Source organism: Nitritalea halalkaliphila LW7 (genome assembly GCF_000265075.1).
GTDB lineage: Bacteria > Bacteroidota > Bacteroidia > Cytophagales > Cyclobacteriaceae > Nitritalea > Nitritalea halalkaliphila.
This window is the reverse complement of record NZ_AJYA01000011.1, coordinates 1-55700: the sequence shown is the minus strand read 5'-3', so window position 1 is coordinate 55700 and position 55700 is coordinate 1. Positions and strand designations below refer to the sequence as shown.

Here is a 55700-nt window from a genome sequence, read left to right as displayed (position 1 = left end):
GTGTTTCGAGTACGTCACATAGATGCAACCGAGATACCGACGATGTGGAACCACCACGCCCTAGTCCCCTGATGATGCCTTGGACGCACGTCTCAGACATCCCCACGAAGAGCGGCTGAATCAAGCCACTAAAAAACAGCCCATCCAGCAGCACGTATTTTTCTACTCCGCGCTCTGCTAAAATCTGATCCGTGGCATTCATGGTAAGAATGGCGAACATTAAGATCACCTCGATGATCAGAATCAAATTGGCATCCAGCGCCGGCCAGCCTTTCAGCTCCCCCATACGGAAACGCTTGATGTGCATCACATTTCTTCGAATCAGAAAGGCCACACATGAAACGAGCACGGCGATCGCGAGGAATTCGAAGATATTCATGGCTACCGTGTACAGCCCCCCTAGCGCTGGCGCAAAGATCCGGTGCGCTCCCGAAAGGCCGTCGATGATAAATTCCAGCACCTCCAAGTTGATGATAATGAAGGCGACATAGATTAACAAGTGAAGAAACGCGGGAATAAAGCGCTTAAACATCTTCTTTTGGCCTAAAGCCACCAGCAACATGGTCTTCCAGCGTTCTTCCGGTTGGTCATTCCGCTGCTCGCGTTTGCCTAAAAAGATGTTTCTACGTAAGAAAGAGATCCTCTTATATAGAATCACCCCTGCGATGGCAAAAATGACCAAAAAAGCGATTTGAGGTAACACACTCATACTGTTTGATTTATTGTTTATTGACGTTTTTTTTGATAATTTTTTTGTTCAGAGTATTTGCAAGTATCGATCTTATGCCTACCTTTGCATCACAATAACGGTCAAACGGTGATGTAGCTCAGTTGGTAGAGCATCGGACTGAAAATCCGTGAGTCGGTGGTTCGAGTCCACTCATCACCACGAAAAGCCCTCTCTGAGGGCTTTTTCTTTTTCTGCCCAGCGCTACCAAGGAAAGCCCACACGGGACTGCAGCCAAAAACCCCTTGCCCGCTGGAATCCAAGACCCCCATCTCCGCAGCACTTAAAGCCACCCGAACCGCTTTGCTTTCTGTTTTTTCTCGTTTCATATCACACGAACCGCTTACCCGTATTGAAATGCAAAATACAAAATAGTAGGCATGCATACTATTTATCTTATTAATTTAAAATCGGTCTAAGTTGTTTGGACTTCACCGCATCTTCTTCCTTTTTTCTCTCTAAATATCCCTCTTTTTTCGCTAGCACACACAAAAAAAAGGCTGCACTTTCTCTAAAAGAAAAGCACAGCCCCTAAGGATTGTTCAGCATCAGCTACTAAACTGTCAAAAAGCAGCTGAAGCGGCTTACTTGAAATACTTTAAGTTGACCACCTCTTTCTCAGTTAAGAACCGATAATCCCCTCTTTTGATGTCTTTTTTCGTGAGCCCAGCATACATCACACGATCGAGCGCAGTTACCTCATACCCGAAATGGGCAAAAATACGGCGTACGATACGATTTCTACCGATATGAATCTCCAGACCTAAAATGCGGCGATCCTTTGAAAGCACCTGCATGTCATCCACCTGTACAGCGCCATCTTCCAGCTCAAAGCCCGCTAAAATCGTCTCCTCATCCCCACGTGTAAGCGGCTTATCCAGCGTAACCTGATAGATCTTTTTGATTTTATTACTTGGATGCGACAGCTTGGCCGCCAACTCGCCATCATTTGTAAATAGCAGTAAGCCCGTCGTGTTACGGTCTAAACGCCCCACAGGAAACAGACGTTCCTTACCAGCGCTTTTCACCAGATTCATCACCGTTTTGCGCTCTAATGGGTCATCGGTGGTGGTGATAAAGTCTTTCGGCTTGTTTAACAGCACATAGACAGGCTTCTCCGGATAGATACGCTTTCCTTTATAGGTCACGACATCCGTAGGCGACACCTGCGCGCCTAAGGCCGTCACCACTTCTCCATTCACCTTCACTTCCCCTTCAGCGATCAGCGTATCCGCCTCCCTTCTGGAACAAATCCCCGCGTTAGCGATAAATTTATTGAGACGCAGTGAGGTCTTCGGTGTCTTATTACGCTTCTCTTCGATACGCGAGAAGTCATAGGAAGGCGCTCCTGCTCTTCTGTCACGCTACCTCTCCCTTTCGTCTCCTTAAAAGGCTTTCTTTTGCCTTTTCCTTCTTTGGCTTCGCCAAAAACCGGGCGCTCCTGCTTGTCTCTACCGACATAGGTCCGCGGTGCTGCTTCCTTCTCGGTAGCCTTTTCCGCTTTAAAGCCAGGCTTTCCTGAGCGCTCCCCCTTCGCTGTAACTCCCTTAGGGCCCTTTCCATAACGCTCCTGATCGCGCGCCTCAGATTTTTTATACTGCTGCACTGCTTTGGCGACATCCGTTTCTTCGATTTGGCCCGTGGCCAACATCCGCTTCACCCTCGCTGCAAAATCTCCTTCTTGAGTGGACTTGGCTGTGTACGGAGCCTCTTTTCCTTTTGCGGAACCGCTTGGAACTTGTCGCACGCGGCTTAAAAGGCTTAGACGCAGCACCAGACTTGTTGGAAACGCCCTTAGGCGCATTACTTTTGTTGTTCTTGTTATTTTTCATGCGTATTGCAACATCCCTGCTGTAAATGAATAAACCCCGAGCATCGCGCTACGGGGCTGCAAATATACGATAAATAATTTGTTATTTCGATGAAATAAATAAAAGTGTATCAGCGGGTTATGGCTTAGGCTTATAGAAGTCTTCCACGGCTGCCCGAACAGAGCCTTTGGTTAGGAGAAGTTCCTTGGCCTCTGCTTCAGCTAGGCCTGTAGATTCCATAATCATTCGGGTCCCACGGAGCACGAGCTTTTCATTTGAGAGCTGCATATCGACCATTTTATTTCCTTTTACCCTTCCCAGCTTGATCATGACACTTGTGGAAATCATGTTAAGCAAAAGCTTTTGGGCGGTACCCGCCTTCATGCGCGTACTTCCAGTAACAAACTCGGGACCCACGATAGCAGCGATGGGATGCTCGGAGACTGCGGCTAAAGGTGTATCGGCGTTACAGGTAATACAGGCCGTTAAAAGCCCTTTTTCGCGCGCCATACGGATAGCCCCGATCACATAGGGCGTAGTGCCTGAAGCGGCGATGCCGATAACGCTGTCCTGAGGATGAAAACCATGCTGCTGTATATCGATCCAGCCCTGCTCTTCATCATCCTCAGCATTTTCTACTGCCTTTCGAATGGCCTGATCGCCTCCCGCGATGAGACCGATAACCACATCATCCGGTACCCCATAAGTAGGCGGGCATTCGGAGGCATCTAAGATGCCCAGCCTGCCACTAGTGCCCGCTCCTATGTAAAAGAGGCGCCCTCCTGCCTGCATACGGGGGACGAGTGCGTGAATAAACTGTTCTACATTCGGAAGCACCTTAGCCACCGCTTCGGGTACCTTATGGTCTTCCTCGTTCATGTGGCGGAGTAAATCTCCGACCTCCATAAGTTCGAGGTTATCGTATAATGAGGGGCTTTCAGTCGTTTTCATCGGCAGAATGATAGAGGGTGAGACCAGCAATAGGCTTTCCAGAATCGTAGCGACCGGCATTTGAAAACGCGTGGCCACACGACGCAGGATATCACTATTATAAAAAGCAATCGACCCTACAAAGCTAACAGTTTTCTCGGTATAATTCTCGTATTTCAGCACATGCTTCTCAAAGAATTTTACGAAAGCCTGTTCAATTAATAAAAAACAGTAGGGATCTGATTTATTTTCCGTTATAAATTCACAGAAGCTAGCCAAATATTTTCCTGGAAAAGGAGCCTGGTATACCTGTTGGATGATGGTCGGGTAGTCCAATGCTTGCTTCTTCAGAAGCTTTTCCCGGATATGTAGTGGCATTTCATCATGAATAAAATCTAGGATAAACTGCTTACCGATAGCAGAACCACTGCCTTCATCGCCTAAGATAAAGCCTGGGGCGGGACGTTTGGCGATGATCTCAGCACCATTATAATCACAGCTATTACTTCCGGTGCCTAGGATACAGGAGATTCCTGCCTTTCGCCCGAGCGTGGCTCGTGCCGCGGCCATCATGTCATGCTGCACGTCCAGTATAGCGCTGGGGAAAACTTCCCGCAGTCGCTCTGCTACACGCTTTTTATTTTCTGGCAGCGTACAGCCTGCACCGTAAAAGAACACCTTTTCCGCTTGCGTTCCTAAGTCCTTAAGAAACTCTTGATTGAGGGCCTCACGAATTTCCGCATCATGCTGATAGTTAGGGTTAAAACCCGGGCTACGAAACTGCGTAATTTTCCCCTTATCGATGACTCTCCAGTCTGTTTTACTGGCACCGCTGTCTGCTAATACGATCATATTTTTAGCGTTCCTATGACTTCAAATTTTAAAAAAACCTGCTCCGTATGAGGAGCTTGCGCCAGCTCCTCCGTCAGGTCCTGACCAGCCCAGTGCTCATAATGCTTGCCATTTTTCCAAAGCCGCGAACTGGACACGTCGTAAATTTTACCTGCGTAGGCGACCCAAATCTCGGGCCTATCCTGACCATTTCGGAGGGCTAACTGGCTCTTGGTATACGTTTTAACCATTTTTCAATTGTGCTTGAATCCAGCGATCGGGAATCTCTCCAGAAAGTGCGAGTGCATAATCCTCGCGCGTACAGGGGATCATACTCGCTCGCTTGTGCCGTAAGGGAAAAAACCCGTCTAACTGCGCCGGCGGAATTTCCATCCACCATTTGTTGGTACGCTTGCTTTTATAAAGGTCAGCACCCCCCCTTTCGTATCGAGGGATACCGTGTATTTCATGTAATCCACAGAATCAAAGGACAGGTTATGCTCCCGCTCGTAGAAACCATCGATAAAATACCAGAGCATGACCGCAGCCACCTGCGCGGTACGGTTATGAGCATCATCATAATAGGGCTGGTATCCATAAAGCCCGAAAGAGCTTAACTTTTCGCTACTCCCCGCGAATCGGGCTAGTTGACAGGCCTCTGTGGCCGTAAGGCCAAAAGCTTGTGCATCGTAAACTCCAGGGGCATCTGCGGCCTGAATAGCACAGAGATCGAAGGAAACCAGATCCGTTTGCCGCAGTAGCGGCTCCACCTCACTTATGTCTGCGCGTAACTCCCCCAGACGCATGAGATCAAAATTTAATTTCTCTATTGCCATCAGCAGGTCAGGATCATTTAAATAGCGCTGATAGGCAATATGCGCTGAGGAAAACAGAAAGTTGGGCTCATGCAAAACAATCTGTTGCGTATGCCCAGCACAAGGCTCGCCCGTAATCTCTTCCATATCCACTTTGGCATCCACAGTCAGTAGCGATACCATTTTATTCATGCCCTCATATGCTCTGTATTGTCCGATATCTAGATCATGGCTACCGCCAAAAAAAACGGGCAGAAGCTGTTTTTCCAGACACCGCTGTCCCACTTCGGCTATCCGCGCATAGGTTTCTTCTAGGGTATCTCCAGGAATAAGGTCCCCGAGGTCCGCTACCTTAATGCGGGTATCGTGCTTCATTAAGCGGTAGAGCTTCTCGCGAATTTCGAAAGTGCCACGCTCCATACTTTGGTTATGCTGGGCACCACGTGCTTCGGTTAGCCCGATAAGCACCACATCGATATGTGATAAATCCGGAAAAAACCCAGTATGCGCATAAATATGCGCATAGAATGACCGAGGGTGATAATTGAGTTGTGTAAGTTCTTCGGAGATAGGGTAGAAAAAATTTTCCAAGAGTAAAAGGATTTAAATTACATCAAAAATACGGATTTTTTTTGGCTTAAAAAGCAGAAAACCCCGCTCCGCGGGGTTTCCTTTGTATAGAGGTGGTCGATATTAACCTCCGAAGTCATCAAAACGGATATTCTCGTCTGGAATCCCTAGATCTTCTAGCATTTTTAATACTGCTGAGTTCATCAACGGAGGACCACAGAGATAAAATTCTATTTCGTCCGGATCAGGATGATCTTTTAGATAATTATCGTACAGCACTTGGTGGATGAATCCTACATAACCATCACCTTCTTTATCATCCAGCGATTTTTTTAGTTTCCAGTTATCCTCAGGGAATGGCTCAGATAAACCAATGTGGAAAGAGAAATTAGGGAAATCTTTTTCGATATCTCTGAAATGAGGCACGTAGAAAAGTTCTTTTTTCGAACGTCCACCATACCAGTAAGATACCTTTCTATCTGACTTCTCCGTATGGAAGAGATGGAAGATATGCGAACGTAAAGGAGCCATACCTGCACCCCCACCGATGTAGATCATCTCTCGCTGGGTAGGGTTAATGTGGAACTCCCCATAAGGCCCTGAAATGGTAACCTTATCACCAGCTTTCTGAGCGAAAACATAGGAAGAACAGATACCAGGATTCACATCCATCCATTTGTTATTCGCTCTGTCCCATGGTGGGGTAGCGATACGAATGGTCAGCATAACGATATTACCTTCTGCTGGGTGGTTCGCCATAGAGTAAGCGCGGAAGATTTCTTCGTCATTTTTCATGACCAGATCCCACATACCGAACTTATCCCACTCCGACTTGTACACATCAGGCTTGTGCCCTAATTCAGGGTGTGGTGTGATATCGATGTCTTTAAAATTAACCGTCACTGGCGGTACATCCACCTGAATATATCCACCCGGCTCGAAGTCTAACGTCTCGCCTTCAGGTAGTTTCACTTTAAATTCTTTGATGAAAGTAGAAACGTTGTAGTTCGAAACAACCTCACATTCCCACTTCTTGATACCGAAAATCTCTTCGGGAATGCGAATACGCATGTCTTGCTTCACTTTCACTTGGCAAGATAGACGTACTTTTTCTTGTTTTTCAGCACGCGATAGGTGACCTTCTTCCGTCGGCAGTACCTCACCACCTCCGTCTTCGATCACGCACTTACACATGGCACAAGTTCCACCGCCTCCACAGGCGGAAGGAAGGAATATCTTCTTATTCGACAAGGTGTTCAGCAAGGTCGTTCCGGCAGAAGCTACAATAGGATTTTTCTCATCCCCATTGATGATAATCTTCACATCACCAGAATTCACAAGCTTAGACTGGGCGAACAATAAGATAAACACGAGTAGCAAGATAATAAAGGTAAATGCTACAATCGATGTAATAATTACAGAACCCATTTAACTATGATTTACATTAATTTACGGTACGCGATATGCTATTCCCTACAAATATATTATATAAAAGAAGAAAATACAGGCTTTTTGCTGAAGAATTCTTCTCTATTCCTAATTCAAAACAGGTCTAAAAGACACTTAGTTCTTCAGAAGCTGAAGAAGTGTGCTTATTCTGCTTTTCAACTGCCGTCTATCGATTATGAAATCCAAAAACCCATGCTCGAGCACAAATTCAGAACTTTGGAAGCCTTTCGGCAGATCTTTTCCGATCGTTTCACGGATAACACGTGGGCCTGCGAAACCAATTAATGCGCCAGGTTCTGCGATATTAAAATCGCCCAGCATGGCATAAGAGGCCGTCACCCCACCTGTGGTAGGATCTGTCAGCAAAGAAATATAAGGAATACCTGCCTCATCTAATCGCGCAAGCTTCGCGGATGTTTTCGCCATCTGCATTAAGCTAAATCCAGCTTCCATCATACGCGCTCCACCAGACTTAGAAATCATCATAAAAGGCACCTTATGCGCTAGGGAGTAATCGATGGCGCGTGCGATTTTTTCCCCCACCACAGAGCCCATAGACCCTCCGATGAAATTAAAATCCATACATGCGACTACCAAGTCATGTCCGTCGCATTTTCCCACCGCAGCTCGTACAGCGTCGTTAAGTTCCGCCTTCTTGATCGAACTTTCGATTCGAGCTGTATAAGGCTTCGTGTCCACGAAGTGAAGTGGTCCGCAGAACGCATGTCCGCATCTAATTCTTCAAATTTATTATGGTCAAATAGAATCGCAAAGTATTCCTTAGAGCCAATTTTGACGTGGTAATCATCATCAGGACACACATACGCATTATTTTTTAATTCACGCGTATGGATAATATTTCCCTTTGGGGTCTTAAACCAAAGCCCGTCTGGGGTGTCCTTTTTCTCCTCTGTAGAGGTCTTGATACCTTTGTCTGTACGTTTAAACCAAGCCATATTAACTTTTTTGGTGAAGAAAACATATTCAGGAAATGCAAATTTAGCCGCTTTCTCCATTAAATAAAATGAAAAGACTATCTTACTGTGCTTTACACGCATCTAGCTCAAATAAGTTATGCACATACATCGACAGCTATTTAGCGCATTTACACCTTAAGCTACAAACACTTCAGGTTCATTTTGTCGTTTAGATGTTAACATTAAACCCTGTATACCATGCAACTTATCTATCTGTTACTCGCAGCAGCAGTGCTTTTATTTTTCGCTTACCGTATCTACGGAAAATATGTTTTCGCTAAATTCAACCTGCACGATCGCGAACCTGCGCCCTCTCACACCTACCAAGACGGCGTAGATTACGTTCCCAGTAAGCCGGGCGTCGTCCTCGGACACCATTTTGCATCCATCGCCGGCGCAGGACCTATAGTAGGCCCCATCATCGCAGTCACTTTCGGCTGGATCCCTGCTGTGCTTTGGATTCTCATCGGTGGAATTTTCTTCGGTGCCGTTCATGACCTGGGAAGTATCGCCGCATCCTTAAAACATCAAGGCAAGTCTATCGGCGTGATCATCGAAAAAAACATTGGCCTAAAAGGCAAAAGACTTTTCATCCTCTTTTCCTTCTCTACGCTCATTTTGGTCATCGCCGTCTTCGCTGACATCATCGCTAAAACCTTCGTCAATAACCCCGGCGTGGCTTCCGCATCCGCCTTATTCATCGTTTTGGCTATAGTGTTTGGGCAGTTAAACCGCTTTTTTGGCGGCACGAAAGTTGGATTTTCCCTACTCACTATTGCTGGAGTGGCGATCATGTACTATTTCGTGTACCTCGGCATGCAGCTTCCCTTAGCCCTCTCTTATGATTTCTGGATCTACCTGCTGATGGCCTACGCCTTCTTTGCCTCAGTAGCACCGGTATCCGTGCTGCTACAGCCTCGGGACTACCTGAACAGCTTCCTTCTCTACGGGCTTATGCTGGCTGCTGTAGCGGGCATTCTGGTAGCTAACCCCAGCATCGCGATGGACAGTGAAATCTATATCAGTAGCGATACCCTCGGTTACATATTCCCTGTTCTATTCGTCACCGTGGCATGTGGCGCCATAAGCGGATTTCATAGCCTGGTAGCCTCTGGAACCACCTCCAAGCAGCTCGACAAACCTAGCGATGCGAAAATCGTGGGCTTCGGCGGAATGCTTATTGAGTCTTTTTTAGCCATTATTGCCGTAGGTTCTGTGTTAATTTTAAGTCGCGGTGAATACATAGAACGACTAGGAGCGGAAGGACCTGTACCGCTTTTTGCCTCTGGCCTAGGCCAAATGATTAGTAGCCTCGGACTGGAGGAAAGTTTCGCCGTCGCCTTCGTGGCCCTTACCGTATCCGCCTTCGCGATGACCACCTTAGACACCTGCACCCGACTGGCACGCTTCACCGTCCAGGAATACTTCGATAATGTCCCTGAAAAGCGCCTGCAGGCTACAGGCCAAAACCGCTTTGTGGCCACTGGTTTCGTCGTTATCGTGTCTATGCTCCTCCTTACATCGGGAGAATTTAGCACCCTATGGCCTATTTTTGGTTCTGCGAACCAATTACTCGCCGCGCTGGCACTTCTGGCGGTAGCTGTCTGGCTAATACGTCAGAAAGTGGAAGCACGCTTCGTAACCATTCCCATGTTTTTTATGTTCGGTGTCACGCTCAGCTCTCTCGCACTGTTTGCCTTTAATAATTTTAAAAAGGAGGTATATGTCCTGTCCGCGATAGCCGCTGTCTTATTTATAATGGCACTCGCGCTGATTCTCCTTGCGCGGCAGCGCTTAAAAAAAGAAATCAACCAAGAGGAAGATGAAAAACTTTCTGTCTGATCGTTATCCGTGCAGGCGCTTCTCTTTTAGCTGGCAGCGGTTAACACATGCAGAATCCCGTACAGAACAGCTCCTGTAAGGGCCATGCCCCCGTAAACACGCAGTACCTTTAGTCGATTAAAGCGATCTAAAAACCAAAGCACAAAAACGGGACGAATAAAACCGATTAGCATATTTAAAAGTCCCCAAAAGGCGATAAAAAGCGCAAATCCCTTGAGTAAATGAATCATATAAAAATCCTTTAAACTAAAGAAAAGGCTGTCAAGAATACTGACAGCCTTTTCGCTTATAATATGGAGGCGACTACCTCCATTCGCTTATTTTTTACGCTTGATCTCTTGCATGGTATAGCCTTCGATCGTATCGTCGATTTGAATATTATTATAGTTTTTAATCGAGATACCACACTCGTAACCTGCCTTCACCTCAGCCACATCGTCTTTAAAACGCTTCAGCTGATCGATGTCACCATCGTGAATCACGATACCGTCACGGATCACGCGAATCTTGTTCTTACGCGTGATGAAACCATCGGTCACGTAACAGCCAGCCACGGTACCCACTTTAGATATCTTAAATACCTCACGCACTTGGATATTTCCAGTGATGACTTCTTCGAATTCTGGCTCCAACATTCCCTCGATAGCATCCTTGATTTGATTGATCGCATCGTAGATAATCGAGTAGTGACGGATTTCGATTTCCTCCTGCTCGGCGAGACGCTTCGCGTTCGAGGAAGGTCGTACTTGGAAACCGAGAATAATCGCATCAGAAGCAGAAGCGAGGAGAACATCCGATTCCGAAATTTGTCCTACACCTTTATGAATGATGTTTACACTTACCTCGTCTTTACTTAACTTCAATAAGGAATCAGAAAGCGCCTCTACAGAACCATCCACGTCACCTTTAATGATGATGTTAAGCTCTTTAAAGCTACCGATGGCGAGACGACGACCGATTTCATCCAGTGTAATGTGCTTCTTCGTTCGCATGCTTTGCTCGCGAAGGATCTGCTCGCGAGAGTTCGCTATTTCACGTGCTTCGCGCTCATTATCATAGACTTTAAAGGTGTCACCAGCCTGTGGTGCACCACTTAGACCGAGGACCTGCACAGGAGTGGAAGGACCCGCTTCTTTAAGCTTTTTACCTGTATGATCGAACATCGCTTTCACACGTCCATAATGCTGACCTGCTAAAATGACATCCTGTACACGTAGGTACCCGCTTGAACCATAACGGTGGCTACGTATCCACGTCCTTTATCTAAGGAGGCTTCTACTACTGTACCCACAGCGTTTTTATCTGGGTTCGCTGTTAACTCCAGAATTTCCGCTTCGAGGAGTACTTTCTCAAGTAATTCTTCAACACCCGCACCTGTTTTCGCAGAGATATCCTGGGACTGGTATTTACCTCCCCATTCTTCCACGAGCAAGTTCATATTTGCTAGTGCTTCTTTGATTTTATGCGGATTTGCATTTGGCTTATCCACCTTGTTAATCGCGAAGATCATCGGTACACCAGCCACCTGCGCGTGATTAATCGCCTCTTTCGTTTGAGGCATGATGTCATCATCCGCAGCAATCACGATAATCGCGACATCTGTAATCTTAGCTCCCCGCGCACGCATGGCCGTAAAGGCTTCGTGACCAGGAGTATCTAGGAATGCAATTTTATTTCCTTGGGCCGTTTTCACGTCATACGCCCCGATGTGCTGGGTGATACCCCCCGCCTCATCAGCAGTAACTTTAGAACGACGGATGTAATCGAGTAGGGATGTTTTACCATGATCGACGTGACCCATGATCGTAACGATAGGCGCACGTGGAATTAAATCTTCCTCAGCGTCTACGTCTTCGACGATTTCTTCCTCTTCATCCGCCTTCGTAAAGGAAACTTCGTAACCGAATTCATCTGCGATAACAGTAATCGCTTCAGCATCTAAACGCTGGTTAATGGACACGAACATGCCCAAACTCATACACGTCGAGATAATTTCGTTTACAGAGACATCTAATAGTGAGGCTAAATCATTCGCAGAGATAAACTCCGTTACGCGAAGTAACTTCGTTTCCTCCATTCCAGAGTCGGTGTCGCGACCTCTTTCTTGACGTTTATCCCTACGGTTTTTCCCTTTCCCTCCACCAGATTTGCCGCCTCCTTGAAGACGCGCCAGTGTCTGCTTGATCTGATCTTGGATTTCTTTCTGCGTAGGTTCCGCTTTAACGGTACGCTTATCGCCACCACGCTGTTGATTTCCACCTCGTGGATTGTTTCTGTTTCCAGGTCGATTATTTCCTGCAACGCCTTGGTTTGGACGATTACCGCCTTGACCTTGTGGGCGTGTTCCTGCATTCCCTCCAGCACCTGTGGCTCCACCCGCTGCTCCGGGCGTACCAGGTTTATCGATACGCTTGCGTGGACGCTTTTTCTTATTTCCGCGCTCGTCAGAACTGGCGACAGGCTTGTTGCCTCCACCTTTCTTCTTCGGCCGCTCCACGGGGAGCTCGATTTTACCGAGTACTGTAAGCCCTTTCAGTGACTCCGCTTTGGCAGAAATCACCTGGTCTTCTTTTGTCTCGGCAGGCTTGGCATCTTCTTTCGGGGCCGGCGCCTGAGAGGCTGCTACCTCTTTCTTCTGTGCTGGAGCAGCAGGCTCCTGCGCTTTCTCCTGCGCCTTAGGAGGAGTGTTTTCTTTTGCTTTTATCACCTTTTTACTATCGGCTGCCGGAGCAGACTCTTTATTGATTGCTGTTGGTTTGGAGTCTGGCTTAGCTGCCGACACCGAAGTTTCTTTGGGTGGTTTAGATTCAGCGCGTGTAGAAGGAGTCGTCTCCGGCTGAGTGGGCGCAGCAGGAGGTGTAACTTGAGGTTTTTCTGCCTGCGGCTTCTCAGCCTGAGGAGCATTTTTCTCCGCCTCTTTTAAAGGCGGAGTGGCTGCTTGAGGTTCTGGTGCTTTTTCAGTAGCTGGTTTAGGAGCAGGGCTTCCCTTACCGCCTAAATCGATTTTACCCAGCACTTTTATTCCCTGAAGCTTTGGCGCTTCCGCCTTCACTTTATCGTCAGCTTTCACTTCAGGCTTAGCTGTCGGCTTAGCAGCAGGCTGTGGTTTCGGCTCAGGTTTTTTATGCTCTGTTTTTTTCACTTCTTTCGCATCAGAAGCCGCTTCAATCGTGAAGTTTTCATGATGCCTTTTGCCTATAGAAAGATGGGAAGCTTCTTCCTTCTCCTTCGCAGAGGACTTGAATTCTTTTGCAAGCAGACTATACTGCTCACCACTAATTTTTGAGTTAGGGTTCAGCTCCACCTCATAGCCCTTTTTCCCTAGTGTCTCCACTATGGTGGCTAAGCCCACATTCAATTTTCGGGCGGCCTGACCTAATCTCATCATTTTTTCTTCTGACATACGCTAAAACCTCTTTCTAATTCTTTAGCAAATATAAGCGGTATAATCGTTAAAATTGTTATTATCGTTATAAGCCTTTTGCTACTGTTCAAACTCTTGTTTTAAAATTCTGAAGATCTCGACGATAGTTTCTTCTTCTAGTTCAGTCCTTCTAACCAGATCTTCTACACTTAGGCTTAGCACTGACTTCGCAGTATCTAGCCCTGTTTTCTTTAATTCTTCTATAATCCAAGCATCGATTTCATCGGAAAACTCCATCAAATCGACATCCTCGTCATCCTCGTATTCTGGTGTATCCCGGAACACATCGATCTCCATTCCTACCAAGCGGCTGGCTAAGCGGATGTTATACCCTCCTTTTCCGATAGCCAAAGATACTTGATCTGGCTTAAGAAATACCGAAATCCGCATGTTTTCCTTATCTAAAGTAATGGAGGTTACCTTAGCAGGGCTTAAAGCGCGCGCCACATAGAGCTCTAAATTCTCCGTGAAGTTAATCACATCGATGTTTTCATTCTGCAATTCACGTACCACAGCATGAATACGGCTTCCTTTCATCCCCACACAGGCTCCTACCGGATCGATGCGGTCATCATAGGACTCCACAGCTACCTTAGCGCGCTCTCCTGGCTCGCGAACGACCTTCTTAATGGTGATGAGACCATCGTAAATCTCAGGCACCTCGTTTTCAAAGAGACGCTCTAAGAAAATCGGACTTGTGCGTGAAAGAATAATCTTCGGATTCCCGTTAATCATCTCCACTTTATGCACAATCGCTCGAATCATATCCCCCTTGCGGAAGCGATCCTTCGGGATCTGTTCGCCCTTGGGCAAAGAAAGCTCGTTGTTCTCAGCATCCACCAAAATGAGCTCTCGACCTAAAATCTGATAAACCTCCGCCGTGATAATCTCTCCTACCAGCTCCTCATAGTGCGCATAGAGATTGTCTTTCTCTAGATCACGCACCTTCTGGATCAATGTCTGGCGGGCCATCTGCACAGATCTTCTGCCAAATGACTCTAGTTCTATCTTTTCGTATACTTCTTCGCCTATTTCGAAATCAGGTTCGATAGCACGTGCCTCCGTCAGCGATATCTTATCAAAATCCCAGATATCTTCTGAGTCGTCGTCTACAATTTCCCGAATACGAAGAATCTCTAAATCCCCCTTATCCGCATTTATCGTTACATCAAAATTCTCGTCCGTCTCATATTTCCTACGGATCATAGCTCTAAAAACATCCTCTAAAATACGGATCATCGTAGGCCTGTCCACATTTTTCTTGCCAGCAAATTCGGCAAAGGAGTCGATAAGTTCTTTTGCGTTCATGTAATTATTTGAAAGAGACTAACACAATTGATTTTTTTATTTCTTCAAAGGGCACCACCAAAGCTTTTTCTTCGGCCTTTTTCCCCTTAACCTTTTCTTTTACCAGCAGCTGTATCGCACTATCCTGAACTTCCTCCAACTTGCCTTCAAGTGTAAGCCCTGTCGTCGTGGCGACCTGCAACTGTCTGCCAATATTTTTTGCATACTGCCGAGGAGTCTGCAGAGGGAAATCCACCCCCGGGGAGCTGCACTCTAACACATAAGCATCTTCAAAAACCGCTTCTTCCTCCAGCTCAGCACCTACTGCACGACTTACCGCAGCACATACATCTATTTCTAAGCCATGGTCGGCATCGATTAAAACCTCTACCCGCATGCGCCCAGAAACAGGCTTTATGCGCACATCTACTATATAATAGCGCTCATCGGGCAGATGCCGCTGCACCATCTCGGATACCACTTGCACTTTATCCATCATTCGAATCGGTATAATGAAAGAGGGGACTTCTGTCCCCTCTACTGTTGTCTGACTTAACTAACCGCTACAAAGGTAAATAAAAATTATCAATATAAAAAAACCGGATTCCAAGTGAAAAAAAATGACTGTCAGGCACCTTATTTGCTAACTCAGACCACGTAATGGACCGATCCAGCTCAGCATCCTGTTACACGCAGCCCACCCCCATGTCCTGACATCCTGCTGCTCTATCCGTTTCGGTCCTAAAAAAAATGCTTCAGAAAACGCATATAATCAGATCAAAGTAATAATTTTGTAATCGATTTGCCTTAACCTAAGGGACCTTGTGAATCACACCCTTTTCTTTCAAGCCGAACTTCGCATTCGGAATTCAGAAAAAAAACAGCTCAAAATCATTTATACACGCTTACAGACACTTCACGCTACATATGGGATTATTTGATTTTTTTTCTAGCGACATCGCTATCGATTTAGGAACTGCGAATACATTAATTATTCATAAAGAAAAAATAGTCGTGGATGAGCCCTCTATCATCGCCATCGATCGCAGCAACAACAAAGTGCTCGCTATCGGGAAAGATGCGATGAACATGCACGAAAAGACACATAAAAACATAGAAACCATCCGCCCACTAAAAGACGGCGTGATCGCAGACTTCTATGCAGCTGAACAAATGATCCGAGGGCTCATCAAAATGATCCCCGGACACGGCTCCAGCTTCTTTCCGAAGTCGCACCGTATGGTCATCTGCATCCCCTCCGGCATTACCGAGGTAGAAAAGCGTGCCGTACGAGACAGTGCGGAACATGCCGGAGCTAAGGAAGTCTACATGATTTATGAACCGATCGCTGCAGCAGTGGGTATCGGCATCGACATCGAGAAGCCCCTGGGGTCTATGATTGTGGATATCGGAGGAGGTACTACAGAAATCGCCCTCATCGCGCTGTCCGGCATCGTGGCTGACCAGTCCATCCGTGTGGCAGGAGACTCCTTCACGAAAGATATCCTCGATTACATGCGCCGTCAGCATAACCTACTCATCGGAGAACGCTCCGCTGAAAAAGTGAAAATCGCCATCGGCTCAGCACTCACCGAACTGGATGATGCCCCAGAAGATTATGAAATCCGCGGCCGTGACCTGATGACAGGTATTCCTAAAGTCATCAAGGTTTCCTACTCAGAGGTGGCCTTCGCACTCGATAAATCCGTTTCTAAAATCGAGGACGCCGTACTCCGCGCTCTAGAAATCGCCCCACCGGAACTCTCTGCAGATATCTACGATAATGGCATTCACCTCACTGGGGGTGGAGCGCTGCTCAAAGGGCTCGATAAAAGGCTACACCAAAAAACAAAACTCCCTATCCATATCGCCGAAGACCCGCTGCGCGCAGTGGTAAGAGGTACGGGTACTGCTTTAAAAAATCTGAACAGCTTTAAGTCTGTTTTGATGACCTAATCCGGCATGCGAAAAATATTTCTGTTTCTCTATAAAACACGCGCTTCCTACTTTTCGTTTTCCTGCAGGTGATCGCCCTGTCGCTGCTGTTCTCCAAACAGCCGCAGCAAGGCAGCGTCGCCTTAAATAGCGCCAACAAGTGGGTAGGGGGTATCCTAGATACACAGAACACGATTCGAGAATATTTCGAGCTGCGCCAAATAAACGCTGGCCTCTTAGAAAAAAACACCAAACTGCTCGGTGAATTAGCACTATATAAACGCGGTGTGGATAGCGTTTACATACCACTCGACAGCGTACAGCAGGAGTATGCCTATTTCGGAGCGAAAATCATTCGAAATAGCATCCATCTGAACCGCAACTATTTCACCCTAAACAAGGGCAGCAAGGATGGTATTCAGGAAGGTATGGGCGTGTTTAATGAAGAAGGCGCCATCGGCAGAATTCGCTCCGTGAGTGAAAACTATGCCGTGGGCTTCTCTATTTTACATACCGAAACCAAGCTTTCCGCCGTTATAGCCTCAAGTGGCGTTCTCGGCTCTGTAAGTTGGGACGGACAGAGCGCGAAACAAGCGAAGCTGGACTTTGTGCCCCGGCACGTAGAAGTAGCGGTCGGCGACCGCATCCTGACTTCTGGCTTTAATACCATTTTCCCCCCCGGAATCCCCGTAGGAAGGGTTAGCAAGGTAGAAACTGCCTCGGGAAACAGTAACTATCTCGATATCACCATAGACTTAGAGGTTAATTTTTCCAGCCTGAATTATGTCTATGTCGTGAACCACACGAATAAGGAAGAATTAAACGAACTACACGAAGCCGCCCAAATCGACGATGCCTTTTAACTCATTTTTACGCGAAATCGGTCATGGACTCCTCTTCTTAGCCGTACAGGTCATTTTCCTGAAGCAGCTCGTGCTCTTCGGATACGCCTTTCTGCTGCTTTACCCGCTATTCCTCTTACTGCTTCCGATACGGCGTAAATCACTCTCTTTACTCCTCATTTCCTTCGTGTATGGCCTGCTACTCGACGCTTTCTACGATACAGGAGGCATGCATACCGCGGCACTGTTGACCTTAGCGCTGGTGCGCAATCTTTGGCTGGAAGCCCTCACGCCTACAGGAGGCTATGCCGATATCGAAACGCCACATGCCCTGAACATGGGAGTGGGCTGGTTTATCCTCTATGCCACCCCGCTGCTCCTGCTGCATCATTTGATTTTCTTCGGTTTAGACAGCCTCGGCCTGGGAAACTGGGGATTGATGGCGCTAAAAACCGGAAGCAGCCTGCTCCTAGCACTTAGCGCCAGCCTGGTGGTGCAGCTGCTATTTTATTCGAAAAAACGTGCACTTTAAGCTATTATGAACGACAGACGCCCCCTCATTTTAGCCAGCATCATCGTCAGCATCGCCCTAGTGCTGGTGTTCCGCCTCTTTTACCTACAAATCATCGACGATAGCTTCTCGAAACGCGCAGAACGTAACGCCATACAGCGCATCGTGGATCACCCCTATCGTGGGCTGGTATATGACCGAAATAATGAGCTACTGGTGTATAACAACCCCGTGTTCGACTTGATGCTCATCCCGAAGGAATTTCATGTACAGGATACAGCACGTTTTTTACAACTGTTCGACCTGGAAAAAGAAACGCTGAAGGAAGCCTACGCCAAAGCGCGTGCCTACTCTTGGGTGAAGCCCTCTCCGTTAAAGAAACAACTTTCCACGGAGGAGTTTGCACGCATTCAGGATTACCTCATCGACTATCCGGGCCTCATGATTTTAACGCGCTCCGTACGTGCCTACCCGAAACCCGTAGGAGCTTCCGCTCTGGGATATATCGGGGAAATTTCAGGGGCTCAGCTCGAGCGCGATAGCAGTCGCTACTACAGGCAGGGAGATTATCTGGGACTGAGCGGCTTGGAGCGCTATTACGAACACACGCTGCGCGGTAAAAAAGGGGTGAAATACACCATGGTGAACGTCCGCGGAATAGAAAAAGGTGCTTACAAGAATGGGGAGCTGGACACCGCTTCGGTGGCAGGTAAAAACCTGATTTCCAGTATCGATGTAGACCTGCAGGCCTACGGGGAGTTTCTGATGCAGGGGAAAAGAGGTTCCATCGTGGCCATAGAACCGAAAACGGGAGAAGTACTCACCATGATCAGCGCCCCGAGTTATGATCCGAATGCGCTAACAGGTGCGCAGTTTGGCACCAACTACCTACAGCTTACACGTGATGAAAGCAAGCCCCTCTTTAACCGTCCCATTATGGCCACCTACCCGCCTGGGTCCATCTTTAAGGTGGTGCAGACCCTAATCGGCATGCAGATGGGTGTAATAAATCCGAATGCCACCTACGCCTGTAACCGCTCTTTGGTCGCCTGCCATGCACACCCGAATCCTGTAAATGCTTTTGGGGCCATTCGCTACTCCTGTAACCCCTATTATCATCAGACCTTCCGGATTATGATCAATCAGGAGCTGTCTAAAAACACCTTTAAGGACACTGCACTGGGTCTGGACATTTGGAGGGAAGCCGCGATGAAATTTGGCTTGGGCCAACCCCTAGGTATCGATCTGTATAACGAAAAAAGTGGGCAAATCCCCGCTTCTTCCTATTACGATAAAGTTTATGGAGAGGCGCGCTGGCGTTACTCTACTATCTATTCCCTGAGCATCGGGCAAGGAGAAATCCTGGTTACCCCTTTACAAATGGCCAACCTAGCCGCTATTTTCGCGAATAAAGGGTATTTTTATACCCCACACTTGGTAAAAGCGGTAGATGGCGACCCGGAAGCTATCCCCGCTCAGTTTCGTGAAAAGCGCTTCGTGGGTATCGATGAAAAACACTTCGATCTCGTACAGGATGCCATGGCCGCTGCCATCTACGGAACGGCTGGGCGCGCCGCGATACCAGACATCGAAATCGCAGGAAAAACAGGCACGGCCCAAAACCGCCAAGGAGAAGACCACTCTGTGTTCATCGCCTTTGCACCAAAGGATGACCCTAAAATCGCTATCGCGGTTTATGTGGAAAATGCCGGCTGGGGGGGGCGTGCAGCTGCCAGTACAGCCAGCCTCCTAATAGAAAAATACCTGCGCGGTCATATCACCCGCCCGAATTTAGAGGAGTACGTCCTCCGAGGAGACTTTACCCTATAATGTCATGAGAAGAGACGGTCTTATCTTACAGAAACTCGACTGGATCACCGTGCTGATTTACCTGGCACTGGTCACCATCGGCTGGTTTAATATCTATGCCGCCGTGTACGATGAACAGTTTCCTAAAAGTATTTTTGATTTATCCATCAACTCCGGGCAGCAGCTCCTGCGTATCGGCGTGGCGATCGTGATGATTTTGCTTATCATGGTGGCTGATTATCGGCTCTTCGAAAGCCTCGCCTGGCCCCTGTTTTTTATCTTCCTCATCCTACTCGCCGTCACTCCCTTCATCGGGAAAGAAGTGAATGGCCAAACCCTAACGATAGGCTTCGGCTCCCTGCGCATCCAGCCCTCCGAATTCGCGAAATTCACCACCGCGCTAGTTCTGGCCAAGGTAATGGAGCTGCCCAGCTTTGACCTGAGCAAGCGCAAGCATCAGCTGCAGGCCATCGGCGTCATCCTTCTTCCTATCATCTTGATCATGCTGCAGCCCGATACAGGTACTGCCATGGTCTATTTTGCCTTCTTCATTATGTTTTACAGAGAAGGAATGCCCGCGAACTTATACCTCTTTACCTTCGCACTCATCGCACTGAGCCTACTCGCCCTCGGCATCGAAAACAATCTTTTCCTCGCTGGCGGTGTCATCGCCTTCACCCTATTGCTTTACTTTTTAGGAAAAAAAACCTGGCAGCGGGGCTTGGTCCTATCCTTATTCTGCATCGGAGCGATCGCCTACGCCTATTCCTTGGACTACGCAGTAGAAAAACTGCCTCAGCATCAGCAAAACCGCATCATGGTGCTCTTTAACCCCGACCTCGACCCCCTCGGAGTGGGCTGGAACGTCACACAGTCGAAGATCGCCATCGGCTCGGGAGGACTCTGGGGAAAAGGCTACCTCCAAGGCACCCAAACGAAGTTCGACTTCGTGCCTGAGCAGCATACAGACTTTATCTTTTGTACCCTAGGAGAGGAATTCGGCTGGGTGGGCAGCACGCTGATTATCGCGCTTTTCTGTACCCTGCTGCTGCGCCTCATCTTTTTGGCGGAACGCCAAAAAACCGCTTCTCCCGCGTCTATGGCTACTGTGTGGTTTCTATTTTCCTCTTCCACTTCGCCATAAACATTGCCATGACCATCGGACTTTTCCCTGTGGTGGGGATCCCTCTTCCGTTTATTAGCTATGGAGGCTCCTCTCTGTGGGCCTTTACCATTCTCCTTTTTATCTTCCTCAAGTTGGATACCACCCGTATCCAAGTGCTTAGCCGCGTGTAAAGGCTGCTCGTACGAACCTTTGCTACTACCGCCGGGTAGAGGTGAAAGTAAAAAACCCTCCCTCCAGCAGCACCTATAGGTCGCCAGAGGGAGGGTTTCGGTAGGAAAGGACAGGCTACAGAGGACAGCCGCACGATAGGAGCCGGCGGCTGTCCCTACGCGCTAGTTTTTAGTCCCTATACAGCTGATTAAACAGCAGTTTAAAGGTGCCATGCGACTGGGCGCGGTAGGTGATTTCCGGCCCGAAGGCATAAAAACTCCCCTTGCCGATAGGGGCACGGAAAGCCGTCACACCATCCTTCAGGTAATTTTGGCCCCAGGCCCAACCGCTCCGCAGCGGCGTTTCCGTGTCGAACCAGCCCAGCACCTCTACGCCGTCCAGTTTCGCCTCCGGCGCAAAACGGAAGACAGGGCTATTATTAAATAACACATCGACCTCCTGACCGAGACCATAGGTAGCGGCATGACCCGTGGCAACACGCATCCGCAGAACGGAACCTGGTACAAAGTACTTTTCTCCAGACAGAGGAATCTCACGGCCGTCGCGCGCTCTTTCTGTTAAGGCATTACGCACAGGCAGCTCTAAATGATAGGCCAAGCTTGTCGCGGCACCGATCGTGATCAGGCGTCCGCCCGCCTCGGCAAAGCGCTTCAGCTGCGGCACAGACTCTTCTAAGGTAAAATTCCCGATCATGTGATGGTACGCTTCGGGAGTTTTGGCCTTATCGATGTTTCGGCTAAAGCTGCTTCCACCCTGCCCCGGGATGCCAGGCCCCACGAAGACGATGGTCTCATACTTGCGGTTTAAGTTGCCCTTATTAATCTCATCGGCGAAGATCAGTTGGAACTCGAAATCATACTGCTCCAGTATCCAGCGCACCCAGCCACTTGGCATAGAGCCACCGTAATAATCGTACAGCGCGATCTTAGAAGGGCGGATTTCTTTTAAGCTGTCGGGACGTTTTTTCGCCTCCTGAATGCGCAGACCGAGGTCTTGATGGATCTCTTGAACTTTGGCGCCAGCCTTCGCCTCCACATAGAAAGTACCCGCAGGGAGACCCTCTACGGCTTTTTCGGAGCGGAAAACAGCCTGACCAGCAGCCAGCAGACGATTCGCTAAGATAAAGGCATCATTCTGACGGGCATCGATCAGATAGCCCTGTGCGGCGCTGCGCAATGTCCCCGCTTCCACACGTTCTAACTGCCCGTAAGGCAGTGTCTCGAATGGCCCCGACACTGGCTCTAAGTAACGGTCCACCTCCACGCCCATCTGATAGGCGAGTGTCCAGCCAGCGGCATCATAGGGGCGTACAGGGGGGCCTCCCGGATAAAGGAAATCATTCGGATAATCCTGCGGCTCGAACATATCCAAGACATGTGGGCGGAAGGCTTGGTCAGTCTGCACCACATAGGAGCCGGCCGGATAGGAGGTCCCGCTAAGGGTAAAAGGTGCTGTCGCCTTCTCGATGCGAATGCCTGTCTTCACGAGGGCATTAATAAAATGTACCAGGCGACCGGGATCTTCCTGATCGGCACGGAGCACAAATGCCCGCGGATCCCTGTTGTCAGGCGTCTCGAAAACTTCTTTGAAATAGCGGTCAGGGACGATGCCACGGTTTCGACCATTCGGGTTATCCTTAGCATAGGCTTCCTTAATGGCTTCCGCTTTAGAAGGGTAAGGCGTCCAGTAATCCTGACTGCCACGGCGGATGGAGCCACTGCCCATGTGGTACATATTCATGAGCACATGGTCCCTGTTTCGGGCGGCATAATCTAAAACCGCGAAGTTCATGGATACTGAATAGTCGATAGACTGCTGGAAATGCCAGGTCTCCTGTGGCATCACGGGGAAGGGGGTATTTCCGTCCGGAACGAGCCGATCCGGCACCACAGGAATGCTTTCCGGGTTAGGACCACCGATAATTTCCGTTAAAATCCCGATGATGTTATGGTAATGTGTCGTAGTCCGCAGGCCTCCATTATACCAAGTGGAAAAGGTAGAGCCTTTCATACGCGTAAAGCCCGGCTTGTTTTCCGCATTTAGCCTGTTATACATGGCAGCACCCACTGCATCGATACCCGTAACCATCATAGGATCAAACACATGATTAAAGGGGTCGCGGTAAGGAGGACCTGCCAGCACGGAGCCTACTGGCCCACGCTGGTGGTGGTTGTACATGATCTGCGGAATCCAGTCCACGAAAAGCAAGCGCCCCATATTCTGCGATTCGATCATGTTTTGGATGTAGAAGTCTCGATTGTTATCGTGACCGATGTACTTTTGATACAGCACAGGCAAATTCCCCAGGCTACGCTTCTCGGGTACAGGCTCACGCATGTACCATTCCCCGATCTTATCATGCCCATCTGGGTTCGCGTGCACAAACAGGATCACCACTTCGTCTAAGATACGTTGGGTTTCCTTATCCTGACGTGTCAGCATCTGGTAGATCGTCTCGGTAAGCTGATGGATGCCCACCGTCTCCGTAGAGTGGAGTCCCCCATCGATCCAAACGATCGCCTTGCCCTCATCGGCCAGCTCACGAGCCGCCTCCACCGGGAGATTTTCAGCGCGGGCCAGCTGCACCGAGATTTCGCGGTAACGCTCGAGCTTGCGGTGATTTTCTTCCGAGGTGACGATCATCATATACTGTGTCCGCCCCTCTTCCGTCTGCCCGATGGACTCTAGGCGGGCTAAGGGGGAAGCCTCCGCCAGTCGCTTGAAGTAGGCTTCTGTCTGCTTGTAAGTAGACAAATGATAATCTTGGCCCATCCCAAAGCCAAAATGCGCTTCAGGACTGGGAATCTGCGCGTAGGCCTGCGTAGACAGCCAGAAAAGGGCTATAAACAGACCGAGGACGCGAAAAATGGAGTGTAAATTCATACGATAGTAGCTTAGTAGCGAATAGTACATAGTGAGGAAAGATACAGTGCCTTTCTGCCTTAAAAAAGAAAATTAGGCTAAACAGCCCCAGCCGTATGTAAGTGGTCGGAGGCTTTGGGCATGGCCCAAAAAAACACCCAGCATCCTCATCGGGCTGGGTGTAGCTTACTCGGTTTCCTGCACTTAGGGGTAAAATCGGCGAAATAACAAAAGCATAAATTCATCTACCTCATCTGAAGGGATCGGCCAGTCGTACTGGGGAATGTAGTCTCTGTTCAACATGCAGACTGCATCTATCCACTCGTCCTGCCTGTCCAGTGCCTGAAGGGCAGCATTTAACGCTTGACCATCGCCTTTAAATAAACTGCCCACAAACATGTAGCGCTGATTTACTCCGATGGACGCCGACAGGCCTCCCGGAGTAATCGGCTTCACCACACCCGAAAGCTGCTGCCCACAGGCCTCCCAAGCTTGTGCTGGATCGATGGGGTCCAAGTAACTGCGTAAAGGAAGTGCCGCGGCGGGGGCTTCCTCTGACGCTGCAGTGGACGATTCCTCTGGCGCTGCAGCGGGTGATTCCTCTAGGGAAGCAGCAGCTTCTGTTCGTTCCTCTTCTTCTTCCACCATAGCTGTCGTGTCTGAAGCTTGTGAAGAGGTCTCTTCCTGCTCCTCCCCGCCAGTGCTTTGGCCAGCGGCCGGAAAAAACTCCGCCTGTAAAGCCTCCAGATCGAGGGGTTCCACCTGGTCGAGGGAGACCACAAGGCTTTCCAAGGGGGTTAAGTCCTCCTGCAGACGCTCATAATTCGCGCGAATCGCTGCGGAAATCGCCTCCCGCGTCTGCGGAATGGCCGCTCGATCCACCACACCAGATATAAGGTCCTGATGCCACTTGAAATATTTTAAATTTTTACGCAAGAAAGGATTTACCTCCTCATCTTCCAGATCGCTGAGCTCACCGAGATAAAAACGCAGTGGGTCCGCTGCTAGGAAAAGTGTCAGCATAACAGCCTGCCGCACGAGTGGCTCGAAATGCTCGCGATCCACCTTAATGGCGCGGGAAAGCACGTTTACGAACTCCTTCAGGGCCTGATCCACCTGATTATTTCGATAGTCAAAATACGGGTTATCCTTCAGCTGCTCGAGCTCTTCCTCCCACTGCTCGAAAAGGGTCTTCAAAATAAAAAAGTTCACCTGACTGCTCGGCGAAAACGTCACGATGTCGGGGCCGGTGATGTATTTTTTTTGAACAAAAAACCGGTCGGAAACTGTTTTGGCAAAACGGGTGGCGTAACCCTCCAGATAGCTATGCTCCATTATTTATAGTCTTATAGGTGTTAAAGGTATTAAAATCTCTACTGAATGCCCAAGTTACGAATAGAAAATCTTTACGATACCCTGCTCGAAACCGCTCAGCAGGGGCAGACTGTCCTGAGCCTTATCCACGATGCCAGAATCGACTGGATGCATGCCTGCGGCAAAAAAGGACGCTGCACCTCCTGTAAAATGATCGTCATTTCTGGCCTACAAAACCTGAGCCCTTTAAGCCCCAGAGAAGAATTTTTTCGCCAGCAGGGCCGATTATCCGAGAATGAAAGGTTAACTTGCCAAGCTCAACTGATGGAGGGGGAGGTGGTCTGCCGGGTGGCAGAGGTGAATAAATTCCCCCACATGGATTATAGTTTTTAACACAGCATGTTCATCGAAACTTCCTTAGGAAAAGGAGCAGGGAAAGAAAAGAAAGGACACATCGAGGTCATTTGTGGTTCTATGTTTTCAGGTAAAACGGAGGAGCTTATCCGCAGACTAAACCGTGCCCTTATCGCTCGGCAGCAGGTGGAAATTTTTAAGCCCGCGCTGGACACGCGCTACCATGCCTACGATGTGGTCTCGCATAATGAAACAGCCATCCGCTCCACGCCCATTCAGTTCGCGCAGGATATTCTACTGCTGGCCGGCAACTGTGACGTGGTGGGTATCGATGAAGTGCAGTTTTTAGACGCTGGCATCGTGGAGGTGGCGATTCGTCTCGCCAATCAGGGCAAGCGGGTCATCCTGGCAGGGCTCGACATGGACTTCGAGGGGAGGCCCTTCGAACCGATGCCACAGCTGCTGGCCGTGGCAGAATATGTGACGAAGGTGCATGCGATCTGCATGAAATGTGGAGACTTAGCCAGCTACTCCTACCGCCTAAATGAGGCGAAGGAAAAGGTCGTTCTCGGAGAAAAAGACAGCTATGAGGCACGGTGCAGAAAATGTTTTTATGAGGGATTTACCCCATAACATCCATTTAATCGGGCTAATCGGGATGTTATGCCTTCTCCTGACTCCGCTCCGAAGCAGTCAGGCGCAGAGCCAACTCCCCGCAGCGGGCTGGCGTTACCATCTGGCCTATTTAGAGGGCGCGCGCCTTACAGGAGATGCACAGCGGGTCTTCGTTCAGGGTCCCCACAGCCTATTGCTCACCTTTCCCTTGGAGGACCGATGGAAAACCTTCACCAAGCAGGACGCCCTGCGTGAGCAGCGCCTCAGTCAAAGCCTCTACGCCCCAGCACAAGAGCTGCTGCTGCTAGCCTATCCTGATGGCCGCCTACATCTCCTCGGGCAGACCCGGGAGCGTATCCTTAATGCGCTCGCCAATGCGACTCCACGCCCAGAAATCCTCAGCCTTCATTTGGCACAAGACGCCCCCTTCGCCCTTGCTGGCCTTTCGAATGGACTGGCAGTCATCGACTTGGAGCGCACCCTGCTCAGCGACACCTTTCTCAACATCGGCCCTGGCGGCACAGCCCTCCCCATCCAGCATGCCAGCTACCGAGACGCGACTACCTCCTTACTCATCCCACCAGCTTACTGCTGGGCCGCAGCACCGAAAACCTCCGGGATTTCCGCTCCTGGACTCGTGTGCCACCCCCCTCAGGAGAGCGTTTTTTTCGTGCCGAACTTCTTGACGCGGGAGGCATTATCGCCCTAATGGAAAGTGGAGACCTCTATGTTACAGCCGGGGATAACCTCTGGGGAAGGCTTTTTTTTCCCGAACCTATCGCCGATATGCGCCGTGTAGGGGAGCAACTCTTTCTCCGCAGCGCTCAGGCGGTGTTCCGACTCGGGCATGAAAATTTAACCTTTGAAGAAATTTCTCGCACGGAGCTGCCCGTACTGGATTTTTGGCCCCTGGGCCAAGGAGGGCTCGTGCTCCTCCTACCCGACCGTCTGGAATTTCAAGGCGCTCCGCTCTCCCTCCCCGATGGCATTAGCAGTACCGGGACGACCGCTTTTCATGCCGCGGGAGCTACCTTTATGAGCAGCATCGGGGAACGAGATGACCTGCTACTGGCAGGAAAGTGGCGGCCTATACAGGGGGAAGTGAGCGCTTTTCCCGACCTTATCGGAGTAGCCGCGAGCGGCAAAGAACGCTTAGCAGGAAGTGCGGAGGGGGTTTTGGTTTTAGAGATAGACGCAGATGGGCGCCTGCGTGGGAGTCGCCCCTTTAGCTCTGGCACGCGTACGGGCTTAGCCGCTATCCCCGCAGAGAAAGGCTGGCCTGTTTTCCAGGAACTGGCTACTCCCACGCGTCTCCAGGTACGCACCCCTGGGGAAAGCGAGCTGCGTGCGCTGCAGATCCCCGGCTTGACGCCACTGCTTCGCACAGCCCTTCTCGGGGAGGCAGGCCCTTGGTTTTTCTTAGAAGCAGCGGGGGCAGCCTTTACCCGATTCCGTATTTACTACCCGGAAACAGGACAGAGCACATTAATTAGTGGCGGGAACTTGGGCATCGGCATGCTCATGGACTTCTGCTTGGACGATGAAGGGACCCTTTGGCTGCTGGGCCAAAACGGTATTCGGGGCTTGGAAAGGGCCTTTGCGCTCCGCGCCACGGAAACCCCTAGCTGGCAAAGCCCCAGCCTTCAGGGTCGTCCCCTGCTGGAAGGCACTCCGCTGAGTAGTTTACGCGCCTTACCGGATGGGAGTCTCTGGGTGGGGACGCAGGATGCGGGGCTGTTCGCTTTCGAGCCGCGCTTCAGCGGACTACGGCAGCAGTGGCGCCAAGAGGATAGTCCGCTCATCTCGAATGCGATTCGGCGCCTGAGTTTTGAACCCTTTTCAGGGGAGCTCTTTATACAGGGTTCCGGGCACCTAAGCAGCCTGAATACCCCAGCGACCCGCTCGATCTCTCCGATGGAAAACCTACGGATATACCCCAATCCCATCCGTCCTGAAGCGGGGGAGCGGCTGACGATAGAAGGCTTGGAAAGTGAGAGCCAGGTGCTTATTAGCACCCTGTCTGGACGCGTCATTTTCCGAGCTGAGGCACGCGGGGGGCGCATCGTGTGGGCGCCAAAGGACAGCACAGGCGAGGCCCTGCAGGTGGGCGTGTACCTGATCTTTGCGCGGAGCGCGGCGGGAACAGAGCGTTTAATAGGAAAATTTACGGTAAATTAATATGCTAATTACGACACCGGGCATCGTGCTGAGCTACATCAGCTATGGGGACAGCAGCATTATCGCGCGTATTTTCACCGAAAAACTCGGTCTGAAGACCTATATCGTGAACGGGGTTCGGGCGAAAAAAGCACGGGGTGACACTGGCGCATTTTCAGCCGATGACGCTTTTAGATCTGGTGGTGTACGATAAGGAGGGCCGCGACCTGCACCGCTGTAAAGAAATTAGCTTGCACTATCCCTACCGTATGCTTCCCTTCGACCCGGTCGCGAGTGGCCTGCTGATGTTTAGTGCGGAGCTGCTGAGCCGGGTTTTGGTGGAGGCAGACCCACATGCGGAGCTATTTCAGCGGGCGCGGCAGCAGCTGATCGGTATGGATCAGGGGCTGGTGCCGACGACGGTTTTTCCCATTCGGATGCTGCTGGACTGCTGTCAGGAGATCGGTTTTTTACCGGATAGCTTAGAGGAGCTACTGGCTGAACTGGGGGAGGATGCCCATGCCTTCGGGCTGAATCGGGATGCGCATGCTGCATTTAATGGCCTTCTGGCCTATTCGGAGCTTATGGATCCGGTGCAGCTTCCCACCCTTTCGAGCGGCCTGCGTCGATTGTTTTTCGACCTGCTGATTCAGTACATCGATCGGCAGTTAGAGGATGGGCGACCGTGGAAAAGCCCTACGATTTTACGGCACATTTGGGCCTGAGGCCCAAAGGATGGCGGGTAGAAAAGGGCTGTAGGTAGTTCCCAAGCAATTAAATCGGCTAAATGCACTTTATTTTCATTAAAAAAAGAACCTTACGGGTTTAAAAGAGTTTAAAACTTGTATAAGTCAAGAACTTAGTCTATTATTGCAAAGTATAAGTTATAAAGGCTTTCTCCCCGGAAGCTATCGAACTGAATATCTTTTTCATTCAGCTACCTATACTTTCAAAATCATCTTTATCAACATCATCACACCATCAATTAATCGCATAAGTTTTTTATGTATAACATTGAAGAATTAAGGATCAGATTGTTATCTGAGCTAAAAGAAATCGCTGAAGAGCTGGGCGTAAAAAACAAGTCGCTCAAAAAAGAAGACCTCATTTATGCGATTTTAGATCAGCAGGCGATCACCCCAGAGCAGGCACTTCCTAAGAAAAAACCTGCTGCCGCTGAATTAAAAGAAGAGGAAACGGAGGTGCTCACCGATGCGGCCCCGGCACCTGCTGCTGAAGCTGCTGCCCAAACTCCGAAAGCGGAGGAAGAAACCGAAAAGCGCCCGCGCCCGAAGCGTGAACCTAAATTTAAGCGTCAAAATTTTTCTGAAGAGGACTTAAAAGAGGTAAAAGAACCTAAGGTACCAGCACGGGAACCGCGAAAAGAGGAACGAAAAGAAGAGCCTAAGCCACAAGCGGCGCCTGCTGCTAAAGCAGATACACGTCCAGCGGCTGAAGAGAAGAAGTCTACAGCCCCAGCTGAACGCCCAGAGCAAGAAAAACCCCGCTTCATTCGCCCACGAAAAAAGGTAGTGGAAGAGCCCGAAATGGCCGCAGCGGCAGAGCCTGAGAAGCCACGTGCGCGAGAGGAAGAAGTAGAGCTGCCGAAACGTAAGAACTTCCGCGAACATACAGAAGCGAAAACTTCAGAAGAAACAGCTCAGCAGGAAAACAGACCTGCACCTAAGAAAAAGAGTTTTGTGTCGCCTAAGGAATTTGACGGCATCATCCATAATGAAGGTGTTTTAGAAATCATGTCCGAGGGCTACGGATTCTTACGCTCGCTTGACTTCAACTACCTCGCATCTCCAGATGACATTTATGTTTCTCCTTCACAGATTAAACTTTTTGGACTAAAAACAGGAGACCATATTAAAGGTAGCATTCGCCCGCCGAAAGAAGGGGAAAAATATTTCGCTTTATTAAAAGTCACGACAGTAAACGGCAAGACCACGGATGAAATTCGTGATCGCGTACCTTTCGAGTATCTGACACCTCTCTTTCCTCAGGAAAGATTAAATCTGACCACACGACCAGATAATTACTCTAACCGTATCCTTGATTTATTCGCTCCGATAGGGAAAGGCCAGCGCGGGATGATCGTGGCGCAGCCTAAAACAGGTAAAACAGTGCTTCTCAAGCAGATCGCCAATGCCATCTCTGAGAACCACCCTGAAGTCCACCTGATGATTTTACTTATCGATGAGCGCCCAGAAGAAGTGACAGATATGGCACGCTCCGTAAAGGCAGAGGTTATCTCTTCTACTTTTGATGAGCAGGCAGACCGACATGTGAAGGTGGCCTCTATCGTTTTAGAAAAAGCCAAGCGTATGGTGGAGTGTGGTCATGATGTGGTCATCTTATTGGATTCCATTACGCGCCTGGCGCGCGCCTACAACACAGTGGTTCCATCATCTGGAAAAATTCTCTCCGGTGGTGTGGATGCGAACGCCCTCCATAAACCGAAACGCTTCTTTGGCGCAGCCCGAAATGTAGAGAACGGCGGCTCCTTAACCATTATCGCCACGGCACTGGTGGAGACTGGTTCTAAAATGGATGAGGTAATCTTCGAAGAGTTTAAAGGAACAGGTAATATGGAGCTAGCGCTCGACAGAAAGCTGGCCAATAAGCGTATTTACCCGGCTATCGATGTTCCATCTTCTGGTACGCGTAGAGAAGACCTCTTGATGGAGAAAGAAGAATTACAGCGTATTTGGATTTTACGGAAGCATATGGCAGATATGACGTCAACGGAAGCCATGGAACTGTTACTGAATAAAATGCGTGGAACGAAGGATAATGCCGAGTTCCTGGTAAGCATGAATGGGTAAGCATTCGCCTGAAAAAGTGAAAAGGCTTAAACTTCGGTTTAAGCCTTTTTTTATTTGTGTTTTTTATGGATATTCATCTGAAGCTCTCTTCGTTCATTTGCTCGTTTTTTAGTAGGTGATAAAAAGCTGCTATAAATCGCGAAATAATCAGAATAAAACACATACAAAGGACTATACTCTTGCGGAAAATTGTATTTTTGTAAGACACCGAACCGCAAAATCCTTTCATGAGGGAATTATCCTTTTACCAGTCATGGCCTCAGGCGATCATCATTACAAGTAAACAGCTTGAGGTTTATGTGCTTTCTGAAAAGGCAGTATCCTTTTTACGGCCAATTCTGCAGGAAGAGCCGAAAAAATCTTCTGTAGCACTTGCGCAACTGCTACAAACATTGGCAGGAGAAATCGAGGCGCACAGTGGTGAGGGGACCCTTTATACCATACGGCACAAACGAAAAATAGCTCCCTCACTCATTTCCAAGTGATTAAGAGCACCTTTGACATTGAAGGAGGAGAGCAGATGTACCTGTTCCACTTGGCACCTGCCTCGGCAGAGGCTGTGCAAACTGCTAAGATCAAACACCGCTTAGAAATCGCCTGCGATGTGAGTAAGCAGGGCGTTTGGGAATGGCGGGGTAACTCCCAGCAGCTCATCTGGGATAAAAACATGTTTACCCTTTTTGGTTATGAGGAAAATGAAATCAAGCCTAGCTATGATTTTTTTCTTGAAGCAGTCCATCCTGAGGACCGTGCTTTCGTGGTGGAATCTGTCAATAAGGCTTACCAAGGAGAAATCGACTACGATATTGACTTCCGCGTCCAAAAAAAATGCGGCACCTACATCACCATTAAGGGATATGGTCGCCTCGACTATGAAGAAAAAGAACCCGTCCTGGTAGGGGTGAACTACGATATCTCAGAAGAAAAGGCCCTGCTTCATGAGGTAAATCGAACAAACGCGCGCCTAGCGTCCTTTTTACAGGTGGAAAGTGTGTTTGTGGTACGAACAGACATGGAAGGGAAGTATACCTTCGTCAATGAAAGCTACAGAAAGCGCTTCCATACAGAGGCTTCACCTGTAGGGATTGGATCCAGCTCCATGGATAATGTCTTGGCTGAAGATCATGAAAAAGTCTTCGGGATCGTTCAGGATTGTATCCAAAATCCCGGACAATCCTTTCAGCTTGCACTACGTAAACGCACGGCGGATCAGGGCATACGTGAGTTGATCTGGGAATTTATCTGTATCCAAGACCCAGAAGACGGGGGCTATGAAATTCAGTGTACGGGCTTAGATATCACGCAGGCCGTACAAATGGACCGACTGCTTCAGCAGAAGACGCGAGAACTTGCGCAGCTCTTCTCCTTACTGGACAGCTCTATCTGTTTTATACTTACCGATACCAAGGGGGAAATCTTAGCCGCGAACCCCTTCTTTCAGCATGTAAGCCAACGCACAGAGAGTGAGTTAGTTGGCAGCTCGCTATATCACTTGTTTTCCAAAACAAATGGAAAACCACTCCCTCCGCTGGCAGAATTACTAACCGATGGAAAGTGGCAGGGCGAATTCTACTTTCAAAATGAAAAGAAGGACGCCTTATTTTTCCTAGCTACCGCTATAGAAACATCCAGCGCTGGGTCGGGTGTGGACAGTGTAATGTGGATTTTACACAATCATACAGACAAGCGTCGGGCGGAAATGCGCTTGAAGGAATACGCGGAAACACTAAAAGAAAAAAACGAAGCCCTGCTTCGCTTTGCTAATATCATTTCGCATCATATTCGCTCACAAGCCGCTAATTTAGAAATGATCGTTGACGCCTTTCACGAAAACCCAGAAGCACAGGAGACCTACCTCGGCTTTTTACGAGACACCTCTACGAAATTAAACCATACGATAGCCAAGCTTAATGAACTGCTAACTATTAATGCCAACTCCAATAAGCTGGTGCCTGTTCCTTTGGGAAAAATTTGGTCTTCCCTGCAGCAGCAGTTTGAAAGTGACTTAAACACTATCGGCGCAACACTCCACATCACTGAGGAAAGCTACCAAGGCGAGGTACAGGGGGACCCGAATACGCTCCTAAGTATTTTTACAGAATTACTTAAAAACGCCATTGCTTTCCGAAAACCAGAACATCCCTTACACATAGCGATCAGCACCCAGCAGCAGACAGAACAGCTCCTCATTCAAATTAAAGATAATGGCATGGGCTTAGATACGGAAAGGCTAAAAAGCAAACTCTTTACCATGTATCAAACATTCCATGCGAACAGTCATGACGGATTTGGCTTGTACATGGTGAAAGCGCTCGTAGATAGTTTAAAGGGGAGAATAGCACTTCAGGGAAAACCAGGAGAAGGCCTTGACGTCCACCTGTACCTACCACTGGGTAGAGGAAGAGGCGCGGAAAAACGTTAAACCAGTATTCCTGATATTGCCATAGATTTAGGATATTCTAGTCTTATGGAATGGAAAGTCGAGATAAAGCCTGTTACTGCGCCAGCTCATGCCAACTTTTATGTACGATCTTCCACTCCCCGTCTATTTTTAACAGTGTCAAAAGATCATAATAGTAAATATCCGGCCAAAATAACGCCGCCCGCGCTAAGGCCATCTTGCCATGCAGCTCCACCCCTGCTACGCGATTCTCATAAGCCGCTCTATTTTCCCGCTTTGGGCCAGCGGCCACACCCTCCGCCCATGTCGCAAAAGGAGTAACCGTGTAAACCTCTCCACGAAAACCTATCAGGCGAGCATCCGGACTGAAAGCCCGCTCTAATTTCGCCCGATCCCGCTCCATTAGTCCCTCAAAATAAAGCTGCACCGTCTGCTCCACCGCTTTCAGGTCGTCCTGCTCAAAAGCCGGCCGACCCTCCTGCGCGTGTGTCTGAAATCCAAACAACAAGACAGCCAAAAAACAGCACCTGAAAAACCATTAATCGTACACTTTTTATCGACATCTTTTTTAATTTAAAAGGGAGAGCATGTGACCATCCTCCCCCTCCTCATTTATTTTCTCACCTTAAACGGCACCCCCATCTGATCGAAAGTAAAGGCATAAATATCCGCTAGCTCCGCGATCGTTTTGGCCGTGGGCTTTCCCGCACCATGCCCCGCATTCGTCTCGATGCGAATAAGCACAGGAGCATTTCCCTTATGCTTTTCTTGCAGCGTAGCTGCAAATTTAAAGCTATGTGCTGGCACCACACGATCATCATGGTCCGCTGTCGTCACTAAAGTAGCGGGGTATTCCTTACCCGTAACCAACTGATGCAGGGGAGAGTAGCCCTTTAAGTACCGAAACATCTCCTCGCTATCCTCCACCGTCCCATAATCATAGGCCCAGCCCGCACCAGCGGTAAACGTATGGTACCGTAACATATCCAGCACCCCCACAGCCGGCAGTGCCACCTGCATAAGATCCGGTCGCTGCGTCATCACCGCCCCTACCAGTAAGCCTCCATTACTGCCTCCGCGCAGTGCCAGTCGCTCGGGACGCGTATACCCTTCCTCGATAAGGTACTCCGCAGCAGCGATGAAGTCATCGAACACGTTTTGCTTCTTTAACTTCGTTCCCGCTAAGTGCCAGTTGTCCCCATACTCACCTCCCCCACGGATATTCGGCACCGCATAGACACCGCCATTAGCCAGCCAAGCCGTAGTGCCTACGCTAAAACTTGGCGTTAGGCTTACGCCAAAACCTCCATAACCATACAGCATCGTCGGATTATTCCCATCGAGATTCAAGCCTTTTTTATGCGTAATCACCATCGGGATTTTAGTGCCATCCTTAGAGGTATAAAACACCTGCTTACTCTCGAAAAATTTAGAGTCAAAAGCCACTTCTGGCATAAAATGCAGCTCACTCTTACCCGTTCCCGGATCGTAGGCAAAAACGGTGGGCGGCTGCACATAGTTGGTGTACGTGTAATACACCTGCTCAGCGTCTTCCTTGGCACTGAACCCACTAGCAGATCCCACTCCTGGCAGCTCGATCACACGCTCCACTGTCCCTGTGTAGCTCACCTGCTCCACATAAGAAAGCGCATCTTTTAAATACTGCGCAAAAAACTTACCCGCACCTGTGCTCACCGAAAGCACCTCAGAACGCTCCGGAATCACATCTTGCCAAGCTGCTTTTTCTTTGTCGCGAAGCGACACCCTCACCAGACGGTTATTCGGCGCCTTATGGTTCGTCAACACATACAGGTAGCCATCCGCATGCATGAGCACGTTATGGGTTTCATCCATTTCCTCCACCAAAGTGCGCACGCTCGGGTTAGGCTCCGCTAAATCCATGTAGTAGAGCGCATTACCTGTCGTAGTATTCGCTGCACTAATCACCAGAATACGCTCATCTTCTGTTAGATAGCCCCCCACATAGCGGCGCGGATTATCCGCCCGACCGAAAATAAGGGCATCGGCAGCAGGGTCTGTTCCGAGCTGATGGTAGTATAAAAGGTGATTGTCGGTTTTAGCGCTCAGCTTACTGCCTTCCGGCGTACTGTAACGGCTGTAAAAGAAGCCTTCATTTCCCTTCCACGCGATGCCGGTAAACTTGGCATCCCGAATCACATCTGGCAGGAGCTCTTTCGAGTCCGTGTCCATAATATAGATGTCTCTCCAGTCAGAACCCGCCACAGAAACGGCATAAGCCATCAGGCTCCCATCTGCGGTAAAAGCAATGCTGCCCAGAGAGGTGCTGCCGTCTTCAGAAAGGGTATTGGGATCTAAAAAGACCTCTTCCGCCCCCCCTGCTACAGGCTTGCGGTATAAAACAGACTGATTTTGTAAACCGTCGTTCTTAAAAAAATACAAGAAATCTCCATGACGGCTCGGCGCCGTTCTTTTCTCATAATTCCACACCTTCTCCAGATAACGCTGAATTTCTTTACGATCCGAAAGCTGGTCTAAAAACCCAAAGGTAAGGGCATTTTGCGCCTCCACCCACTCCTTCGTCTCCTCTGAGTAATCATCCTCTAGCCAGCGATAGGGGTCATACACCACCGTACCGAAATAGGTATCCTGCACATCCACCCGCTTGGTTTTCGGGTAAGTTAACTCCACATTTTTTCTCATCCCTCCTGAATCACATGCCGCTAGCAACCATCCTGCCGCCAGACCGCACCACAGTACTCCTTTCATGTTTACACTTTTCTAAACGATTCACTCTTACTCTTATGGCCTCTCTATCAGTCGGAAACCTGTATAAGGAACAAGGGCCTCCGGGATTTTAATTCCTTCAGCCGTCTGATTATTTTCTAAAAGCGCCGCTACGATCCGTGGTAGCGCCAGGCACTGCCATTTAAAGTATGCGCCAGCGCAATTTTATTCTCCGCATCTCGATAGCGCAGCTTTAACCTGTTCGCCTGGTACGTCTCAAAATTCGATACCGAGCTCACCTCCAGCCAGCGCTCCTGCGCAGCAGAATACACTTCCATATCGTAGGTGAGTGCAGAAGTAAAGCCCATATCACCCCCGCAGAGGCGCAAGACACGGTACGGGAGCTCTAACTGCTGCAGCAGCCCCTGCACGTGGGCAGACATTTGCTCCAGCGCCGCATAGGAATCTTCCGGAGCACAAATCTGCACGATTTCCACCTTATCGAACTGATGCAAGCGATTCAGACCACGCACATGTGCGCCCCAGCTGCCTGCCTCGCGACGGAAACAAGGCGTGTAGCCCGCCTGTCGAATCGGCAGCTGCCCTTTCTCCAAAATCACATCGCGAAAAATGTTTGTAATCGGCACCTCCGCCGTAGGAATGAGATACAACTGATCCGCCGTCGCCTCATACATCTGGCCCTCCTTATCCGGAAGCTGGCCTGTCCCATAACCGGAGGCCTCATTCACTAAAATCGGCACTTGCAGCTCTCCATAGCCTGCCTCAGCAGCCTGATCGAGAAAAAAATTAATTAAAGCCCGCTGCAGACGCGCCCCTTTGCCTTTATACACAGGGAATCCCGCACCGGTTATTTTCGTTCCCAGCTCGAAATCTATAATATCATAGGTCTTGATTAGGTCCCAGTGTGCCACCTTCTCCTCCCCTAACACAGGCAAGTCTCCATGGCGATAGACCTCCTCATTATCCTCGGCACTTCTCCCAGCAGGGACACTCGTGTGGGGCACATTCGGCAGCGTGTACAGTAAGGCCGTAAGCGCCTGATCTGCTGACGCAAAGGCCTCCTCCAGCTCCTTCACCTGCTGCTTGATTTCCCCCATCCGGGCCTTTAGCTTTTCCGCCTCCTCCCGCTGTCCTGACTGCATCAGCTGACCGATCTGCTTGGAACTGGCTTTGGCCTCCGACTGGAGGGCATCCCGCTGCACCTGCGTCTCACGACGCTCCTTATCGAGCGCCAATACACGTTCTAAGGTGGCGGCGGCATCCGGAAAATGACGCTTTTCTAAGCCGGCTAACACTGCCTGAAAGTCCTCACGGATCGTGGCTACTACTAACATAAATCTCTTCGCTTTTTCGTTAGAAATGAAAAACAAAGATAAGCATGTTTACTAAAAAATCTTGCCTTATTCTACCACGATACGCTTGGTTACCGAACCGAAAGCCCCCTCTACCGCTTGACCCTCCGCATCGATCAGGCTAATCTGCAGCACGTGCTCCCCCGCCGGAATGCCGGAAATACGAACCGGACTCAGCTCATCCGCCAGGTAGGAGCAACTTTCATCTAAGGAAATTTTCACCCGCAGGCCATCCGTGCCGACTTCCCCGTTTAAGACTAAAAAATCCACCGTGACCTCCGTATCCGCAGCGAATCGCATGCCCTCATGGGGCAAGTTGACCGCTAAAAACGGAGCATCCGCCTCTGGAAAAGGCCTACTTTCCCCTACCGTAAAGTCCCGAAACACATAATTTCCGTACTCCTTCAGCGCTAAGCCCTCCGCATCTACTAAGAACCCCACCGCTCGGTAAGTACCCCTACGCAGCTCCTGCCCGAAAAGGGGCGTGCGATGGCCCACCGGTCGCCACCATTCAAGATAAGCTGCAACTGAAAACCACTTAAACCCTCTCCGAAGGGAAAGTTTTTAATGTTAAACTCGAAAGGTACGCGCCCCGGCGCAAAGTTCTGCTCCTCTAGCGGACTAAAAAGCTCTAAGATAGCATCAGGGTACTCCGCCTCCTCTTCATAATAATAAAAATGAACCAAGGCCGCCTCCTGCGTCTCCTCAGGTGTAAAAACATAACTTTCCTCACGTTTTTTCTCCTTTTGCCTAAAATCACAAGAAGAACAAAACACCAGAAGCACTGCCAGAAGTAGCCAAGTATTTTTCATGCGTCGTGGATTTATATCGAATATATCGCTTTTTCAGGCATTTTGAAAAGAATAGAGAAAAAAAAGCACGAAACATTCCCCGCAGCTGAACGTTGAAGACCCAGCACATGCGCATAATAATATGCTGAAAAAGTTTTAAATTGCGCATCTATACAACACGTTATTATGGCAGAGATTCTATACGACGAAATTCCATCCCTAGACTTAGCAGACTTCACTTCAGGAGATGCCGCTAAAAAAGCCGCCTTCGTGGCCGCACTTGGTCAAGCCTATAACAATATCGGCTTCGTAGCGATTAAAAATCATGGACTCAACCAAGAGCTTCAAGACAAGCTTTACAGCTCGATTAAGAAATTCTTCGCCTTAGAAGATGAAGTAAAATCCCAATACGAGCATCCTGAAATCGGCTACCAGCGCGGGTATACGGGCAAAGGAAAAGAACATGCCAAAGGCCGTAACACGGGAGACCTAAAAGAATTCTACCACGTGGGTCAGGAGCTTGACCGCATTCCCGACAGTGATCCGATTAAAAGCGAATACCCTGCTAATGTTTTCCCCGCAGAGCTTCCAGAGTTTAAGGAAATCGCGCTCGAAACCTTCTACACACTAGAAGCTGCAGGTAAGCAAATGCTCCGCGCCATCGCTCTTTACCTCGAACTGCCTGAGGACTACTTCGAAGACAAAGTGGCCTACGGAAATTCTATCCTGCGTCAAATCCACTACTTCCCGATCGAAAACCCAGATGCCGTGCCCGCTGATGCTGTACGTGCAGCAGAACATGGTGACATCAACCTAATCACCCTCCTTATGGGTGCTAGCGCAGATGGCCTGCAGGTCTTACGTAAGGACAACAAGTGGATCCCGATCACCGCACTTCCTGACCAGATCGTAGTGAACGTAGGCGACATGCTGGAGCGCTTGACAAATAAAAAATTAAAATCCACGATCCACCGTGTCGTAAATCCGCCACGTGAGCAGATGAACAGCAGCCGGTTCTCCATTCCATTCTTCATGCACCCACGCTCGGAAATGGATCTTACCTGTCTAGACAGCTGCGTAGATGCTGAAAACCCAAAACAGTTCGAAGACGCTACCGCCGGGGAATTCCTCGAAGAACGTCTGCGCGAACTTGGGCTACGCAAGTAAATGACAGCGCGTCAGATACAGTACTACCGCTACCTAAGAGATGTTCTGACACTCTCAGTCACCGCTTTTGGTGGTCCTCAGGCCTTTCTCGCCATGGCGATAGACCTACTCGTGAATAAACGCAAGTATCTGAAAGAAAAAGAGCTCTGGGAGTTGCACGCACTATGCCAGCTTCTCCCGGGGCCTACTTCTACCCAACTCATCTCCGCCATCGGCTTTCGCTTCGGTGGCCCCTCCCTCGCCTATCTCGCACTCATCACCTGGATCTTTCCCGCCAGTATGCTGATGATCAGCGCCGCCTACCTCATCGACTTCTTGCAAGCGAACACCCCTGGCGCCCTGAATTTTGCCCGCTTCATCCAGCCCATGGCGATCGGCTTCATCCTGTATGCCGGCCAAAAAACCATCTTCAAGATGTCACCACCACGCTGGGCGCCGTTCTTATGATGTTTTCCGCATTCCTCTCCTTTTTTTATAACTCCCCTTTTGTCTTTCCTGCACTCCTCCTCGCAGGGGGTATCATCACCTCGCTCAACTATAAAAAGCAGCCACAAGAAGAGGGGGACAAAAAGCTCCATATCCAGTGGGCGAACTTCTACCTCTGGGGCGGTGTGCTCCTCGGGGCCGCCCTACTCGGCGCGCTGACGCGCAATCCATTCATCCTGCTATTCGAAAACTTTTACCGAAATGGCAGCCTAATTTTTGGCGGAGGCCAAGTCCTCGTCCCCTATCTCTTCACGGAGTTCGTGGAATTTAAAGCCTACCTCAGCTCGGAAGAGTTCCTCACCGGCTATGCGATCTCCCAGGGAATGCCCGGACCTACTTTCAGCATCAGCGCTTACGTGGGCGCCTTTCAGGCAGGGAATATGGCTCAGCGGCCTGGTCCTCGGGGGCATCGTCGCCTCAGCCGGCATCTTTCTGCCCGGCACCTTTCTGATCTTTTTCGTGATACGCTTCTGGGATCAGCTGAAAAAATACCGCCCCGTGCGCGCCGCCCTCGAAGGCATAAACGCCGTCAGCAGTGGCATGCTGATCGCGGCAGCCTTCCTTCTCTTTGCCCCCATGGAGGCCAATGCCCTCAACCTCATCGCCATTCTCGCCAGCTACTGCCTACTACAGTTCACCCGCCTAAACTCCCCTTCCATCATCGCGATCGGAATCTTGGCAGGTCTACTTTTCTGAAGGAATTGTGTAAATTTGCTTCCGCTTAGGCCTTCGGCAAATAAAACGATGAAAAAAAACCTCCTACTCACCCTCCTATTTTTTGCCCTATCCCCTCTCCTTCGGGCCGAAAATTATCGGATCAGCCTGCTTACCTGCGACCCAGGAGAAGAGCTATACTCGGCTTTCGGCCATAGCGCCATCCGCATTATAGAAGAATCCTCCGGCAGAGACCTGGTCTATAACTACGGCACTTTTGACTTTAACACGCCCTTTTTCTATGTGAAATTCGCGCAGCGCACGCTTGACTACATGCTCAGCCTGACCACCTATGAGCGCTTTATGGCAGAGTACCAGTATTTTCGCCGCAGCGTACGTGAACAGGTGCTGGACTTAAACCCTGAGCAGACCCGCGACCTGCTGGCCGCCCTGGAACTTAATTATCGACCAGATAATCGCTACTACCGCTATGATTTCTTTTATGATAACTGCGCCACACGCATCCGAGATATCCTGGAAGAAGTGCTGGGCAAGCAGCTGATTTGGGCGAAGCCCCCAGAAGACAAGCCGCAAACCTTCCGGCAGCTGATCGATGAGTATGTGGAGGAACGCATGCCCTGGGCGGATTTCGGGATAGATCTCGCGCTGGGCAGTGTGATCGATGCACAAGCGAGCGCCTATGAAAAACAGTTTTTGCCCGATTACATGGAAAGGGCTTTCTCCTATGCCCGCATCGAAGGCGATGGTCCCACACGCCCGTTGGTTAAAAGCAGCAGCGTTTTGCTGGATTTCGAACGGCCAGAACCAGCATTTAGCCCCTTTAATCCTTACCTGCTTGGATGGGTTTTCGGCATCGGTATGATCCTACTGACTTACGTCGGCTTTAAGAAGCAGAAACTGTACTTTACCGTCGATGTCGTCTACTGGAGTATTTTAGGGCTGGCGGGACTCGTCATCCTGGCGCTTTGGTTCCTGACCTATCATTCCCAGACGAAATGGAACTGGAACCTGTTCTGGACTTTCCCGGGACATCTCCTGCTGCTACCGCTCCTATTTCGGAAGCAACTGGACAGCTGGTGGCGTAAGTATTTCTTAGCCGTCCTTATCCTGGCCGACATCGCGATCATCTGGTGGATACTGGGCTGGCAAAGCTTCCACCCCGCGATTATTCCGCTGGTGCTGGTGCTGATCCTGCGCAGTAATTTCCTGTATTACAACTGGGAGAAGTTTCGGGCGCTGGCGCGCAGCCAAGAGAAATAGAAAAGCCTAAACCATTTACGGGTCTTTCGGCGTTATCACTCTTTAGGGAAAGGTGTATGGAATTTAAGATTCAATCGGATTATAAGCCTACGGGCGATCAACCCAAGGCGATCAAAGCCTTAGCGCAGGGGGTGCGGAATGGCGACCCGGCGCAGGTGCTCCTGGGGGTTACTGGCTCAGGCAAAACATTTACAGTGGCGAACCTCATCCAAGAGGTGCAGCGACCGACACTGGTGCTGAGCCATAATAAAACCCTGGCGGCACAGCTTTATGGGGAATTTAAGCAGTTTTTCCCCGAAAATGCGGTAGAGTACTTTATCTCTTATTACGATTATTACCAGCCGGAAGCCTTTATTCCGACTAGCAACACCTACATCGAAAAAGATCTCTCGATTAACGAAGAGATAGAAAAATTGCGCCTGAGCGCCACATCGGCGCTGCTCTCAGGCAGAAGAGATGTCATCGTCGTCGCTTCCGTTTCCTGTATTTACGGTATCGGGAACCCCGATGAGTTCGGTAAAAATGTGATACGCATCCAGCAGGGAGACCGCATACCCCGGAACCAACTGCTGTACAAGCTGGTCGATATCTTGTATAGCCGCACGAACCAAGAACTCACGCACGGCACCTTTCGCGTGAAAGGGGATACAGTGGACATTTTCGTAGCCTATGCGGACTTCGGGTACAGAATTTATTTTTGGGGCGATGAAATCGAGGCAATCCAGCGCATCGACCCGCCACGGGGAAAAAACAATCCGATGAGAAAATCATCAGCATCTTCCCGGCAAATCTTTTCGTCACCGGTCGAGATACCATCGATGTGGCCGTAAATGAAATCCAAGACGACCTGATGGCGCAGGTTTCCTTTTTCGAAAAGGACATGAAGCTCATCGAAGCCAAGCGCCTTCGGGAACGTACAGAATTTGATCTGGAGATGATCCGCGAACTGGGCTACTGCAGTGGGGTGGAAAACTATTCACGCTACTTTGACCGCAGAAACCCGGGAGACCGCCCCTTCTGCCTGCTCGATTACTTTCCAGACGATTACCTGCTGGTGATCGATGAAAGCCACGTGACTGTGCCGCAGGTGCGCGCCATGTGGGGAGGCGACCGTGCACGCAAGGTAAACCTCGTCGATTATGGCTTCCGCCTACCCTCGGCACTGGATAATCGCCCACTGAAATTTGATGAGTTCGAGGGGCTGACGAATCAGGTGATCTACGTGTCCGCCACACCAGCAGATTATGAGCTGGCCAAGACGGAAGGGGTTGTCGTGGAGCAACTTATCCGTCCCACAGGCTTGCTGGATCCGATCATCGAAGTGCGGCCCAGTGCCCACCAGATCGATGATCTTCTCGAAGAAATCGATCAGACGATCCAAAGTGGCGACCGTGTTCTGGTTACCACACTGACGAAGCGCATGGCGGAGGAGCTCCAGAAGTTCCTCGAGCGTGCAGGCGTAAAAAGTCGCTACATTCACTCTGAGGTGAAACCGCTGGACCGCGTAGAGATTTTGCGCGAGCTCCGCCTCGGCATTTTCGATGTGCTCGTCGGTGTAAACCTACTCCGAGAAGGCTTGGATCTCCCTGAAGTCTCCCTAGTGGCCATCATGGACGCCGATAAAGAGGGCTTTCTACGGAATGAGCGCTCCCTGGTACAGACCATTGGCCGGGCGGCCAGAAATGAAAACGGCCGGGTCATCATGTATGCCGACAAGATCACAGAATCCATGCGGGTGGCCATCGATGAGACGAATCGCCGCCGCAGTGTGCAGCAGGCCTACAACGAGGAGCATGGCATCACACCGCTGACGGTGCGTAAGAGCAAAGAAAAAATCATGGGCCAGACCAAGGTGGCGGACAGCAAACGCGGCACAAAGGTCTATGCCGACGAGCCAAATGCCAAAAAAGCTGCTGCCGATCCGGTGGTGCAGTACCTGTCGAAAGACAAGCTGGAAAAACTCATCGGGCAGACCCAAAAGCTCATGGAAAAGGCCGCCAAGGAGCTCAACTTCATGGAGGCCGCCCGTCTCCGCGACGAGTGGCAGGGCTATAAGGACCGCCTTCAGGAGCTCGAACGCGGCACCACCGCCACTAAGGGAGGAAAAGCGAAGTAAAGGCTTTTTCCCTGCTAAACGAATTGCTTCATAACCCGTTTCCCTTCACATTATGCAACTATCTGACGTACATCGCCTGGCGGCAAGGGGCGAGGGGCTTCATATCGAATTTAAGAAAAAGGCCACTCACCCCGAGAAAATCGTTCGCGAACTGGTGGCCCTCGCGAACACAGAAGGGGGCCATCTGCTCATCGGCGTGGATGATGATGGCACGGTTAGCGGCCAGCGCTTCATCGAGGAGGAGATCTTCGTCATGGAAAATGCCATTGAAAAATACATCCGCCCCGCACTGGGGTATGAACTCAGCCTCTTTAAACTGAATGAAAAGAAAGGGGTAGCCGTTTTCTATGTGGCCTGCTCCCCGAATCGCCCGCATCTGGTAAAGGAAGGGACCCAGCGGCAGGCGTACGTGCGGGTCGCCGACCGAAGCATAAAGGCCAGCCGCGAAATGTGGGAAATCCTGAAGCGAATCGACCGCCCCGACGCCGCCGTATTCACCTACGGGGAGAAGGAAACCAAGTTGATGCAGCTTCTCCAAGAGAAGGGGCAGATCACCGTCCATGAATATGCCCGCGCCGCAGAGCTGCCCATTTTTTTAGCCTCGCGAACCCTGGTGCGCCTCGTGCTCGCGAATGTGCTGGAAATCCTTCCCCGAGAGGAGCAGCAGGATCTCTTTCAGATGAAAGCGACCTGATGGCGACGTCTAATTTGGCCCGAGGGCCAAAATAAACTTCAGAAGCAGGCTTATTCCAGCTGAGAATCTATCCGAAAACACACACACCGAAGGGATTAGACCACTTAGAACATAGCCAAAGGCAGCGCTCCATGCGGCGCCCCCTGAAAGAGGTAGCCCCAGTTGCCTGCAGCCCACCGGTATGGATCACCAGCAGCTCCCCATCGGCGGCAAATCGCCCCTCAAGAAGCGTTCGAGTGAAAAAAGTACTTTGACCGTGTACACAGGGTCTAAAACGATGCCGTTTACCTGATAAAAATCGCGGATAAACTGTAATAGCGGGGCACTAAAACGCCCGTATCCGCCTTCATGAGCTGGGTCTGGCCATAGGGACCAAGGGGCACCCTGCATCGGGAAGGGTGCCAAAAGCTGCCGAATCGCACCCTCCATGAAATCCCCCTTTAGCACGGGGAGCACATGCACATGCTGCTGGGGCTGCCCGCCCAAAATGAGGCCTGCGGCAGTTCCCCCCGTGCCTGCGGCAGTGAAAATATCCTGCACATCAGCAGGAATATACCGCTGTACCTCCGCCATCCCCTTCACTGCCAGGGGGCCAGTTCCCCCTTCAGGAATAAAATAGACAGTACCAAATGCTCGCTTAAGCGCAGCTTTAAAGTCCTGCCCCTCCTTTTGGCGATAAGCCGTGCGCGGGACGAAGTGCAGCACCATGCCACAGCGCTCCGCCCAGTAAAGGGTGGGGTTGCGCGGGCGCTTGTCCCGCAGCTCCTCCCCGCGTATAATCCCGACGGATCGCATGCCGAACTCCCGCGCCGCTGCTGCTGTGGCCACGAGGTGATTCGAAAAGGCCCCACCGAAGGTGAGTAGCTGCCCGAAACCCTGCTCTCGCGCCTCCTGCAGGGCATAGAAGAGCTTAAAAAACTTATTGCCTGAAATCAGGGGATGTACCAAGTCCAAACGCAGTAGACGCACGCGCGGAAAAAGGCCCGAGTCCGCATGTTTCAGCGGAAACCTGAGTGTGCTTAGCGGAAGTGAGGCGGGAAACTGCATGGAGTTGGGAATTTAAACGCCTAAAGATCCGAAACTTTTTAGAAAGCGCCGTACTTTTGTGCCATGAGCATGTTCGAAGATGATGAGGAAGACGACGCCCTTCCGGGTGGCGATGGGCGCTCCCTCTACCAGCACCATGAAATCCATGTGGATAAAGGCCAGCAGCCCACCCGCATCGACCGGTTTCTGACCGATAAAGTAGCGAATGCCACCCGCAGTAAGGTGCAGCAAGCGATCGACAGCGGCCAGGTGCTCGTAAATGGGCAGCCGACGAAGGCTAACTATAAAATCAAGCCCGAAGACCATATCCAGGTCCTTCTGGAGGAGCCGCCGCGTGATAGCACCGTTTACCCTGAAGACATCCCCCTCGATATCGTATTCGAAGATGAGACCCTCCTGGTCGTGAATAAACCTGCTGGCATGGTGGTGCACCCCGCGCATGGTAACTGGTCCGGGACGCTCGTGAACGCCCTCGTGCATCACTTCCAGCAGCTGCCCACCCTTCCCGGAAATTCAGGCAGACCGGGCCTGGTGCACCGCATCGATAAGGACACCTCCGGACTTTTAGTGATCGCGAAAACAGAGGATGCCATGACCAGCTTGGCGCGGCAGTTTTTCGACCATAGCATCGAGCGGGAGTATTATGCCTTGGTTTGGGGCGAGCCCCAAAGCGAAACGGGTACCATAGATGCGGCCATCGGCAGAAGCGCTAAGGACAGAAAGGTGATGGAGGCTTTCCCGGATAATAGCCAGGGGAAACCGGCCAGAACCCACTGGAAGGTTCTGCAAAATCTACGCTACGTAAGTTTAATCGCTTGCCAACTGGAAACGGGCAGGACGCATCAGATTCGAGCGCACATGAAATTCCTGGGCCATCCCCTCTTTAATGATGCCATGTATGGGGGAGACAAAATCCGGAAAGGCACTACCTTCTCCCAGTACCAGGCCTTTATAAAAAACTGCTTTCAGCTGCTTCCGCGGCAGGCGCTACATGCCCGCTCCTTAGGATTCGTACATCCCGTGACGAAAGAAAAGCTGTATTTCGAATGCCCACTTCCAGAGGACTTCCAGCAGGTGCTCGACAAATGGACACATTACGTGCAGTATAATGATAAATAAGGCGTCAAAACTGGCAAAAAGCTGCAAAAATAGAAAAACTACAACATTAGGCTAATTATTTAGTACTTCTCAGCTTCCGTATTAACAGGTTGTTAAGTATTCGGCCTAAAATTTAACATTTAAGCATATAAGCCTAAAATTTTCGAGAAATCGCTAACAGAAAACTGATTGTCTATTTCGGAGTTTATTAAAAAAATACTTTCCGCAATCGTTTCCAAAAACCAAATTACCATTTTAAAGCCTTGAAAATAAATATTGTGTAATTTTTAGCCTTTTTTCTTTCGGTATTTTCAAGAATCAACTTTCTGCCGTATATTTGTAGTGTTGTTAGACAGTAATGTTTGACAGTAGTGATCTGGAGATCCAATGGCGAAGGTTCGATCCCTTCCACTACACAGGTTATTTTGGGTTTATTGTTAATTGACTAAAGCTATGAAAATTCTTTTCATAGCTTTTTTATTTTTCCCCTTACCCAGTTCACCCGGATACTTGTCCCCCCCCCTCTGTACTCTTGAAAACACGGCCTATGCGAGGTATCACAGAAGGATTTACCCTAAAGCACTGTGGCCTAGTTACGGTTTTGCGAACAGGAAACTTGGCATTCCCTTTGTGTTTTCCAAAAAGCCAACGTTAGTCTTTTGATTCCGTTAGAAATGGATTAACGAAGGGACTTAAAAAACCAAGAACCACAGCAAAGCTCAAAAATTCCTTGTATTTTAGTACAAGCCTAAACCACATCCGTGCAGAAACCCATCCACAAAAGAAAAGCCTTTCGCATTTTTGCGTTATTCATAGGCCTGCTCCTCGCCCTTCATGTCGCGCTATATGTTAGCGCCGACTGGCTCCTGCGTGGTTATCTGCAGCGAAAGGTGACAGAACTGTCGGAAGGCAAGTATGCCCTGGAGTTCGATCGCTTCTACATCTCCTTTTTAGAGCGGGGCGTCGGTTTCCGCGAGCTGGAAATTAAACCCCTACTCAGCAGGGAGGAGATGAAGGCACTCGAAAGTGAGCTCCCCCTTTTCCGGGTTTCCCTGAAGCATATCAGCCTGAAGGGCCTATTTTACCAGTTTTTAACAAAAGAGTTTAGGATCGGAACCCTGCGCGTCGAAAGCCCTGAGCTGGATTTTGCGCTGAACGATTTTAAGGAAAACCTGCTGGAGGGCTTGGAAGATGGTTCGGAATCTGAATCCTCAGAAAGTCCCCTTCAGGTCTTGGAGCAGGAGCTCCAAAAAACTTTCTCCGCAGTGTGCTTGAGGAAATACGTATCGTCAACCTATACATCCAAGACGGAGACCTGCTGCTAGAGAACTTTATCGCCCAGCGGAGCATGAAAGCAGAAAAGACCCAAATCTACCTAAAAAACATGCGCCTGCTGCAGGAAAGAGACCCTGCTACTCCCCTGAATGCAGAAGGATTCGAAATCGAGCTCTCCCGCTTCGAGCTGCTACTGGCCGATTCTGTCCACACGATCTTCGCCGATAATGTGAGTATTTCTTCGCTGGAATCCTTTATTCGAGCGAAGGCACTTCGTGTCCGCCCGAATTTCGAAAAAGAAAGCAAGACCTACCTAGAACTAGGCTTTAATCAGCTGGCGATCACGGAAGCGGACATCAACAGGTCTTTTATACCAGTGAGGTCATCATCGGTGATCTACACTTGCATCAGCCGGAGGTACACGTTTACAGCAGGCAAGCTCTTAGTGAAGCTTCTACAGCGACCAAAAAAGAAAACTCAGTAGATGCCGGCGATTTATATCCACTCGTGGAGGGAATTTTAAAAGAAATTCGCGTGGAAAAACTGCGCATCGAGGAAGGCACCTTCAGCCAGGCACTGGTGGAGGAGCGCGAGCGCAAAAGGGTAGAGATTAACCGGTTGGACTTGCAGATGGACGCCGTTTATATCGGTCCGGAAAGTGAGGCTTTGGATCAATTTTTCTTTGCAGCGGAAGCTGCCATGGAACTTTATGAGGTTACTGTGCGGCTTAACGATCGCCTGCACGACATTCGCGCTGAATTCGCCCGCCTAGATTCGAAGGAAGATCTGGTGCGGGTAGAAAAGTTCACCATCCGACCTAACCCTGGAAGCGGTGGAAACAGTGATAGCACGCTGCTAGCAGTGAATCTCCCCGAATTTTCTATCGAAAAAGCGAACCTGAAGAAAGTATATAATGAAGGGATTTTCGATGTGCAGAAATTGCTGATCGTTAAGCCGGAATTTGACATTAAAGACCTTAGCCGCAAGCAGGAAAGCAGCAGCGGACTAGACTTACGGGAGCTGACGAAGGATTTTTTACAGGCCATTTACATCGAGGAGTTTGAGATTCAGGAGGGAGCCTTGACCGTGGACAACCGCTCGCTGCAGGAGCAGGACAGCCTTTCTTTTGGGCGCTTCAACTTAAAACTGGAGGCGTTTCGACTGGATGAGGAAACGGAAAACAGTCCGGATGCGGGTATATTTTATGCCCAGCACTTGGCACTGGAGCTTTCTGATTATGCTTTGAAGTTAGCCGATAATGTGCACCTGTTCCGTGCGGATCACCTGCGCTTGGACACCAAGACCAAGGAAGTCTCCATCGATAATTTCCGCATCGCTGCTCTGGATACGGCCAGCTTAGAGGAGACACTGCGGGATCAAAGCAAAACCACCGGCTTAGCTATTCACGTCCCGCAGTTTAAAGCGTACGGGGCAGATCTCAAGCGGGCCTATTTCAATAAGGAGCTGCTGATCCAAAAAATAGAAGTTCCAGCTCCGGAGATCGCCATCACCAAATTCTTTGCCGCTCAGGCGGCTGAAGCGGATACAGAAAACCTTTCTGTGGAAGAGGAAAAAGCGGATATCGTGGCGCTGCTAAGCAGTTACTTTAATCGGGTGGCTGTTCGTGAGCTGCTGATTTCTTCGGGCTCCTTATCGTTCGAAAATAAGGTGGGAGAAAACATGAAAACCTTTTCTGAAGACAAGGTCAATATCCGTATCCAGGGTTTTGAGGTGCGCCCAGATACGGACAATAAGGAGCTCAGCAATTTATTTTCTGAAGAAGTGGATATCCGCTTAAACGAATATGTCTTCGATCTGGCGGATGGTCGCTATGCCATCACGGTGGATGCCATTAATTTCAATAGTCAGCGGGAGGAAATCACCAGCCAAAATGTTCGTCTGCGGCCGAATGCCTCCTTCCGCAGCAATTTTAAAATTGCCGCTGTCGCACCCTCGCTGTCATTTACAGGAGTGGACCTGGAGTCGTTTTTATTCGATAGCGAACTCTTGCTGAATAAAATCAAGCTATCCGATGCTACGGTAACGCTGCTGTTTAATAACGATGTGGAGGGAGAAAAAGAGGCTGGAAATGATTCGGGAGATCGCCGAGACCGGAATTTGCCGAAGGCACTTACCGCTATACGCATCGATACGGTTATGGCTGAGCGTGCGCGGATCGAGGTGGATCTGATCGAGGAGGGCGCTCGAAAGCAAATTATTAATACGGCCGTTTTTTTCCAGATAGATGGCTTTAAACTGGATCCGGACCGCCTAGAGCAGGGACAAATAGCCGATTTCTTCGACGATATCCAGCTGACGGTAGATGCGTTCCGCTTGGACTTGGCCGATGAAATGCATCAGGTAACCTTCGAGTCGGTATCTTTCGATACGCGCTACGAGGGGATCTTGATGAAAAACTTAGAGATCGCCCCCAAGCACGACAAGCCGAAACCCGGGCAGCCGCTGATCGAAGGAGCGATTCAGAGTCTTCTTGTGAAAACACATCAGCTGAAAGAACTGCAGCAGAGTAAGCGACTAGAGCTAAAGGAAGTAAGTCTGTTCAAGCCATCGATCGCGCTACGCCTCGACCCCGAGCACCCTATGGTGGTCGAAAAAAACCTTTTTGGCATCGAGCGTGCGAATAAGGAAGAAGAAGAAGAAAAAGACCCCTTTCTGGAAGTTGTACACATCGATCGCCTGCGGGTAGAGGAGGCTGACTTCGACCTGCAGCGTCAATCAGGAAATTCGACAGGCCAGAATCTGCGCTCACTTAATCTTTCTTTGGATGACCTCACTTTTGATCTGCGCAAGCAGGCAGAGCGTGTTTCGCTGAACACCTTAATTAATAAAAATTTCGATATCACACTATCCGATTATCGATTTAATCTGCCGGATAGCTTAAACCAGGTTCGCCTCGGCTACCTTACCCTCTCGAATGAGCGCATCGTGTTGGAGGACGTGGCGCTGGTTCCACGTTATGGGCCCTTTGCTTACACGCGGAAGAAGGGGCATCAGGTAGATGTGATGGAGCTTCAGATTTCGCGCTTGACACTGCATGAGCCGGACTTGGAAACCTCTCTTTCCGAGGGTGGTCTTTTCGGTCGGTTTTTAGAGGTTGAGGGTGCTGATTTCCGCATCTTTAAGGACAAGCGCGCCCCAGAGCTGGAAAAAGTGAAGGAAATGCCACAGGCGCTGATGCGTCAGCTTCCGTTTCTAGTTCGCTTAGACAGTATGGAGTTAAAGGATGCGCAGGTGAGCTATACAGAATTTCCTAAAAATGGCTTTGTGCCAGGCACAATCACCTTCGAGCGCCTTCAGGCCACCTTGGGTCCTCTGCACATGGGGGATAGCAAAGACTTTCCTTTTGAACTGGAAAAAACAAACCTTCAGGCACAAGCTTACCTGAATGGGCAGGCGAAAATTCGTCTCGAAGGCCTCATGCGCTATGAAGCCCCCTATCCGATGACCCTGCATGCCCGGGCCGACTCCTTCGATTTGGCTACTATCAATTCGATTTTGGAGCCGAACGCCTTCGCGCGCGTGCGCAAAGGAACCTTTAATGGCGCCAGCTGGAAATTTACAGCGGACCAGTACGATGCTCGTGGAAGCATGAAGTTGTACTACAAAAACCTCAACCTCGCACTCCTCGACGAACGCACTTTAGAAGAAGCACGTGGCAGAAAGGGCGTCTTGACCTTCGTTATAAACGTACTCGCGGTGCGCAGTAATAACCCGCGAAAAATATTCGGCAATACGGTAAGTTCCCGGATCTATGCGGAGAACCCGAGCGACAAATTTATTTTCAACTACTGGTGGCGGGCCACATTATCTGGGGTAAGAGGAAGCTTAGGCTTGGGCCAGCCGAAAATCCCGAAACGCAAAGAGGAAGAGCCTTCCATGAATCCTCAGGCCCATCCTAAACAGGAGGAAGACTGAGAACCGATTACATCGGTAGTGGGTTTTCTTACCTTACACTTCTTATACCCCTGGCGACATACGCTACTCCGTGCCCGTTGAATGAATAGATTTTGATGCCGAACTTTTGGAAGTAAGTGGACACAGGCTGGTGTGCAGACTGCTAAAGTGAAAGGGAGCTCCAGCGACAGCTGCAAGTACGTCCTATTTTTACTTATGTTAGGTCTATTTAGGCCAAATGCAGCCTCTTTGTCTACTTCCAACAACCCTAAATAGAGGAAAAAGATATTTTTACCTTAAAAGGATAATTTTTTAGCAGAATACTTGCAAATAGAAAAGAAAGATTTAATTTTGATTTAAATAGGAATCCTCACTAAAGCCATACAAAACTTCAAGAAATAAAAGGTAATCACCTTGTCGACCACTAGATTATTCTGTATCGGCATGTTCAGCAGAAAAGGAGCAGTGGAGAAATTAGGGGTAAGGTGAAAATGAAGCACTTCGTACGATCTCGGGCAGGTGACCGCATTTAATGCACATTATTCAATACGAAAATGAAGCTCCTAAGAAAGGTAATCTTACTGTGTTTGCTTTTTCTTGTTTCATCTTCAACAAACATATGTAAGACAAACAATCTAAGAATTAAATCATTACTATGAATATGACTCACTTTCGTGCACTACTTCTATGCATCTGCTGCCTACACATTCACTTCTTCTCCCACGGACAGAAGGTGTATCCTAGTGCAGCTGATGCATCACCGGACCTAACAAAGATTACCGTTCGATCACAAGATATTTTGGAGGACTTTACGGTCACCCGAGACAAACTGTCTGAACACTGTGTAGTGCCACTAGAAGTAACGGATGCGAGCTTAATCGGAAAAATAGACAAAGTCATAAGGCATGAGGGAAGAATTTTCGTCCTCGATCGGGATTTGGCCCAAACAGTTTTCTGTTTTGACCTCCAAGGAAGATTTCTATTCAAACTAGGCGGCTTAGGTAAAGGGCCAGGTGAATATCGTGAATTAAGAGACATCGTATTATACCCAAGCACCAATGAAATAGGCGTTCTACAAGGTGAAAAAATCATCTGGTACAACACGGGGGATGGAGCATTTACAGGCGCCACGACTGAACTGGAAAATATCGTGTTAGACAAGGTGAGTCTATTAGATCCTACTCGTCTGATCGGCTACGCCAATAACCAATGTTTTTCAAAAGAAAATTGTTCGAAATTCTACAGTTTCACGAAAGATGCTGAAATACTAAATCGTTATTTACCTATTGAAAAACAAGAAAAAAACCTTTATGTAGATCATGAAAATCCTTTTTCAGGAAGTACGTTTAGCATTGGATTTACACACATACTAAACGACACCATTTATACGATCAATGGACACGGTAGGATGGTGCCAAAAGTTTGGCTTGATTTTACCGACATGGCTTCTAATGACAAATTTGAGCTACCAGAAAGCACAAAACAGTATAAAAAATGGTTGAACAAAACAGTAAAAAATAAAACAGTAAAAGGCTTGATTTTTTATCATGAAACAAATGATGTCATTCAGTTCAAGTTTCGCAGAGGCGTTGATTTAGTTTGGGGACTATTTCTTAAAGAAACTAATAAACTAATCTTAAGCGAAAACATTTTTGCTGACGAAGTACTATTTATTAATAGTAATGTAGGAATTTACAAGGATACGTTTATCAGTTATTTTTCTAGCGAGATCGTTTTGCAAATTAGTGAATTCCTCCCCTCTGCTGAAAATGAAATTGAAGACCTAATTAATACATACGGAAGAAATTTTTATGATTATATGATATCGTTAGATGGAGTGGCAAACCCCATTTTAGTGTTTTCAAAATTTAAAAATGATCTATGAAATTATAAATTATTTGAATTTTACCACTGATTTTGATCGGATTAAGCTTCTAATTACTATATCTACAAAAAATTACGTTAATAACATCCTTCAACCTTATTCAACATGCCATTCAACAGACATATATAAGACGAACAATCTAAGAATTAAATCATTACTATGAATATGACTCACTTTCGTGCACTACTTCTATGCATCTGCTGCCTACACATTCACTTCTTCTCCCTCGGACAGAAGACGTATCCTACTAGCGCAGCCGATGCATCACCGAAATTAAAAAAGATTACCGTTCGATCAAAAGATATTCAGAAGTCATTTACTGTTACACATGATAATGTATCTGAGTACTTTATAGTTCCTTTAGAGGCTACAGAAGCAAGTTTAATCGGCAAAATGAATAAAGTGATTAGACATGAGAAAAAGATATTCGTGCTTGATAGCGATTTGGCACAAACGGTATTTTGCTTTGACCTCAATGGTAAATTCTTATTTAAGTTAGGCCGAATAGGTAAGGGTTCAGGAGAGTATCGTGAATTAAGAGATATCGTATTAGACCCGATCACAAATGAAATAGGCGTTTTGCAAGGTGATAAGATCATCTGGTACAGTACGGAGGATGGAGTATTTACAGGCTATACGACTGAACTGGAAAACATCGTGTTAGACAAGGTGAGTCTATTAGATTCGGCCCGTTTTATTGGCTATGCCAATAACCAATGTTTTTCAAAAGAAAATTGTTCGAAATTCTACAGTTTCACGAAAGATGCTGAAATACTAAATCGTTATTTACCTATTGAAAAACAAGAAAAAAACCTTTATGTAGATTATGAAAATCCTTTTTCAGGAGGCATTTACACCATAGGCTTTACTCACACACTTAATGACACCATATACACAATAAACTCTGATGATCAAATGGAACCAAAATTTTGGATTGATTTTACCGATATGGCAGTAAAAAAAACATCGATATGGAAAAATTTAACAGACTTCAAAAATTGGTTTAACAGATCTTTAAAAAGTCAAATTGTGAAAGGTTTATTTACTTACTATGAAACGAGTGATGCCATACAATTTGAATTTCGTAAAGGAACAAATATACTCTGGGGATTATATCTTAAAGAAACCAATAGGCTAATTATGACTGATGAATTGATTTCTCAACGTATTTTAGTGAATAATAACAACGTTGGGATTTATAAAGATATGTTCATAAGCTACATATCTGGCGAATTCATTTTGCAAATCAAGGAGTATTTATCCTCAGGAGAAATTGATGAGCAAACTACAATAGAAATACTAGGAAAGGATGTCTACAACCACACAAAATCTATAGAAGATATAGCAAATCCGGTTTTGATCTTCGCAAAATTTAAAAATGACTTATGAAATCGATTATTATTTCCATATTGGCTCTAATTCTTGGCGGATCTTGCCTCTGTTTATTAGCGGATCAAAAAAAAATAAAGAATAAAATGGAAAGATTAAAAACAGAAATTTCTATTTATCAAACCAAAGAAGACATTCAAAACTATTTTTTGAACTCTCTAAGCCGTACTTACTTAAAMCTCTGTTTTTATTGATAAGAGAAAATTCTTGTCATTTCATAACTGAGTTTCAC

41 protein-coding genes, 1 tRNA gene and 7 pseudogenes are annotated in these 55700 nt (G+C 48.9%); 29 read left to right on the top strand and 20 right to left on the bottom strand.

Features of this window, described 5'->3' with window-relative positions:
* Positions 1 to 709: pseudogene (locus A3SI_RS04455) on the bottom strand (Fe-S oxidoreductase); the annotation flags it as partial.
* A 107-nt stretch (positions 710 to 816) separates the two neighbouring features.
* Here A3SI_RS04455 and A3SI_RS04450 point away from each other — a divergent pair.
* Positions 817 to 889: transfer RNA gene (locus A3SI_RS04450), tRNA-Phe, on the top strand.
* Positions 890 to 1311: 422 nt separating this feature from the next.
* On the opposite strand, the gene A3SI_RS04445 is transcribed toward A3SI_RS04450, so the two are convergent.
* From A3SI_RS04445 to accD, 7 genes and pseudogenes are all read right to left on the bottom strand, one after another.
* Entirely contained in the window at positions 1312 to 2049 is a 738-nt protein-coding gene (locus A3SI_RS04445) for a pseudouridine synthase (RefSeq protein ID WP_040670140.1), read from the bottom strand.
* On the bottom strand, positions 1950 to 2474 hold the full coding sequence (locus A3SI_RS04440; RefSeq protein WP_156810163.1) for a hypothetical protein: 525 nt from the start codon (positions 2472 to 2474) through the stop codon (positions 1950 to 1952). Before A3SI_RS04440 ends, A3SI_RS04445 begins: the two co-directional genes overlap by 100 nt.
* 202 nt (positions 2475 to 2676) lie before the next feature.
* The gene (gene murQ, locus A3SI_RS04435; protein WP_040670146.1) at positions 2677 to 3489 is read right to left on the bottom strand and encodes an N-acetylmuramic acid 6-phosphate etherase; all 813 of its coding nucleotides are present in this window, start codon (positions 3487 to 3489) and stop codon (positions 2677 to 2679) included.
* Between the two features lie 827 nt (positions 3490 to 4316).
* A complete protein-coding gene (locus A3SI_RS04430; protein ID WP_009053851.1) occupies positions 4317 to 4550 on the bottom strand; it encodes a cytochrome b5 domain-containing protein in 234 nt (77 codons plus the stop codon).
* A gap of 117 nt (positions 4551 to 4667) precedes the next feature.
* Positions 4668 to 5705: a formimidoylglutamase gene (locus A3SI_RS04425; protein WP_009053850.1), complete on the bottom strand. Its 1038-nt coding sequence runs from the start codon at positions 5703 to 5705 to the stop codon at positions 4668 to 4670.
* Positions 5706 to 5807: 102 nt separating this feature from the next.
* On the bottom strand, positions 5808 to 7112 hold the full coding sequence (nqrF, locus tag A3SI_RS04420) for an NADH:ubiquinone reductase (Na(+)-transporting) subunit F (protein ID WP_009053849.1): 1305 nt from the start codon (positions 7110 to 7112) through the stop codon (positions 5808 to 5810).
* Positions 7113 to 7247: 135 nt separating this feature from the next.
* Positions 7248 to 8089 (bottom strand): annotated as a pseudogene (accD, locus tag A3SI_RS04415) (acetyl-CoA carboxylase, carboxyltransferase subunit beta).
* A 219-nt stretch (positions 8090 to 8308) separates the two neighbouring features.
* Between accD and A3SI_RS04410 the strand changes: the two are divergent.
* The gene (locus A3SI_RS04410) at positions 8309 to 9952 is read left to right on the top strand and encodes a carbon starvation CstA family protein (RefSeq protein WP_009053848.1); all 1644 of its coding nucleotides are present in this window, start codon (positions 8309 to 8311) and stop codon (positions 9950 to 9952) included.
* Between the two features lie 26 nt (positions 9953 to 9978).
* Here the strand turns inward: A3SI_RS04410 and A3SI_RS04405 are convergent, their stop codons facing one another.
* The 4 genes and pseudogenes from A3SI_RS04405 to A3SI_RS04390 all read right to left on the bottom strand — a co-directional run bounded on the left by A3SI_RS04405 (position 9979) and on the right by A3SI_RS04390 (position 15162).
* Positions 9979 to 10182 (bottom strand): hypothetical protein, encoded by a 204-nt coding sequence (locus A3SI_RS04405; RefSeq protein ID WP_009053847.1) that lies wholly within the window; start codon positions 10180 to 10182, stop codon positions 9979 to 9981.
* A gap of 87 nt (positions 10183 to 10269) precedes the next feature.
* A pseudogene (infB, locus tag A3SI_RS04400) lies at positions 10270 to 13355 on the bottom strand (translation initiation factor IF-2).
* An 81-nt stretch (positions 13356 to 13436) separates the two neighbouring features.
* Positions 13437 to 14684, bottom strand: coding sequence for a transcription termination factor NusA (gene nusA / locus A3SI_RS04395; RefSeq protein ID WP_009053846.1), 1248 nt, complete (start codon positions 14682 to 14684; stop codon positions 13437 to 13439).
* A 4-nt stretch (positions 14685 to 14688) separates the two neighbouring features.
* Positions 14689 to 15162: a ribosome maturation factor RimP gene (locus A3SI_RS04390; RefSeq protein ID WP_009053845.1), complete on the bottom strand. Its 474-nt coding sequence runs from the start codon at positions 15160 to 15162 to the stop codon at positions 14689 to 14691.
* A gap of 428 nt (positions 15163 to 15590) precedes the next feature.
* Here A3SI_RS04390 and A3SI_RS04385 point away from each other — a divergent pair, with 428 nt between their 5' ends.
* The 5 genes and pseudogenes from A3SI_RS04385 to rodA all read left to right on the top strand — a co-directional run bounded on the left by A3SI_RS04385 (position 15591) and on the right by rodA (position 21056).
* Positions 15591 to 16619, top strand: coding sequence for a rod shape-determining protein (locus A3SI_RS04385; RefSeq protein ID WP_009053843.1), 1029 nt, complete (start codon positions 15591 to 15593; stop codon positions 16617 to 16619).
* A gap of 68 nt (positions 16620 to 16687) precedes the next feature.
* On the top strand, positions 16688 to 17461 hold the full coding sequence (gene mreC, locus A3SI_RS04380) for a rod shape-determining protein MreC (protein ID WP_009053841.1): 774 nt from the start codon (positions 16688 to 16690) through the stop codon (positions 17459 to 17461).
* Positions 17451 to 17972 (top strand): hypothetical protein, encoded by a 522-nt coding sequence (locus tag A3SI_RS04375; RefSeq protein ID WP_009053840.1) that lies wholly within the window; start codon positions 17451 to 17453, stop codon positions 17970 to 17972. The genes mreC and A3SI_RS04375 overlap by 11 nt, the downstream gene beginning before the upstream one ends.
* A 6-nt stretch (positions 17973 to 17978) precedes the next feature.
* Entirely contained in the window at positions 17979 to 19781 is a 1803-nt protein-coding gene (mrdA, locus tag A3SI_RS04370; RefSeq protein WP_009053839.1) for a penicillin-binding protein 2, read from the top strand.
* 4 nt (positions 19782 to 19785) lie between these two features.
* Positions 19786 to 21056, top strand: a pseudogene (gene rodA, locus A3SI_RS04365) (rod shape-determining protein RodA).
* A gap of 169 nt (positions 21057 to 21225) precedes the next feature.
* Here the strand turns inward: rodA and A3SI_RS04360 are convergent.
* Positions 21226 to 23940, bottom strand: coding sequence for a M14 family metallopeptidase (locus A3SI_RS04360; protein ID WP_040670142.1), 2715 nt, complete (start codon positions 23938 to 23940; stop codon positions 21226 to 21228).
* Between the two features lie 183 nt (positions 23941 to 24123).
* On the bottom strand, positions 24124 to 25254 hold the full coding sequence (locus A3SI_RS04355) for a hypothetical protein (protein ID WP_009053837.1): 1131 nt from the start codon (positions 25252 to 25254) through the stop codon (positions 24124 to 24126).
* A 45-nt stretch (positions 25255 to 25299) separates the two neighbouring features.
* Between A3SI_RS04355 and A3SI_RS04350 the strand changes: the two genes are divergently transcribed.
* The 9 genes from A3SI_RS04350 to A3SI_RS04315 all read left to right on the top strand — a co-directional run bounded on the left by A3SI_RS04350 (position 25300) and on the right by A3SI_RS04315 (position 33612).
* Positions 25300 to 25626, top strand: coding sequence for a 2Fe-2S iron-sulfur cluster-binding protein (locus A3SI_RS04350; RefSeq protein ID WP_009053836.1), 327 nt, complete (start codon positions 25300 to 25302; stop codon positions 25624 to 25626).
* 6 nt (positions 25627 to 25632) lie between these two features.
* Positions 25633 to 26220, top strand: coding sequence for a thymidine kinase (locus A3SI_RS04345; protein ID WP_009053835.1), 588 nt, complete (start codon positions 25633 to 25635; stop codon positions 26218 to 26220).
* Positions 26201 to 26911, top strand: coding sequence for a hypothetical protein (locus A3SI_RS04340; protein WP_009053834.1), 711 nt, complete (start codon positions 26201 to 26203; stop codon positions 26909 to 26911). Before A3SI_RS04345 ends, A3SI_RS04340 begins: the two co-directional genes overlap by 20 nt.
* Complete coding sequence (locus A3SI_RS04335) at positions 26842 to 28380, top strand: hypothetical protein (protein ID WP_162098414.1); 1539 nt, start codon at positions 26842 to 26844, stop codon at positions 28378 to 28380. Before A3SI_RS04340 ends, A3SI_RS04335 begins: the two co-directional genes overlap by 70 nt.
* Position 28381: 1 nt before the next feature.
* Positions 28382 to 28573 carry a DNA repair protein RecO gene (gene recO, locus A3SI_RS17135; RefSeq protein ID WP_050977380.1) on the top strand — a complete coding sequence of 64 codons (192 nt, stop codon included), beginning with the start codon at positions 28382 to 28384 and terminating at the stop codon, positions 28571 to 28573.
* The gene (gene recO / locus A3SI_RS17130) at positions 28518 to 29084 is read left to right on the top strand and encodes a DNA repair protein RecO (RefSeq protein ID WP_162098413.1); all 567 of its coding nucleotides are present in this window, start codon (positions 28518 to 28520) and stop codon (positions 29082 to 29084) included. The genes recO (A3SI_RS17135) and recO (A3SI_RS17130) overlap by 56 nt, the downstream gene beginning before the upstream one ends.
* A gap of 279 nt (positions 29085 to 29363) precedes the next feature.
* Entirely contained in the window at positions 29364 to 31190 is a 1827-nt protein-coding gene (gene rho, locus A3SI_RS04325) for a transcription termination factor Rho (protein WP_040670137.1), read from the top strand.
* Between the two features lie 227 nt (positions 31191 to 31417).
* Positions 31418 to 31675 (top strand): hypothetical protein, encoded by a 258-nt coding sequence (locus A3SI_RS04320; protein WP_009053829.1) that lies wholly within the window; start codon positions 31418 to 31420, stop codon positions 31673 to 31675.
* Positions 31672 to 33612, top strand: coding sequence for a PAS domain-containing sensor histidine kinase (locus A3SI_RS04315; RefSeq protein ID WP_009053827.1), 1941 nt, complete (start codon positions 31672 to 31674; stop codon positions 33610 to 33612). Before A3SI_RS04320 ends, A3SI_RS04315 begins: the two co-directional genes overlap by 4 nt.
* 73 nt (positions 33613 to 33685) lie before the next feature.
* Here A3SI_RS04315 and A3SI_RS04310 read toward each other — a convergent pair whose 3' ends face one another.
* From A3SI_RS04310 to A3SI_RS20205, 5 genes and pseudogenes are all read right to left on the bottom strand, one after another.
* The gene (locus tag A3SI_RS04310) at positions 33686 to 34096 is read right to left on the bottom strand and encodes a nuclear transport factor 2 family protein (protein WP_009053825.1); all 411 of its coding nucleotides are present in this window, start codon (positions 34094 to 34096) and stop codon (positions 33686 to 33688) included.
* 107 nt (positions 34097 to 34203) lie between these two features.
* Positions 34204 to 36339, bottom strand: a complete 2136-nt coding sequence (locus A3SI_RS04305; protein ID WP_040670135.1) for a prolyl oligopeptidase family serine peptidase — start codon at positions 36337 to 36339, stop codon at positions 34204 to 34206.
* Between the two features lie 33 nt (positions 36340 to 36372).
* Positions 36373 to 37652, bottom strand: a pseudogene (gene serS, locus A3SI_RS04300) (serine--tRNA ligase).
* Positions 37653 to 37718: 66 nt separating this feature from the next.
* On the bottom strand, positions 37719 to 38168 hold the full coding sequence (locus A3SI_RS20210; protein WP_238531596.1) for a hypothetical protein: 450 nt from the start codon (positions 38166 to 38168) through the stop codon (positions 37719 to 37721).
* Positions 38099 to 38482, bottom strand: a complete 384-nt coding sequence (locus tag A3SI_RS20205) for a hypothetical protein (RefSeq protein ID WP_009053818.1) — start codon at positions 38480 to 38482, stop codon at positions 38099 to 38101. The genes A3SI_RS20210 and A3SI_RS20205 overlap by 70 nt, the downstream gene beginning before the upstream one ends.
* Before the next feature lie 165 nt (positions 38483 to 38647).
* On the opposite strand from A3SI_RS20205, the gene A3SI_RS04290 reads away from it, so the two are divergent.
* The 7 genes and pseudogenes from A3SI_RS04290 (at position 38648) to A3SI_RS04270 (ending at position 44859) form a co-directional block, all read left to right on the top strand.
* Positions 38648 to 39628, top strand: coding sequence for an isopenicillin N synthase family dioxygenase (locus A3SI_RS04290; RefSeq protein ID WP_009053817.1), 981 nt, complete (start codon positions 38648 to 38650; stop codon positions 39626 to 39628).
* Entirely contained in the window at positions 39629 to 40075 is a 447-nt protein-coding gene (locus A3SI_RS23140; protein ID WP_394330349.1) for a chromate transporter, read from the top strand.
* Positions 40072 to 40428 (top strand): annotated as a pseudogene (locus tag A3SI_RS23135) (chromate transporter); the annotation flags it as partial. The gene A3SI_RS23140 and the pseudogene A3SI_RS23135, both read left to right, overlap by 4 nt.
* Positions 40421 to 40810, top strand: coding sequence for a chromate transporter (locus tag A3SI_RS23130; protein ID WP_394330348.1), 390 nt, complete (start codon positions 40421 to 40423; stop codon positions 40808 to 40810). The pseudogene A3SI_RS23135 and the gene A3SI_RS23130, both read left to right, overlap by 8 nt.
* A 48-nt stretch (positions 40811 to 40858) precedes the next feature.
* Positions 40859 to 42049, top strand: coding sequence for an Lnb N-terminal periplasmic domain-containing protein (locus A3SI_RS04280; protein ID WP_009053816.1), 1191 nt, complete (start codon positions 40859 to 40861; stop codon positions 42047 to 42049).
* A 56-nt stretch (positions 42050 to 42105) separates the two neighbouring features.
* A pseudogene (gene uvrB / locus A3SI_RS04275) lies at positions 42106 to 44165 on the top strand (excinuclease ABC subunit UvrB).
* 52 nt (positions 44166 to 44217) lie between these two features.
* Positions 44218 to 44859 carry an AlbA family DNA-binding domain-containing protein gene (locus tag A3SI_RS04270; protein WP_009053815.1) on the top strand — a complete coding sequence of 214 codons (642 nt, stop codon included), beginning with the start codon at positions 44218 to 44220 and terminating at the stop codon, positions 44857 to 44859.
* Between the two features lie 186 nt (positions 44860 to 45045).
* On the opposite strand, the gene A3SI_RS04265 is transcribed toward A3SI_RS04270, so the two are convergent.
* Positions 45046 to 45906 carry a 1-aminocyclopropane-1-carboxylate deaminase/D-cysteine desulfhydrase gene (locus A3SI_RS04265; protein WP_009053814.1) on the bottom strand — a complete coding sequence of 287 codons (861 nt, stop codon included), beginning with the start codon at positions 45904 to 45906 and terminating at the stop codon, positions 45046 to 45048.
* A gap of 69 nt (positions 45907 to 45975) precedes the next feature.
* Here A3SI_RS04265 and A3SI_RS04260 point away from each other — a divergent pair, with 69 nt between their 5' ends.
* The 6 genes from A3SI_RS04260 (at position 45976) to A3SI_RS04235 (ending at position 55468) form a co-directional block, all read left to right on the top strand.
* A complete protein-coding gene (locus tag A3SI_RS04260; RefSeq protein ID WP_009053812.1) occupies positions 45976 to 47025 on the top strand; it encodes an RluA family pseudouridine synthase in 1050 nt (349 codons plus the stop codon).
* Between the two features lie 740 nt (positions 47026 to 47765).
* Positions 47766 to 48329 carry a hypothetical protein gene (locus A3SI_RS04255; protein WP_009053809.1) on the top strand — a complete coding sequence of 188 codons (564 nt, stop codon included), beginning with the start codon at positions 47766 to 47768 and terminating at the stop codon, positions 48327 to 48329.
* Positions 48272 to 48763, top strand: a complete 492-nt coding sequence (locus A3SI_RS04250) for a hypothetical protein (RefSeq protein WP_156810161.1) — start codon at positions 48272 to 48274, stop codon at positions 48761 to 48763. Before A3SI_RS04255 ends, A3SI_RS04250 begins: the two co-directional genes overlap by 58 nt.
* Before the next feature lie 23 nt (positions 48764 to 48786).
* The gene (locus tag A3SI_RS04245) at positions 48787 to 52215 is read left to right on the top strand and encodes a DUF748 domain-containing protein (RefSeq protein WP_009053805.1); all 3429 of its coding nucleotides are present in this window, start codon (positions 48787 to 48789) and stop codon (positions 52213 to 52215) included.
* A gap of 634 nt (positions 52216 to 52849) precedes the next feature.
* Positions 52850 to 54079 carry a 6-bladed beta-propeller gene (locus A3SI_RS04240; protein ID WP_009053803.1) on the top strand — a complete coding sequence of 410 codons (1230 nt, stop codon included), beginning with the start codon at positions 52850 to 52852 and terminating at the stop codon, positions 54077 to 54079.
* Positions 54080 to 54244: 165 nt separating this feature from the next.
* Positions 54245 to 55468 (top strand): 6-bladed beta-propeller, encoded by a 1224-nt coding sequence (locus A3SI_RS04235; RefSeq protein WP_238531594.1) that lies wholly within the window; start codon positions 54245 to 54247, stop codon positions 55466 to 55468.
* The last annotated feature ends 232 nt before the right edge of the window (positions 55469 to 55700 follow it).

What these genes read in the sequence shown, in the direction of transcription:
- murQ (WP_040670146.1), bottom strand. Translation starts at nt 3,489, where the DNA reads ATGAAAACGACTGAAAGCCCCTCATTATACGATAACCTCGAACTTATG.
- A3SI_RS04430 (WP_009053851.1), bottom strand. Translation starts at nt 4,550, where the DNA reads ATGGTTAAAACGTATACCAAGAGCCAGTTAGCCCTCCGAAATGGTCAG.
- nqrF (WP_009053849.1), bottom strand. Translation starts at nt 7,112, where the DNA reads ATGGGTTCTGTAATTATTACATCGATTGTAGCATTTACCTTTATTATC.
- A3SI_RS04410 (WP_009053848.1), top strand. Translation starts at nt 8,309, where the DNA reads ATGCAACTTATCTATCTGTTACTCGCAGCAGCAGTGCTTTTATTTTTC.
- A3SI_RS04405 (WP_009053847.1), bottom strand. Translation starts at nt 10,182, where the DNA reads ATGATTCATTTACTCAAGGGATTTGCGCTTTTTATCGCCTTTTGGGGA.
- nusA (WP_009053846.1), bottom strand. Translation starts at nt 14,684, where the DNA reads ATGAACGCAAAAGAACTTATCGACTCCTTTGCCGAATTTGCTGGCAAG.
- A3SI_RS04390 (WP_009053845.1), bottom strand. Translation starts at nt 15,162, where the DNA reads ATGATGGATAAAGTGCAAGTGGTATCCGAGATGGTGCAGCGGCATCTG.
- A3SI_RS04385 (WP_009053843.1), top strand. Translation starts at nt 15,591, where the DNA reads ATGGGATTATTTGATTTTTTTTCTAGCGACATCGCTATCGATTTAGGA.
- A3SI_RS04375 (WP_009053840.1), top strand. Translation starts at nt 17,451, where the DNA reads ATGCCTTTTAACTCATTTTTACGCGAAATCGGTCATGGACTCCTCTTC.
- mrdA (WP_009053839.1), top strand. Translation starts at nt 17,979, where the DNA reads ATGAACGACAGACGCCCCCTCATTTTAGCCAGCATCATCGTCAGCATC.
- A3SI_RS04360 (WP_040670142.1), bottom strand. Translation starts at nt 23,940, where the DNA reads ATGAATTTACACTCCATTTTTCGCGTCCTCGGTCTGTTTATAGCCCTT.
- A3SI_RS04355 (WP_009053837.1), bottom strand. Translation starts at nt 25,254, where the DNA reads ATGGAGCATAGCTATCTGGAGGGTTACGCCACCCGTTTTGCCAAAACA.
- A3SI_RS04350 (WP_009053836.1), top strand. Translation starts at nt 25,300, where the DNA reads ATGCCCAAGTTACGAATAGAAAATCTTTACGATACCCTGCTCGAAACC.
- A3SI_RS04345 (WP_009053835.1), top strand. Translation starts at nt 25,633, where the DNA reads ATGTTCATCGAAACTTCCTTAGGAAAAGGAGCAGGGAAAGAAAAGAAA.
- A3SI_RS04340 (WP_009053834.1), top strand. Translation starts at nt 26,201, where the DNA reads ATGAGGGATTTACCCCATAACATCCATTTAATCGGGCTAATCGGGATG.
- recO (WP_050977380.1), top strand. Translation starts at nt 28,382, where the DNA reads ATGCTAATTACGACACCGGGCATCGTGCTGAGCTACATCAGCTATGGG.
- rho (WP_040670137.1), top strand. Translation starts at nt 29,364, where the DNA reads ATGTATAACATTGAAGAATTAAGGATCAGATTGTTATCTGAGCTAAAA.
- A3SI_RS04320 (WP_009053829.1), top strand. Translation starts at nt 31,418, where the DNA reads ATGAGGGAATTATCCTTTTACCAGTCATGGCCTCAGGCGATCATCATT.
- A3SI_RS04305 (WP_040670135.1), bottom strand. Translation starts at nt 36,339, where the DNA reads ATGAAAGGAGTACTGTGGTGCGGTCTGGCGGCAGGATGGTTGCTAGCG.
- A3SI_RS20205 (WP_009053818.1), bottom strand. Translation starts at nt 38,482, where the DNA reads ATGAAAAATACTTGGCTACTTCTGGCAGTGCTTCTGGTGTTTTGTTCT.
- A3SI_RS04290 (WP_009053817.1), top strand. Translation starts at nt 38,648, where the DNA reads ATGGCAGAGATTCTATACGACGAAATTCCATCCCTAGACTTAGCAGAC.
- A3SI_RS23140 (WP_394330349.1), top strand. Translation starts at nt 39,629, where the DNA reads ATGACAGCGCGTCAGATACAGTACTACCGCTACCTAAGAGATGTTCTG.
- A3SI_RS23130 (WP_394330348.1), top strand. Translation starts at nt 40,421, where the DNA reads ATGCGATCTCCCAGGGAATGCCCGGACCTACTTTCAGCATCAGCGCTT.
- A3SI_RS04280 (WP_009053816.1), top strand. Translation starts at nt 40,859, where the DNA reads ATGAAAAAAAACCTCCTACTCACCCTCCTATTTTTTGCCCTATCCCCT.
- A3SI_RS04270 (WP_009053815.1), top strand. Translation starts at nt 44,218, where the DNA reads ATGCAACTATCTGACGTACATCGCCTGGCGGCAAGGGGCGAGGGGCTT.
- A3SI_RS04265 (WP_009053814.1), bottom strand. Translation starts at nt 45,906, where the DNA reads ATGCAGTTTCCCGCCTCACTTCCGCTAAGCACACTCAGGTTTCCGCTG.
- A3SI_RS04260 (WP_009053812.1), top strand. Translation starts at nt 45,976, where the DNA reads ATGTTCGAAGATGATGAGGAAGACGACGCCCTTCCGGGTGGCGATGGG.
- A3SI_RS04240 (WP_009053803.1), top strand. Translation starts at nt 52,850, where the DNA reads ATGAATATGACTCACTTTCGTGCACTACTTCTATGCATCTGCTGCCTA.
- A3SI_RS04235 (WP_238531594.1), top strand. Translation starts at nt 54,245, where the DNA reads ATGACTCACTTTCGTGCACTACTTCTATGCATCTGCTGCCTACACATT.